The organism is Rhizobium sp. GCM10022189 (assembly GCF_042656325.1).
GTDB lineage: Bacteria > Pseudomonadota > Alphaproteobacteria > Rhizobiales > Rhizobiaceae > Rhizobium.
Genome location: NZ_JBHSOR010000003.1, coordinates 1 through 55958 on the forward strand (window position 1 = coordinate 1; position 55958 = coordinate 55958).

Consider the following 55958-nt stretch of genomic DNA (forward strand, 5'->3'; position numbering starts at 1 on the left):
CCAAACCAGCCATGACATGAAGGCAAAAGGCCGCAACTTCGTCTGCCTCACGGCCAAACCGGAAACAACCAAACCTTCAAAAACAAAACCCGCCGAAAAAATCGACGGGTTTGTCAGCGGTCTGAGCCCGCCAGAGATGGCGGGCTTTTTGTTTGCCCTGAGTTTCTGATTTAACGCGCTGCGACGATGAATCAGCTTGTCGCGTCAAGTCACTGATTTCAGATTCAAAGTCCGATCGCCGTCAGCATGATGAAGGTGGCGAAGAGGATGAAGTGGGTCATGCCCTCGATGGCGTTCGTCTCGCCGTCGTTGAGGTTGATGGCCGCGGCAATCAGCGTGACCATGACCATCACCGTCTGGACCGGCGACATGGCCATGACGAAGGGCTGGCCGGTATAAAGCGCGATACCCTCCATGACCGGCACGGTGAGGATGACCGTCGAAAGGGAGGCGCCCATGGCGATGTTGACGGTTGCCTGCATGCGGTTGCGCAGCGCTGCCCTCAGGGCCGTCAGAATTTCCGGAGCCGCGGAGATGGCGGCGACCACGATGGCGGTTACGGCCACGGGAGCGCCGGTGCCGCGCAGGCCCTCGCTCATGAAGCCCGACATGAACTCGGCAAGCGCGCCGATGATGACCACGCCGATGAGGATGATGGTGATGGAGGCCGCGACCGATCCTTCTTCGTGATGTTCGTCCGGATGTTCCTTCTGCCGTTCCGAGCGCGGATAGCTGTAGGAGAAGAAGTAGCTGTGCTGGCCGACCTGCATGCGCAGGAAGAGGCCGTAAAGGGCGATCATGGCGATGATGGTGAAGCCGGAATAATAGTGCCATTTGTCGTCGGGCACGAATTCGGGAACGATCATCGAAATGCCCATGGCGGTCAGGATCATCACGCCGTAGGTCTTGCCGGAATTGTCGTTATAGGGCTGCTCGCCATGTTTCAGGCCGCCGAGCAGGGCTGCGAGGCCGAGAATGCCGTTGATGTCGAGCATGAGCGCCGAATAGATCGTGTCGCGCACGAGCGTCGGTGACGTTTCCTCGCCGCTCATCATGATGCCGAGAATGATGACTTCCACGGCGACGGCCGAGAGCGTCAGGATCATCGTGCCATAGGGATCGCCGACCTTGACGGCGAGCAGTTCCGCATGGTGGGCGACGCGCATGGAGGCGAGCACGATAGTGACGATCAGGGCAGCGGCGGCGGCAAGCGCCATTACCTGCCCGGCCTCCATGACGGCATGTTCCATGAGATAGGCGACGACTGCCACGACGACCGCCACGACCAGGAACTTTTCTTCCTTAAGATGCAATGCCATTTCCACCACCAGCGCCGATTTCGATTCCCCCGGGGACTGTAAGCCGGTGATTTTTCTACGCAAGAAGACTCGTCACGGATGAAATTTGCAGTCTGTGACGATTAATGAAATACTGCTTTTCATACGGCAGCCGGAACCCAGATCGCGGCGTCCTCGAAATCTTCTCAAGCGGCCCGCGCTGAACCGGACATGATCCGGGAGCCCACGGATGCGCAACGAGAAGAAGAGGAGAGACATGCATGGTCAAGGTGGTCTACGAAGTCGTACCGCATGACGGCGGCTGGGCCTACAAGCTGGAAGACGTCTATTCCGAGGCATTTCCGAGCCACTCCGAGGCGCTCGAAGCGGCCCGTATCGTTGCGGCAGAGCAGCAGGTGGGCGGCGATTCCGCCGAGATCAGCTGGCAGGATGCTCAGGGCAAGTGGCACGAGGAATATGCCGAGGGCGGGGATCGTCCCGAGACCGAGGTCGTGGACGTCTTTGCCAAGAGCCGTTCGCCCGAGGTTTCCCCCGAGCCCTGATTTGCGGCCGGCACCTCATCGTCGTTCAGCGCGTCGTCAGACGCGCGTTTCCCTGCATGACCTGATATAGTTCAGCAGCCCCTTGACCAGTGCGTCGAAGGCGACGCGGCAGCGCGGCGATGTCTTGAGGCTCTCGTGCATGACCACCCACGTGCCGAGAGGGATTTCGAATTCATCTGCCAGAATATGGACGAGATCGGGGTTCGGGCGGGCAAGTCCCGTCTGGCAGACGCCGATGCCTATTCCGGCGCGGATAGCGGTGTAGTGGGCCAGATGGCTGCTGGTGCGGAAGGCATAGGCGAGCTGCTCGGCCACCGGGTAGAGCTTCAGCATCATGCGGATATAGGCCGTCTGCCGGTCGAAGCCGATGAGGCGATGGCCGGCAAGCTCGGCCATGGTTTGCGGCGTGCCGTGCCGTTCCAGATAGCGGCGATGGGCATGGAAGCCCAGCGGGATATCGCCGATGCGCCGCACCAGCAGCGCGTCCTGCCGCGGTTCGGCCATGCGCACGGCAATATCCGCCTCCCGGTTCATGAGGTCTTCCAGCGCATCGGACGCCGACAGTTCCACCTGCAGGCCGGGATAGGCTTCCTGCAGATCGGCGATGATCGACGGCAGGACCTCGATGCCGATCACCTCGCTGGCGCTGATGCGCACGGTGCCTTCCACCTTGCCGCGCTCGCTGGATGCTGTGCGCAGGAGCGCGGCCGCCGTCGTTGCCAGCGTTTCTGCGTAGGGCCGCAGGTCGAGCGCCATGTCGGTCGGCAACAGGCCGTTTGACGAGCGGATGAAAAGTTCCGCGCCGACAGCTTCCTCCAGCGCATCGATGTGGCGGCCGATCGTCGGCTGCGTCAGGCCGAGTTCGCGGGCGGCGGCCGAAAGCGATCCGTGGCGCAGCACAGTGAGGAAAGAGCGGTAGAAATCCCAGCTTGGCTCGGAGGTCATCTATTTATGTATAGCGGCAGAATGTATTTCGTCAATTTTGTTTATCTCCAGCTGAAGGCATAGTCGTCTCGTCGAACAAGGAGACGATCATGGGCAGTGGAGATCAGCGTAGGAAATCGGCGCTTATTCTGGGTGCTACGGGTGGCATCGGCGGCGCGGTTGCCCGCAAACTGCAGGCGCGCGGCTGGACGATCAGGGCGCTCCACCGCAACGCCCAGAAAGCATCGGCGAGCGGGCCGGGCTTCGACTGGGTACAGGGCGACGCAATGAATGCCGCCGATGTTCGCAGGGCCGCGGAAGGTGTTGATCTCATCGTTCATGCCGTCAATCCGCCTGGCTATCGCGACTGGGAGAGACTGGCGCTGCCGATGCTCGACAATACGATCGCCGCGGCCTGCGCGGTCGGCGCGCGCATCCTGCTGCCGGGCAATGTCTACAATTTCGGGCCGGATGCCTTTCCGGTCGTGACGGAGGACAGCCCCCAGCACCCGGTGACGAAGAAGGGCAGGATTCGCGTCGAGATGGAGAAGCGCCTGAAGGCGGCTTGCGAGATGGGCGCCAGTGTCATCATCGTGCGCGCCGGCGATTTCTTCGGGCCGGGCGCCACCGGCAACAGCTGGTTTTCCGCCGCCTATGCCACGCCGGGCAAACCGGTCGGCACGATCAGAAACCCCGCGCTGCCGGGCATCGGGCACCATTGGGCCTATCTGCCCGATGTCGCCGAGACGATGGTGCAGCTTGTCGAGCGGGCCGAGCGCCTGCCGGCATTCGCCTGCTATCATATGAACGGATTCTGGGACGGCGATGGCCGCCAGCTGGCGGAAGCGGTCCGGCGGGTTGCCGGCGGCAAGGCGAAGATCGGCCGTTTTCCCTGGTTTGTCGTGCCGCTGCTCGCTCCCTTCATGACGCTGATGCGGGAACTGAAAGAGATGCGTTACCTCTGGAAAGTGCCGCTGCGCATGAAGAACGACAGGCTGGTCGCCGAGCTTGGAACCGAGCCGCATACGCCGATCGACGAAGCCGTGCGCGCCGCGCTCATTGCGCAAGGCTCGCTGCCGGAGCTGCCGCATGGCGTGGCGGCGCTTCTTTCGCATGCTGGAAAGGCCGGTTAGCCAAGCTCCGCAAGCGCGATGCGGGCAACCGTCAGAGGTTTCTCGGCGGAGGCATGATCGCCATCCTCAAGGAACCAGGCGGCGGAGAGGGCGGAATAGGCGGCGATCCATTTGAGCAGTCTCGACGGCTCGATGTCTGCCTCGCCGGAGACGATCGGAAGCTGGCGGCGCAGGCGCCTCGGATCCACCGTCGTCGGCAGGTCTTCGTTGGCGAAGATATTGGCAAAGTCGTAGCCGCGCTCGCCGTAGATCCGCTTGGGGTCGATCGCCAGCCAGCCCCTTTCGCCGAAATCGAGGACGTTGCGGTGATGGATATCGCCGTGGAGAATGCCGAGCTGCTGTGGCGCCGCAAGCAGGGCGCTTGCGATCTTCCAGCAATCGGCGAAGGTGCCGGCATGGGTTTCCGCCGCCGGCTTCAGGCTGCGGAACCAGCGCTCGAGCGTCGGCGCCCCCTCAAGCGGGGTGGGGCGGGGCGCATGCAGCCTTGCGGCTGTGCGCACCATGATACGGCTTGCCTCGTCGTCCTTACCGTTCAGGGCCATGTGCAGCAGGGACTGCCTGTCTGCGGCGCGCTCCAGGAGGACGGCATCGTCCTCCTGCGCATAGACCCGGGCCGCGCCATCGCCATTCCACCATTGCATCAGCAATGCGCCTTCGCGCTCGCTGCTGTCGATTGCGACTTTCAGCATGGCGGGTTTGTCCTGCCAGATGACCGGCAGGAGGCGGCTTGAATGGGTGATGATGGGTTCGCCGTCTGGCGACAGCGACCAGCGTTCGAGATAGCGGGAGAACATGGCGGCATGCTAGCGGCAATGGTCTGAAATGGAAATCCCGCCGGGCGGCGGGATTTCTGTCTGCTCCAGCGATCAGGCGACCTTTTCGAGCAGCGGATAGTCGATGTAGCCCTTGGCGGTGCCACCGTAGAAGGTGGACTGGTCGGGCGTGTTGAGCGGCAGGTTCTTTTCCAGGCGCTCGACGAGATCCGGATTGGCGATGAAGGGTTTGCCGAAGGCAACAAGATCGGCCGCGCCGGTTTCGACGGCTTCGAGCGCCATATCGCGGTTGTAACCGTTGTTGACCATCCAGGCAGCCTTGCCGCCGGCCTTCTTGTAGGCGGCACGCAGCGCCTTGTAGTCGAAGGACGGGTTGTCGCCCTGGCGATAGTCGCGCTCGCCGCCGGTCTGGCCTTCAACGACATGGATATAGGCGAGATCGTACCTGGCCAGGCCTTCGACGACATGGGTGAAGATCGCCTGCGGATTGGAATCGTAGGATTCGCCCGACGGCGTGACCGGCGAAATGCGGATCGCGGTGCGGCGGGCGCCGATTTCCCTGGTCACGGCTTCAACGACTTCAAAGGTTAAGCGGGCGCGGTTTTCGATCGGGCCGCCATATTCGTCGGTGCGGTCGTTGACGCCGTCGCGCATGAACTGGTCGAGCAGATAGCCATTGGCGCCGTGGATTTCGACGCCGTCGAAGCCGGCATCGATCGCGGCGCGGGCGGCCTTGCGGTAATCCTCGACGATGCCGGGAATTTCGGAGGTTTCGAGCGCGCGCGGCTCGGAAGTGTCGGTAAAGCCGCCGGTGCCGTCCGCGTTGACGAGATAGGTCTTGGCCTTGGCGATGCGATTGGTCGACGAGACCGGCTTGCCGCCGTTCGGCTGCAGCGCGGTGTGCGAGATGCGGCCGACATGCCACATCTGCACGACGATCTTGCCGCCCTCGGCATGGACGGCATCCGTCACCCGCTTCCAGCCATCGAGCGCTTCCTTGCTGTAGAGGCCGGGCACGTTGGCATAACCCTGGCCCTGGTGCGTGATGGCGGTCGCTTCGGTGATGATGAGGCCGGCCGTGGCGCGCTGGCGGTAATATTCGACATTCATGTCGTTCGGGATTGCGCCCGGCGAACGGTTACGGGTGAGCGGCGCCATGACGATATGGTTCTTCAGGGCAATATCGCCCGCCTGCGTCGGTTGAAAGAGCTTGGCCATAGTAAGGTCCTTTCTGCTTGGTGGTCACTCGGCGGCGGCGGGCGCGGCCTGCGCCCGGCCGGAGAGATAGGTAAGAGCGGTGGCGGCAAGGCCGATCAGGGCCATGGCGGCCGCCGCGAGGGGAACGCGGTCGAGATCGAGGCCGGCATCGATGACCGTGCCGCCGACCCAGGCGCCGAGGGCATTGCCGGTGTTGAAGGCGCCGATATTGATGGTCGAGACGAGGTTCGGCGCATCCCTGCCGAAGCCGACCACGCCGACCTGCAGGGCCGGCACCGCAGCAAAGGTGGCTGCGGCCCACAGGAAGAGGGTGATCTCGGCCGGGATGAAGAAGCGGCTCGTATAGAAGAAGATCGCCGAGCTCAGCGCGATCGCCGCAAAGATGGCGGCAAGGGCAGTACCGAGGCGCCAGTCGGCAAGCTTGCCGCCGATCAGGTTGCCGACCGTCAGGCCGATGCCGATCAGGAACAGTGTCCAGGTCACCCCTTCCGGCGAGACGCCGGTCACGTCCCGCAGCAGCGGGGCGATATAGGTGAAGAGCGTGAACATCGAGGCCGAGAAGAAGACGGTGACCGACAGCGCCATCCACAGGCGGCCGTTCCGCAACGCCGCGATCTCGCGCAGGATGCCGCTCTGCTCTTCCTGCCTGTCGCGAGGCAGGGCGGCGATCAGGCCGGCAATGGTCACGACGCCGATTGCAGTCACCACCCAGAACGTGGACCGCCAGCCGAAGGCCTGGCCGATGGCGGTGCCGAGCGGCACGCCGAGCACGTTTGCGAGCGTCAGGCCGGTGAACATCAGGGCGACGGCGCGGGCCTTGCGGTCCTCGCTGACGAGATTGGCGGCGACGACCGAGCCGATGCCGAAAAAGGCGCCGTGGCAAAGGGCCGTGACGATGCGGGCGATCATCAGCACCCAGTAGTTGGGCGCAATCGCGCAGAGCAGGTCGCCGGCGATGAAGAAGGCCATCAGCATGATGAGCGCCGAGCGGCGCTTCAGCCTGGCGGTGGAAACGGCCATGACGGGCGCGCCGAGTGCGACGGCCAGCGCATAACCCGTTACCAGCCAGCCGGCCTGCGGGATCGTGACAGAGAGGTCGGCGGCGACTTCGGGCAGAAGGCCCATGATGACGAATTCGGTGGTGCCTATCGCAAAAGAGCTCAAGGCAAGCACGAGCAGGGCAAGGGGCATGGGTCAGAGATCCTGCGTCAGTTGCTGGAGGAAGGCGGCGATCGTTTCTTCGTTGCGCTTGTAGAAGATCCACTGGCCGACGCGCTTGCTGGTGACGAGGCCGGCGCGGTGGAGGATGCCAAGGTGCGAGGACACGGTGGATTGAGACAGGCCGCAGCGTTCGAACTGGCTGGCACAGACACCCATTTCAAACGGATGTTCCTGCGTCGGAAAGTGTTCTTCCGGGTTCTTCAGCCAGTTGAGGATGTCCATCCGGGCAGGATTGGCCAGCGCCTTGAGAATCTCGTCTTTGTCCATCGTCATTCATCGAATTATAAATCGGATTTTCTCGATATATGGATCGATGATATTCGATATGCAAGTCACGGAGGCGTGAGGTCGTAATTTTCCCGCTCTGCCTAAAGTTTAAGCAAAAAAAGAGGGCCGCTGGAAAACCAGGGCCCTATAAGTGTGAAGGTCAAAAACCTCCAGAGGGGAACAGCCAACGCGGTGGCACTGGGAGAGAAGCCACGAAATGCATCAGCTATGAGCGATATGGTGGTTCTTTGTGCAGCTTTCAATGCATTTTTGTGCATGCCAGCTATGCGCTGCACAAAATTTTCCGCACTGCGGTATCTCCCGGTAAAATTCACGCAAAAAAAGAGGGCCACCGGAAAACCGAGGCCCTTATAAGTGTGAAGGTCAAAAACCTCCAGAGGGGAACAGCTAATGCGGTGGAACTGGGAGGAAAAGCCACCGTGTGCATCAGCTATGTGCGATATGGTGCTTTAATGAGCAAACGGCAACCCTTTTTTGTGCATGTCAGTCATGCGTGGGTTGCATGATTTGATATTCGTTCCACAAAAAGGGAAATCAGAAGTTCCAGTTACGGGCCTTGCTGACGATGAAATCGCGGAAGGCTTTCAGCTTGGCGGCGTTCTTGATCTCGTCCGGATAGCAGAAATAGGTATCGAAGGAGGGAACGTCGGCATTGATCGCCAGCTGGATCAGGCCGGGGTCGCGGCCGACGATATAATCCGGCAGGCAGGCGATGCCGATACCGAGCAGGCAGGCGCGCTTGATCGAGGTCTGGCTGTTGATCTGCAGGTGCGGAATGCGCTTGTTGTCCGACGAGCGGCCGGCGATTTCCAGCCAGTTGACGTCGAGCAGGTAGTTCGGCGCCGGTTCGCCGAAGGTGATGATCCGGTGATTGTCGAGATCCTCGATCGTCTGCGGTTCGCCATGGCGGTTGATGTAGGAGGGGGCCGCATAGACGTGCATATGCACGGTGAAGAGCTTGCGCTGGATGAGGTCCGACTGTTGCGGCTGGCGAAGGCGGATGGCGCAATCGGCATGGCGCATGTTCACATCCACTTCCTCGTTGTCGAGGATGAGCTGGATCTGGACATCGGGATAGAGCTGCAGGAATTCCTGGATCTTGTCGGTCAGCCAGCCCTGGCCGAGACCGACCGTGGTGGTGACGCGCAGCTTGCCGGACGGTGTTTCCGTCGTCTCGGTCAGCTGCATCTTCACGGTTTCGAGCTTCAGCAGCACGTCATGGGCGGTGCGGTACAACAACTCGCCCTGTTCGGTGAGGATCAGGCCGCGCGCGTGGCGATGGAAGAGCTTGGTGCCCACATCCTGCTCGAGCGCGCTGACCTGACGGCTGATGGCCGACTGGGACAGATGCAGCTTGTCGGCCGCATGCGTAAACGATCCGGCTTCGGCAGCTGCGTGGAAAATACGCAGCTTGTCCCAGTCCAACGGCATTCCCCCACCCCTCATGCCACGATTACTCCGCTGCTACGGCAACGGGCATATGGCCCGTCAGATAACGCTCCGCCTCGAGGGCGGCCATGCATCCCATGCCTGCGGCAGTGACTGCCTGGCGGAACGTATCGTCGGTCACATCACCTGCGGCATAGACGCCCTCCAGGCTGGTCGCAGTCGAATCCGGCGCGGTCCAGAGATAGCCATTGTCCTTCAGCTTCAGCTTGCCCTTGAAAAGTTCGGTTGCCGGTGCGTGGCCGATCGCCACGAAGACGCCGTCGACGGCGACCTCGGTGATGGCACCGGTGCGGGTATCGCGCAGGCGGGCGCCGGAAACGGACGGCGGCATGGGGGGCTTTGCCGGCGTGCCCGTGATTTCGGCGACCTCGGTGTTCCAGAGAACCTTGACGTTCTCCTTGGCGAAGAGGCGTTCCTGCAGGATCTTTTCCGCACGGAAGCTGTCGCGGCGGTGCACGACAGTAACCGACCTGGCGATATTGGAGAGATAGAGCGCTTCCTCGACGGCGCTGTTGCCGCCGCCGACCACGATCACGTCCTTGTTGCGGTAGAAGAAGCCGTCGCAGGTGGCGCAGGCGGAGACGCCGAAGCCCTGGAAATGCTGCTCGCTCTCGATGCCGAGCCACTTGGCCTTGGCGCCGGTTGCGATGATCAGCGTATCGGCCGTCCAGACCTGGCCGCTATCGGTACGGGCGACGAAGGGGCGCTGGTTGAGATCGACCTCGGTGACGAGGTCGTTGACGATTTCGGCGCCGACATGCCGGGCCTGCTGCAGCATCTGGTCCATCAGCCAGGGACCCTGGATCGGATCGGCAAAGCCCGGATAGTTCTCGACGTCGGTGGTAATCATCAGCTGGCCGCCCTGTTCGAGACCGGCGATCAGAACCGGTTTCAGCATGGCGCGTGCGGCGTAGACCGCTGCCGTATAGCCGGCAGGTCCGGAACCGATAATGAGCACCTTGGTATGGCGGGCAGACATAGAATTTCCTTTCGACTGGCAGGATGCGACGGCCAAGAGGCGAATAAGGCCGTTTCGCAATCCCTGCGCCATTTATGAACGACCAATGCTTTTATTCAAGGGCAGCCTTGCATTACCAACAAGGCAAATGCAGGTGCTGTGCAAGATTCCGTCATCGGACTGAAACTTTCTTGCGTATTCCGTGGCTTTATATAGAAGCTGCCCGCGGGGAATTAAAGAAAGGCCTGGGCGTGGTTCGCGCTGAACTTGACGTTATCGACATAAAGATATTGCGGGAACTGCAGGCAGACGGCCGCATGACCAATGTGGAACTTGCCGACCGGGTGGGAATTTCAGCGCCGCCCTGCCTGCGCCGGGTGCGCAAGCTCGAGGAAGCCGGCGTCATCGAAGGATACCACGCGATGCTGAACAGCCCGAAGCTCGGGCTCGATCTCGTCGCATTCTGCATGGTCGGTCTCAAGCACCAGTCCGAAGCCAATCTGAAGGCCTTTGCCGCCGCCACCGCCGAATGGCCGCTGGTGCGCCAGGCCTGGATGGTTTCCGGCGACAGCGATTTCCTGCTGCATTGCGTGGCCCAGAACCTGACCCGCTTCCAGGATTTCGTCATCGAGGTGCTGACGGCCAACGAGCATGTCGATACCGTTCGCACCATGCTGACGATCCGCCAGGTGAAGAAGCTCGGGCTGGTCGAACTCTAAAAGCACTTCCTGAAAGGCTTCAGCCGCGCCAGGCCTTGCTCAGCCAATCGGTATTGCCGATGCGGCGATACCATTTCTGCCCGCCGCCTTCGAAGACCTCGCTCATTTTCGGATTGCCGGCGAAGACGACGATCCTGGCTTCCGGCGGCAGTTCGGGATCGCGCCAGAAGCTCTTGATGTGGCGCGGCACGCAGGCGTTCTTGAAGCTCACGCACCATTCCCGCGGCCAGTATTGCAGGTTTCCATGGGCTGCGAGCTGCGCGCTCTGGAACTGCTGGGAAATCTCGTATTTCGACATGGCTGCCACGGGGTCGGCAATGTAGGTGTCGAGAATATAGGCGTGGGCGCCGATCTCATAGCGGAAGACCGAGCTGTTGCCGACCGAGGCCAGGAACCGGTCGCGGGCCGGATTGAGCTTGCGCAGCGGCTTTGGCCGGAAGAGATCGTCGTCGCGGATGATGAGGAACTTGCCCGGATGCTGGAAGAGCGGCTCCAGGTCGTCGACGATGACGAGATCGAGATCGAGGAAGAGGCCGATGCCCTCGAGACCGGCGAGGTCGCGGCGGAAGAGCGACAGCTTCTGCCAGCGGCGGTCCTTCGAGCCGGCCGGCAGGCCGAGTTCGGGGAGGGGGAAGGTTTCGATACCCTCTTGGAGGCCTTCCGTGTTGTCGGTGAAGCAGACAAAACGGTGCGGGCGTTTCAGGTGCCGTTTGACGCCGTGATAGAGGTTGTTGACATATTCGGGGCCGTAGAGCGTTCCCCACTTCATGCAGAGCACGTTGACCAGGTCATTGCTGTTTGCGGTCGACATCCCTTGCGCCCCTGCCTTCCCGAAATGTTTGTTACAAAGGTTCGGCTTAAGCGCCGAGAAGCTCCTGGTAAATCCGGGCGATTGCCGTCGCTTCCTTTTCCAATGCGAAATTTTCGCGCACGTGCCGGAGCGCCGTTTCCCCCTGTGCGGCGGTCAGCGCAGGATTGGCAAGATAGGTGGCAATGGCTGCCGTCAGCGCCTTGCCGTCGCCGGGCGGCACGATGACGCCGTTTTCGCCTGACACGATCATCTCGGCATAGGCGCCGGCGTCTGACGCGACGACCGCCGTCTTCGAGGCCATGGCTTCCAGCGGGGTCAGGCCGAAGCCTTCGTTGCGGGACGGGGCGACATAGAGCGTCAGCCGGCGATACCAGACCTTGATGTCGGGCACTTCGCCGATGAAGACGATGCGGTCGGCCAGGCCGGCCGCGGCAATATCGGCCTTCAGCTTGTCGGCGAATGCCGTGTGCTCCGGTGTGATGCGGCCGGAAATGACGGCCGTCCAGTCCGGATATTGCGGCAGAAGCGCAATCATCGCCTGGACGAACAGATCGGTGCCCTTCTGGTGGCGCACCCGGCCGAAGCAGCCGACGAGATGGCGGCCGGGCAGGCCGGTGGCCGTGATCGTATCGTCCGGTCCTTCGGGCGGATGGAAGAGCGCGAGATCGACGCCGTGCTGAATGACCGTGTGCGGCACCTTGAGGAAGGAGCCGGAGCGGCTGCTGGTGGCGATGACGGCATCCATCCGGCGGATCAGCCAGCGGGTGTAGGACGTGTGGCGGCGCTGGGCGGCCGAGGTGAAGACGAGCTTCAGCGGCATGCGCAGCACGTGGCGCAGGAGGATGCCTGCAGCCATCTCGTTGTTGCGGCGCGCATGCCAGACGCGGTGGCGGCGCCCGGCCGGCGGGCGCCAGAGGCCGGCCAGCTGCGGCCATTTCAAGCGCGGAAGGTCCGGCGGCAGGCCGGGGCCGAGAGCGGCGATCCTGATCCCCAGCCGGATCTGGCAGGGGATAAGCTGGACGATCGTGGACGTGACGCCGGAGAGCCGGCGTTTCAGGTTGGGCGCGATGATCTCGACGTCGCTGATATCCGGCACGGGCTGCTCTTGAAAAGAAAAGCGCGGGCGATCAGCCCCAGGAAACGGAGAGGATTTCGTAGGCCTTGGAACCGCCCGGCGCGTTGACTTCGATGGAGTCGCCGACTTCCTTGCCGATCAGCGCGCGGGCGATCGGGGAGGAGATGGAAATGCGACCCTGCTTCACGTCGGCTTCCTGATCGCCGACGATCTGGTAGGTCTTTTCCTCTTCGGTGTCCTCGTCGACGAGCTTCACCTTGGCGCCGAACTTGATCTTGTCGCCCGACATCTTGGTAAGGTCGATGACTTCGGCGCGCGCCGTCAGGTCTTCGAGCTCGGTGATGCGGCCCTCGTTGTGGCTCTGCGCTTCCTTGGCTGCATGGTACTCGGCATTTTCGGAAAGGTCGCCATGGGCGCGCGCTTCCGCAATGGCCTCGATGATTCGCGGGCGCTCCTCCTGCTGACGCCAGCGCAGCTCTTCCTGCAGCTTGACGAAACCACCCTGTGTCATCGGTACCTTATCAACCATTTTCTTGTCCTTCTCTCCCCGCATCTGCAGTTCGCGCAGACACAAAAGAAAACAGGTCCCGAAGGGGAACTTCGGAACCGTGTTACAATCCTATTTCGCCGCTTATAGCAGATCGGCACGCGCAATTTCCATAAAATTCGTATCGGCGCTTTTTGCGGTGTGCTGAAGTGCCTGCTTTTGAAGGGAAGTCGGGTACAATCCCGTTTCTTCGTCTTGATTTCGCCACCGTGAACATTTAGTGAACATACGGATGAAGAAATCGCTTAAAGAACGGTTGGCGATCCTTTCCGACGCTGCCAAATACGATGCTTCCTGCGCCTCCAGCGGTACGGTCAAACGGGATTCGTCCGGCTCCGGCGGGCTTGGCTCGACCGAAGGCTCGGGCATCTGTCACGCCTATGCGCCTGACGGCCGATGCATCTCGCTGCTCAAGATCCTGCTCACCAATTTCTGCATCTATGACTGCGCCTATTGCATCAACCGCTCGTCGAGCAATGTCGAGCGCGCGCGGTTCACGCCCGAGGAGGTCGTCTGGCTGACGCTGGAATTTTACCGGCGCAACTACATCGAAGGCCTGTTTCTCTCCTCGGGCATCATCCGCTCATCCGATCACACGATGGAGGAAATGGTGCGCATCGTGCGGGAATTGCGGATCACGCATAGTTTCCGCGGCTACATTCACCTGAAATCCATTCCGGAAGCATCCGCGCATCTGATCGAGGAGGCGGGGCTCTATGCCGACCGCCTCTCGCTCAATATCGAACTGCCGACCGATAGCGGCATCAGCCGCTTTGCACCGGAAAAGAAGCCGGCCGGCATTCGCCGCTCGATGGGCGATCTCAGGCTGAAGATCGAAGCGGCGCAAGAGCCGACGCTGCAAACCAGGAGGCGGAAGCGCTTCGTGCCGGCCGGCCAGAGCACGCAGATGATCGTGGGCGCCGACGGGGCCAGTGATGCGACGATCCTGTCCACCAGCGGCCAGCTTTACAGCAGCTACGGTCTGAAGCGGGTTTATTATTCCGCCTTCAGCCCGATCCCCGACAGTTCGAAGAACCTGCCGCTCATCAAGCCGCCGCTGATGCGCGAGCACAGGCTCTATCAGGCCGACTGGCTCTATCGTTTCTATGGGTTCGGCATCGACGAAATCACGTCGACGCAAGAGGGCGGCATGCTGGATCTCAATCTCGATCCCAAGCTTGCCTGGGCGCTCGGCCATCGCGAGGACTTCCCCGTCGATGTCAACCGGGCCGATCGCGAGAGGCTGTTGCGCGTGCCGGGGCTCGGCACCAGGACGGTGAAGGCGATCCTGACCGAGAGGCGGCAGCGCCGCTTGCGGCTCGAGGACCTGCCGCGTCTCGGCGTCTCCATCCGCAAGGTACAGGCCTTCGTCACGGCCGAGGGCTGGACACCGCATCGCCTTGTCGACCGGCCGGACCTGCGCGCCATGTTCGAGCCGCAACCCGAACAATTGACGCTGTTATGATGCGCCGGATCGTTCTGGAGGGCAGGGGGAATTTCGAGGAATGGCGCAAGGCCGCCCGCGCCTTTGCCGCGGCCGGAATCCTGCCTGACGACATCGACTGGCAGGAAAAGAGCAGCGAGCCGGGCTTTGATTTTCAGCGTGATGCCTTGCCGCCCGACCCAACCCCCAATGCCAGACCCATGAGCGTTCCGCCGGCTTTCATGGCGCTTGCCGAGGCGGTGATCTGCCATAGCGATCCCGGCCGGTTTTCGCTGCTCTACAGCCTGCTGTGGCGCCTGCTGGAAAACCGCGATCTGCTGGATCTGGCGTCCGACGAAGAGGTTTCGCGCGCTCGGCTGATGCAGAAGAGCGTGCATCGCGACGCTCACAAAATGACGGCCTTCGTGCGCTTCAAGGAAGTGCCGGCACCTGCCGGCGCGCGGCGAAAGTTCATCGCCTGGTTCGAGCCGGATCACTATATCGTCGCGCGCAAGGCGCCGTTCTTCCAGCGCCGCTTCACTGATATGGACTGGCTGATCGCCACGCCGAAGGGATCGGCCGCCTGGGATGGCGAGCGGCTGACGACAAGCGATGCGCCCTGCGAAAAGCCTGACATCAGCGACGCGACCGACGATCTCTGGCGCACTTATTATGCCAGCATCTTCAATCCTGCCCGGCTGAAGGTGAAGGCCATGCAGGCCGAGATGCCGAAAAAATACTGGAAGAACCTGCCGGAGGCCGATCTCATTCCCGGCCTGATCGCCGATGCGGAAGTCAATGTGCTTGCCATGGCCGAACGCGAAGCGACGATGCCGCTTGCCTATCATAACAGGATTCGGGAGGCGGCCGCCCGCATGCCGGCCCCGAAACGGGCGCCTGCCGGCACGCTGGAGGCGTTGCGGGAAGAAGCCGCCGCCTGCAGCCGATGCCCGCTGCATGAGAGGGCGACGCAGACGGTCTTTGGCGAGGGGCCAGTCGATGCCGGGATCATGTTCGTCGGCGAGCAGCCGGGCGATCAGGAGGACCTTGCCGGCCGCCCCTTCATCGGGCCGGCCGGGACCGTTTTCGACGAGGCGATCGCGCAGGCCGGTATCGATCGGTCGAGGCTCTATGTCACCAATGCCGTCAAACATTTCAAATACGAGCCGCGCGGCAAGCGGCGCATCCACCAGAAGCCCAATTTGGGCGAGGTGCAGCATTGCCGCTGGTGGCTGAAGCTGGAGCTCGACCTCATACGGCCGCGGCTGGTCGTGGCGATGGGGGCGACGGCCTTCTACGCGCTGACCGGTGAGAAGCAGAAGCTGGCGGATGTGCGGGGGCGAGCGATTGCCATGCAAGAGGGACGATCGCTTTTCGTCACCGTGCACCCTTCCTACCTGCTGCGGATTCCGGATGAGGAAAGGAAGGCGCGGGAGCTTGCGCGTTTTCGGCAGGAGATGAGTCTGATCAAGGGCCTGGCGGCCTGAGCGGAGAAATCGATTCAACGCGTCAGGGCACGAATACGGGGTCTCTGGGCAGGTTGGGCGGAGCATAGCCGGTCGCCATGCGGGTCTGCACGGAGGCATGCAGGGTCGATCCGTCGGGGATGAAGCGCCGGTCCTGTCGCGGCAGATAGATGGCGCGTCTGTCGCCGCGTCTGCGCCAGGAATTTTCCGGCACCCGTCGCGGAATATATTCGAGCAGTTTCCAGCCGGCTGTCATGGAATCGTGCAGGGCCGCGGTCGGATCAAGTTCGACATATTGGTTGTCATTCTTGCCGAGCACGATGTTGTTGATCGTGCGCGAGACGTAGAGCAGGCCTGCCGGCTCCGTTTCGCGGATCATCCAGTCGAGCGGTATCTTCACCTGCGCGCTTTCGGCTTCCGGGTAGCCGCCACCGATATCGCCATGGACGCCGGCAAACCAGACTTCCTTGAAATCCTGCCTGGCACTCGCGGGCTTGAAGGGATTGCCGCGATAGTCCTGATCCGGCGTCCACAGTTCCGGCTGGAACATGGTTCTGCGCTCGTCGATCGACACGGCATGGCGCACGTATTCGACGCTTGGGTTCTTGCGGGTGAAAGGATGGGTCGTGAACTGAGGACGCCCTCTGCCGGCCTCGATCACCGAGGCCACCGTATCGAACAGGCCGAGCAGCTTGATCGGCGGGCGGTCGTTGCGCAGCATGCGCTCGTAGAGACGCATGCTCTTGAAGGCCGATGACGGATCGGCGCCGTCAGGGCCGTCGGTGCGCTGCTCCTGTTCGGGAATGCCCTTGTAGGTTCTGTAGGCATAGTCGAGCAGGTTCAGGTGATAGCGGCTGCTCAAGCCGAAGGCGTGAATGAAACCCGCCAGAACGCGGGCCGTATAGGCGCCGCGGCTGAAGCCGAAAATATAGATGCGGTCGCGCTCGGGATGACCGCCATGATCGTCGGGCGGACCGGCATCGTAGTTCTCGACCAGGAAGCGATAGGCGCCCTTGACGTTTTCATCGAGACCCCAGCCGGTGGCAAGGCCCCAGACTTCGATGGTCTTGCGGTAGAAGCGCGACCATGCATCTGCCGCACCAAGCGTGCCGACTCCGGGATCGTAATAGACGATCTGTTCGTCCGAGCGCTTCAGCGTTCCGAACAGGCGCAGAATATTGGTGCGGTCTGCGGATATCTCGTTCGACGTGCCGTCGAACAGAATGACGATGTTCTTCGACATGCTGCTCCCCCGATACAGCCGGGGAGCAGGCTAACATCAAGTTCCCATGCCTGCAATTTTGGGTCGCAGTTTTGCCGGGATGGGAGGTGGAGGTGAAGAGGCCTTGCCCCTTCACCCGATCGTCAGAAGTAGCTCTGCAGCGGGCGGACTTCGAGGTTGCCGGCCTTCAGCGCCTTGATCGCCTGGGCGGCGGCTTCGGCGCCGGCCATGGTGGTGTAATAGGGCACTTTCTGCATCAGCGTGGCGCGGCGCAGCGACTTCGAATCCGAGATCGCCTTGTTGCCGTCGGTCGTGTTGATGACGAGCTGGACCTGGCGGTTGCGGATGGCGTCCTCGATATGCGGTCGTCCTTCGAGAACCTTGTTGATCTTGGTGGCCTCGATGCCGTTTTCGCCGAGGAAGCGGGCGGTGCCGCCGGTTGCCAGAACCTTGAAGCCCTGTTCGGCCAGAATGCGGATCGCCGGCAGGACGCGCGGCTTGTCGGCATCGCGCACGGAGACGAAGACCGTGCCTTCACGCGGCAGTTCGACGCCGGCGCCGAGCTGGGACTTGGCGAAGGCCAGCGCGAAATCGCTGTCGAGACCGATGACTTCGCCGGTGGAGCGCATTTCCGGGCCGAGCAGCGTATCGACACCGGGGAAGCGGGCGAAGGGGAAGACGGCTTCCTTGACGGCGATGTGCTTCAGCACCCGCGGATCGGGCTTTTCGCCATAGGCGGCGAAGGTCGCGTCGAGCTTCTCACCGGCCATGACGCGGGCGGCGATCTTGGCGATCGGCGCGCCGATGGTCTTGGCGACGAAAGGCACGGTACGCGAGGCGCGCGGGTTGACTTCAAGAACGTAGACCGTGTCGTCCTTGATGGCGAACTGCACGTTCATCAGGCCGCCGACATTCAGCGCCTTCGCCATGGCCTTGGCCTGACGTTCCAGCTCGTCGAGCATTTCGCGCGACAGCGTGCGCGGCGGCAGCGAGCAGGCGCTGTCGCCCGAATGGATGCCGGCCTCTTCGATATGCTCCATGATGCCGGCGACATAGACGTCGGTGCCGTCGGAGAGGCAGTCGACATCGACTTCGATGGCGTTGGTCAGGTAGCTGTCGAAGAGCAGCGGGTTCTTGCCGAGCAGGGTGTTGATCTGGCCAGTCTTGTCGTTCGGGTAGCGTGCCTTGATATCTTCCGGCACCAGTTCCGGAACGGTGTCGAGCAGGTAGGTCTGTAGCTGGCTCTCGGCGTGGATGATCTGCATGGCGCGGCCGCCGAGCACGTAGGACGGGCGAACGACCAGCGGGAAGCCGATTTCGGCGGCGACGAGGCGCGCCTGCTCGACCGAGTAGGCGATGCCGTTGTTCGGCTGGTTGAGGTCGAGCTTCATCAGAAGCTTCTGGAAACGGTCGCGGTCCTCGGCAAGGTCGATCGCATCGGGGGCGGTGCCGAGGATCGGGATACCGTTCTTTTCCAGCGCTTCGGCAAGCTTCAGCGGGGTCTGGCCGCCGAACTGGACGATGACGCCGACGACTTCGCCCTTTTCCTGCTCGGCGCGCAGGATCTCGATCACGTCTTCGGCCGTCAGCGGCTCGAAATAGAGGCGGTCTGACGTATCGTAGTCGGTCGAAACCGTTTCCGGGTTGCAGTTGATCATGATCGCTTCGTAGCCGGCATCCTTCAGCGCGAAGGCGGCATGGCAGCAGCAATAGTCGAACTCGATGCCCTGGCCGATACGGTTCGGGCCGCCGCCGAGGATGACGACCTTCTTGCGGTCGGAGACCTGCGCTTCGGAGCGGGCGGCGCCGACGAAAGGCGTCTCGTAGGTCGAGTACATGTAGGCGGTGGGCGAGGCGAATTCGGCCGCGCAGGTATCGATGCGCTTGAAGACCGGGCGGACGTTGAGCGAATTGCGCAGCTCGGCCACTTCCTTCGGGCGCTTGCCGGTCAGCGTGGCCAAGCGGGCATCGGAGAAGCCCATGGCCTTCAGCATGCGCAGGTTGGCGGCATCCTCGGGCAGACCGTGCTCGCGGATGCGGGCTTCCATGTCGACGATGTTCTTCAGCTGGGCGATGAACCAGGGATCGATCTTGCAGCCCTCATGGACTTCGGCCTCGCTCATGCCCTGACGCAGCGCCTGGGCGACCATGCGCAGGCGGTCCGGGGTCGGCGTGCCGATCGCGGCGCGGATGGCGTTCTGGCTGGATTCGCCTTCCTCGAAATCCGGGATCTCGATTTCGTCGAGGCCGGTCAGGCCGGTTTCGAGGCCGCGCAGCGCCTTCTGCAGCGATTCCGCAAAGGTACGGCCGATCGCCATGACTTCGCCGACCGACTTCATGGCGGTCGTCAGGACCGGCGAAGCGCCGGGGAACTTCTCGAAGGCGAAACGCGGGATCTTGGTGACGACATAGTCGATCGACGGTTCGAAGGAGGCGGGTGTCGCGCCGCCGGTAATGTCGTTTTCGAGTTCGTCGAGCGTGTAGCCGATGGCGAGCTTGGCGGCGACCTTGGCGATCGGGAAGCCGGTGGCCTTGGAGGCGAGTGCGGAGGAGCGCGAGACGCGCGGGTTCATTTCGATGACGACGAGGCGGCCGTCCTTCGGATTGACGGCAAACTGCACGTTCGAGCCGCCCGTCTCCACACCGATCTCGCGCAGCACCGCGATCGAGGCGTTGCGCATGATCTGGTATTCCTTGTCCGTCAGCGTCAGCGCCGGGGCAACGGTGATCGAATCGCCGGTATGGACGCCCATCGGATCGATGTTTTCGATGGAGCAGATGATGATGCAGTTGTCCGCCTTGTCGCGGACGACCTCCATCTCGTATTCCTTCCAGCCGAGAACGGACTCTTCGATCAGCACTTCCGTGGTCGGGGAGGCGTCGAGGCCGCCGCCGACGATTTCGAAGAATTCCGAGCGGTTATAGGCAATGCCGCCGCCGGTGCCGCCGAGCGTGAAGGACGGGCGGATGATGGCGGGCAGGCCGACATGGTCGAGCGCCTGGGCGGCAATCGCCATGGCATGGCTCATGTAGCGCTGCTTGCGGTCGCTCTCGCCGAGGTTCCACTGGTTTTCCAGCTCGTCGAGCGCCTTGTCGAGATCGGCGCCGGAGAGGCTTTCGCGCAGCTTGGCACGCTCGGCCTCGTGCGTCTTGCGGTCGGCATCCTTGATATCGGTGGCGTTTGCCAGCATCGAGCGCGGGGTTTCGAGGCCGATCTTGGCCATGGCTTCGCGGAAGAGGGCGCGGTCTTCGGCCTTGTCGATGGCGGCGGGCTTGGCGCCGATCATCTCGACATTGTAGCGGTCGAGCACGCCCATGCGCTTCAGCGAAAGCGCGGTGTTCAGCGCGGTCTGGCCGCCCATGGTCGGCAGCAGCGCATCCGGGCGCTCCTTGGCGATGATCTTGGCGACGACTTCGGGCGTGATCGGCTCGACATAGGTCGCGTCGGCCAGGCCCGGATCGGTCATGATCGTTGCCGGGTTGGAGTTGACGAGGATGACGCGGTAGCCTTCCTCCTTCAGCGCCTTGCAGGCCTGGGTGCCGGAATAGTCGAATTCGCAAGCCTGGCCAATGACGATCGGTCCCGCGCCGATGATGAGGATCGATTTGATGTCTTGGCGCTTCGGCATGGGCGATATCCATTGTGTGGCTGCGCAAAAAGCCGGCCAGGGTGGGAGATCACCGGGTCGGGTCGCGCATTGAGGGTCTTTTCAGGCTAGAAGCGGCTTATAGGCAAATGTTTTTGCAAACGGAACCCCATAAATCACGGAATCGACAGGAATTCGGACCGGCTTTTGGAAGCCTATTGCCCGGCGGGCAAGACGAGCGTGCGAATCTCGCCGCCAAACGCCGGATTGGCGATGGCTTCGGGTGCCTGTTCCAGCGTTACACGACGCGAAATCAGTGGCTCGACCTTGACCGCGCCCGTGGCAATGAGATCGGCGGCGCGCTGGTGGGTGAACGGGTTGAGGAAGGAGCTGACGAGATTCACCTCCCGAAACAGCAGATCGAATGGCTCGATCTCTATCCTTGCGCCCTGCGGCATGACGCCGAGGATGACTGCCGTGCCGCCGCGTCTTGCAAGCCTCGGCGCCTGCATCATCGTTTCGGCAACGCCGGCACATTCGAAGACGACATCGGCGCCGCCGGGTAGCAAGCCGCCGTCGCCGGCAATGCCGCTGACCGCATCCGCCGCTGACGGATCGAAGCTTGCGGTGGCGCCCAGCGTTTCGGCCAGCGCGCGTTTGCCGGCATTGCGGGTGACGAGGAGAATGCGCGTCGCGCCGGCAAGCCGGGCAAGCTGCACGGTCAACAGGCCGATCACGCCGCCACCAAGCACGATCACGGAAGCGCCTGTCTTGATGTTGGCGAGATCGACGCCGTGCAGGCAGCAGGCGAGCGGCTCGCAAAAGGCGCCGTGCAGGGGATCGAGACCAAGTGGCAGGGCGAAGGCCTGTTTCTGCGGGAGGATGACATAATCGGCAAAACCGCCGTCTCTATGGATGCCGATCGCCTGCAGGTTCCGGCAGAGATTGACGCGGCCATTGTGGCATTCCTCGCAGCGGCCGCAGGCGATATTGGGATCACCCGTGACCCGCATGCCGGGGTGGAAGCCACTGACCTCGGGGCCGACTGCTTCGATGATGCCGGCGAATTCGTGGCCAAGGGTCACCGGTGGATGGGAGGGAAACTCGCCGCGGAAAAGATGGCGATCGGTGCCGCAGATGCCACAGGCTTCGATGCGCAGCAGCAGGTCACCCGGTCCGGGAACGGGCTTGTCGACCTCGCGCATAAACAGCTTTCCGGTCGCTTCCAGGCGCACGGCTTTCATCGGCGTTCTCCTCCCTGTCTCCTTGCCGTCAGGAAGCGGGAAAGCGGGAGTCCCGTCAAGCATTTACCGGGGCTTCTTCAGCCGAAACGGCGGCGGGCTTGCTCGGCAAAACTGCGGCTGACGGGGATTTGCGTACCGTCGCGCGTGAGGATCAGGACCTTGCCGTTGTCGCGTTTCAAGGTCTCGACATGGGCGTCGGCCACCCAATGCGACCTGTGGACCTGCAGCCCCGGTGTCGCGCCAATTTCGCGCAGCGCATCGGAAAAGCGCAGCAGCACCAGCTCGCGGCCGCGGCTGGTGACGACCTCCGTGTAGTGATCCTGTACCGAGAGGCGCAGCAGGGCGCCGCGGTTCTGCGGCTTCAGCCGGTCGAGGATCGAGGCGGCAGGCGGGGCCTGTGCCGCGGCCTCCTCGATCTGCCGGTGCATGGCAAGATAGGTCAGAAAACAGAAGAGGGCGCAGAGCGGCAGCGCGAAAAGGGCTCTTGCCAGGCCGCCGCCGAGGGCCGCCGGATCGCCGCTGAAGGCATAGTCCACAAGGCCGATCGCAAAGCCGATCGGCAAGGCGGCGACCAGCGAGCCGATCATCATGCGCCAGAACGTATTCCCCAGCCGCTTGCGCAGCAGCGCATCGGCGAGCACGGAAAACAGGATGGCGATCGACCATGCGACGGCGTGCAGGATCAGCCAGTAGGCGAAGCGCTCGCCGGCCGGCATGCTGTCCATCGTGCCGTAGGGACCTGTCACCGCGAAGATGAGGACAATGGCGAGGAAGGTTCCCCAGAAGCGCGAAGAGCGCCAGAAGACCTGCAATTCGCGAAGCGTGGATTGCAAGGAGGGGTGATCCACGAAGTTTTCCCGCAGTTTACGCCATGTTCGTTGAGAGAAATGCACTCATGCCGGAAACGGGGGGCGAATTCAACCGGAGCCGATCATGACGCTTGAACCTCTGCTCAATGCGCCGCCCGCCATACAGATCCATGTCGCCGCCGTCGTGCCGGCGGCCATCCTCGGGGCCTATCTGCTCGCTCGGCCGAAGGGCACGCGGCTGCACCGGCTGCTCGGCAAGATCTGGATGGCGCTGATGGTGGTGACGGCGCTGTCGAGCTTCTTCATCCACGAGATCAATCTCGTTTACGGCTTCAGCCCGATCCACCTTCTCTCCGTCTTCGTACTCGCCGGAAGCTGGCGGGCAATCCTCGCTGCGCGCCGGCACGATATCCGCACGCATCGGCGGATCGTATCGGGCATGTATTTCGGCGGCATCGTCCTTGCCGGCCTTGCGACGCTGCTGCCGGGCAGGCTCATGCATGCGGTTGCGTTCTCCGGCAACAGCTGGCTGACCCTGGTGCTGTTCGGGCTGATTGCCGCCGCGATCGTCGCGGCCGTCGGCCTTCGCCCGCGCCGCGGCCGGGTCGCGTGAGGAAGCGGCTGGAATTCGGCCTTGCGGCGGATATATAACTGACTCCTGAGAGCATGCATGGGCGCATCGCCGGGGAGATCGATCATGGAATGGAAAGGACGGCGTCAGTCCGACAATATCGAGGATCGCCGCAGCGATCCGTCCGGTGGCATTGGACGCAATCCCTTCGGCCGCGGCGGTGGCTTCAGTTTTCCGTCGGGCGGCGGCGTCGGCCGTCGCGGCGGCGGGCTCAGCATCGGCACGATCGTCTTTCTCGTCGTCATCTACCTGATCTTCAAGGCGATGGGCATCGACCTGATGCAGGTCATGGAAGGCGGCGGATCGATGGACGGCTCCGGCTACTCGCAGAGCGAGTCCGCCCCGCAGACGCCCGCCAACGACGAGATGACCGCCTTCGTGCGCACGGTTCTCGCCGAAACCGAAGATACCTGGCATGGTATCTTCCAGTCTCAGGGCCGGGATTACGAAGAGCCTCGCCTCGTGCTCTTCTCCGGCCAGACGCAGTCCGCCTGCGGTTTCGCATCGGCTGCGACCGGACCCTTCTATTGCCCGGGCGATCACAAGGTCTACCTCGATACGGCCTTCTTCCAGCAGCTTTCCGATCAGTTTGGCGCGTCGGGCGATTTTGCCGAGGCCTATGTGATCGCGCACGAAGTCGGCCATCACGTGCAGAATCTGCTCGGCATCCTGCCGAAATTCAATCAGGCGCGCCAAAGCATGAGCGAGGCCGATGCCAACAGGATGTCGGTCCGCGTCGAACTGCAGGCGGATTGTTTTGCCGGCATCTGGGGCAAGTTTACCCAGCAGAAGGGCATTCTGGACGCCGGCGATCTGGAGGAGGCGCTGAATGCCGCCCAGCAGATCGGCGACGATACGCTGCAGAAGCGTTCGCAGGGCTATGTCGTGCCCGAGAGTTTCAACCACGGCACGTCGGCGCAGCGTATGCGCTGGTTCAAGCGCGGCTTCGACAGCGGGCAGCTTTCGGCCTGCGATACTTTCTCCAACCCGATCTGATAGCGAAAGGCGGCACCCCGAAGGGCAGGGTGCCGGCCTCTCGGGGCTGACTACTTTTCACTGTCCATGTGCCTGAGCTGGGCTTCCGGATAACGGGCGCCCTTAGCCGCACCTTTCGGCACGGCGCGTTCGATGGCGGCGAGATCGTCGGCGGTGAGTTTCACCGCGCGCGAGCCGAGCGCCTCCGTCAGCCGGTCGCGGCGGCGGGCGCCGACCAGCGGCACGATATCCTCGCCCTGTGCCGCCACCCAGGCGATCGCGACCTGCGCGACCGAGGCGCCCTTGAAGGTGGCGATCTTTCTGAGTTCTTCGACCAGGGCAAGGTTTTCATCGACGTTGCCTTCCTGGAAGCGCGGGCTGAAGGCGCGGAAATCGCCTGCGCCCTGCTGGCCCTTCTGCCAATGGCCGCTGATGAGGCCGCGCGACAGCACGCCATAGGCGGTGACGGAAATGCCGAGTTCGCGGGTCGTCGGCAGGATTTCGTCCTCGATGCCGCGGGAAATCAGCGAATATTCGATCTGCAGGTCGGCGATAGGGGCGACGGCGGCGGCCCGGCGGATCGTATCCGCCCCGACTTCGGAGAGGCCGACATGGCGGACGTAACCGGCCTTGATGAGATCCGTTATCGCGCCGACCGTTTCCTCGATCGGCACATTGGGATCGAGGCGGGCAGGGCGATAGATGTCGATATAGTCGACGCCGAGGCGTTGCAGCGTATAGGCGAGGAAGTTCTTCACGGCGATCGGGCGGGCGTCGTAGCCGTTCCAGCCATTGGAGGGATCGCGCAGCGCGCCGAACTTGACGCTGATGACGGCGTCTTCGCGCCTGCGGCCCTTCAGCGCTTCGCCGATCAGCATTTCGTTATGGCCCATGCCGTAGAAATCGCCGGTGTCGAGCAGGTTGATGCCGGCATCGAGCGCGGCATGGATGGTCGCAATGCTTTCGGCGCGGTCGGACGGGCCGTACATGCCCGACATGCCCATGCAGCCGAGGCCGATGGCCGAGACTTGGGGACCGGTTTTTCCCAAACGATAGGTCTGCATCTTCTTCTCCTTCAACGGCGCCCCGACGGCGTCTTCGGATGCGGTTTTATCGCCGATGAGTTTGTGCGATAATCCGGATAGTCTCGAACAGGCCGTACGGGAAAATGCACAATGGATGAGCTTCCCCTCAGTGATCTGGATGCCTTTGCCGCAATTGCAAGGGAGCGCAGCTTCCGCTCGGCGGCCCGAAAACGCGGGGTTTCCGCCTCGTCGCTGAGCGATTGCCTGCGGCGCCTGGAAGAGCGGCTCGGCGTCAGGCTGCTCAACCGCACGACCCGCTCCGTCACGCCGACGGCGGCGGGCGAAAGACTGCTGGAAAGGCTTGCTCCGGCGCTGTCGGAAGTTGCGGCCGCGCTCGGCCAGCTGGACAGCTTTCGCGACCATCCGGCCGGCACGCTGCGGCTCAACGTGCCGAGCATCGTCGTCAAGCTTTTCATGGCCGATCTTGCCGCCCGTTTCCTGACGCTGTACCCGCAGATCACGCTGGAGATCATTGCCGACGACAATTTCATCGACGTGCTCGCTGCCGGCTTCGATGCCGGCGTGCGTTACGATGAAAGGCTGGAGCGCGACATGATCGCCGTGCCGATCGGTCCGCGCCGGCAGCGCTACGTGACGGCGGCCGCACCCGCCTATCTCGACAGGCGCGGCGTGCCGCAGCATCCGAGGGACCTGCTGGAGCATAGCTGCATCCGCCATCGCTTCCTGAGCGGGGCCTCGCTGGCCTGGGAATTCGAACGCGGCAAGGAGACGGTGCTCGTCACTCCTTCCGGCCCCATCGTCGCCAATGCGGTGGAGATGGAGATAGGGGCAGCTTGTGCCGGGCTCGGCGTCATCCGCACCTTCGGGGAGCTGCTTGCGCCCGGTATCGCCGATGGCCGGCTGATGCCGATCCTTGCGGAATGGGACAGCGAATTTTCCGGCCCGTTCCTCTATTATCCGAGCCGCCGCCATATGCCCGCACCGCTGCGCGCCTTTGTCGATTTCGTACGGATGGAGCAGCGGAAGGGCGCCTGACCCATCTGTTTTAACGGGTTCGCCATCAAAAACATTGAAATGTTCACGGATTGTTTCACCCGTCCCAATCGGCTATGTCACATGTTCGGCGACAAGATCGTCTTTCCGGAAAATAACAGCTGTAGAGATGTCTCATGCTTGATGCGAAATTCGTTCGCCGCGGCCTTTTCCTGGTCTTTGTCATTCTCTTCCTGGATATTATCGGCATTGCGATCATCCTGCCGGTGCTGCCGGTCTATCTGGAGCAGCTGACGGGCGGCACGGTCAGCGATGCGGCCATCGACGGCGGCTGGCTGATGCTGATCTATTCGCTGATGCAGTTCCTGTTTGCGCCGCTGCTCGGCAATTTGAGCGACCGTTTCGGGCGCCGTCCGATCCTCTTGCTGTCGGTGCTGACCTTCGCGCTCGACAATTTCATCTGCGCCATTGCCACCAGCTACTGGATGCTATTCGTCGGCCGCGTGCTTGCCGGCATCAGCGGCGGCAGCTTCGCCACCTGCTCGGCCTATATTGCCGATATCAGCAACGAAGAGAACCGCGCCAAGAATTTCGGCCTGATCGGCATCGCCTTCGGCGTCGGCTTTACGGTCGGCCCCGTCATCGGCGGCTTCCTCGGCGAATTCGGGCCGCGCGTACCCTTCTTCGGCGCGGCGGCGCTGTCCTTCGTCAATTTCGTTGCCGCCTGCTTCCTGCTGCCGGAAACGCTTGATGAGAAGAACCGCCGCCGGTTCGAATGGAAGCGCGCCAACCCGCTCGGCACGCTGCGGCAGATGCGGCACTATCCCGGCATCGGCTGGGTCTGCCTCGTCATGTTCCTGGTCTTCCTGGCGCACGCCGTTTACCCGTCGGTCTGGGCTTTCGTCTCGAGTTTCCGTTATGGCTGGAGCGAGGGACAGATCGGCCTGTCGCTCGGCATCTACGGAATAGGCGTGGCGCTCATCATGGGGCTTGTGCTGCCGCGTATCGTGCCGGTGCTCGGGGAATGGAAGACGGCGCTGGTTGGGCTCTGTTTCACGATGGTTGCCCTCGTGGGCTATGCCTTCGCCTGGGAAGGCTGGGTCGTCTATACGGTGATCATATTGACCGTCATGGAGAATGTCGCCGATCCGCCGCTGCGCAGTATTGCCGCCGGCAAGGTGCCGCCCTCGGCGCAGGGCGAACTGCAGGGCGCGCTCACCAGCATCAGCAGCATCACCACGATCGTCGGGCCGCTGATCTTCACGCAGATGTTCGGCTATTTCACAAAGCCCGATGCGCCTGTCGTCTTTGCCGGCGCGCCCTATCTTCTGGCGGCTCTCTTCATTCTCGTCGCGGCAATCGTGTTTCTGACGCGGGTGACGACCGCGAAGGCGCCGGCGGAAGTATTCAACGCGGCGGAGTGATCCATCAAAAACAGTGAAGGCGTGATGAATTTTTCAGCATCTGCCCGTTTTGGGGTAGTTCTTCGCGCGAGTTTGCTCTAAGCCGACACGATATTTTGCCGTATTGCGGCCCTTAACGATCCAATCTCAGGAACAGTGTCATGGACACGCCCATCGAGGTGCGCGCGGTCGCGCCTGTAAACGACAACCGCTGGTCTGCGCATTTTCGCGCCACGCTGATGCTCGGCGTGCCGCTGATCGGCGCCCAGCTGGCCCAGTTCGGCATCGGCATGACCGACGTGATGATCGTCGGCCAGCTTGGCGCGGAAAACCTTGCGGCCATGGTACTTTCGGCGCAGTTCCTGTTCACGATCCTGATTTTCGGTTCGGGCTTTGCGATCGCCGTCATTCCGATGGTGGCGCAGGCCTACGGGCGCGGCGATGTCGTGACCGTGCGCCGGTCACTGCGCATGGGGATCTGGGTCGTCATCTGCTACTGGCTGCTGATGCAGCCGGCCTTTTTCAATTCCGAGTCGATCCTGCGCTATTTCGGGCAGAAGCCCGACGTGGCGAAGCTTGCGCATGGCTATATCGTCATCGGCCAGTTCGGCGTGCTGCCGGGGCTGCTTTACAATGTCATGCGCGCGCTCGTCAGCGCCATCGGCAAGGCCGGCGTCATCCTCAACGTCACCATCGCCATGCTGGTGCTGAATGCGATCGGCGCCTATATCCTCGTGCTCGGCCATTTCGGCTTCCCGGTCATGGGGCTGGAGGGGGCGGCAATCGTGTCCGTCGCGGTGCAGGTGGCGGGCTTCCTGTTCATCCTGTCCTATGTGCAGGGCAGGGAGGAGACGCGGCGCTACGAGATCTTCGTGCGCTTCTGGAAGCCGGACTGGCACGCCTTTTTCGAGGTCGTTCGCCTCGGCCTGCCGATCAGCATCACCATTCTCGCCGAAGTCAGCCTCTTTACGGCAGCGTCGCTGCTGATGGGCCATATCGGTACGATCGAGCTTGCCGCGCACGGCATCGCCCTGCAGTGGGCGTCGATGGCCTTCATGATCCCGCTCGGCCTCGGACAGGCGGCAACGGTGCGGGTCGGCGTCGCGCACGGGCAGGGCGATCATGCGGGTCTGGTGCGGGCGGCCGTCACGGTGTTGATCATCGCCAGCATTGCCGCGATCGTCGGCAGCGTCATCTTTGCGACCGTGCCGCAGGTTCTGGCACGGCTGTTCCTCGATGTCAGTCTGCCCGAGGCGCCTCAGGTGCTGGCCTATGCCGGTCCGCTGATCGTCATTGCCGGCCTTTTCCAGTTCGTCGACGGCCTGCAGGCGATTGCCAGCGGCCTGCTGCGCGGGCTGAAGGATGCGCGTGTGCCGATGATCATGGCCCTGATCGCCTATTGGCCGATCGGCTTCTTCCTCGCCTGGGCCTTTGCCTTCCCGCTCGGCTTCGGCGGGCTCGGCATCTGGCTCGGTTTCCTGGTCGGGCTGGCGGCCGCGGCCGCCATGCTCTGCATGCGCTTCTATATCCTGGTTCGCCGGGAAGGCGCGACGGCCGGCGCCTGAGCCGGCCGGTGCGAGGTTGGCGCGACCTGCTTCAGGCAGCCACAGGCTTGTAGCTGGCGATATCGGCGCGAATGCCGAGACGCGCAAACATTTCCTGCGGATTGAAATTGGCCGCCTCGTGGGCCGCCGCTACCGCCGCCTTCACACGCTCGACGACATCGGCGCTTTCCCACTCGGCGACCGTGACGAAATTGAACTCGCCGGGACCGGCAACCTGTTCCAGCACCGTATGGCCGATGAAGCCGTCCTGTGCCTCCAGCACCTTATGGGTCCTCATCACATTGATCAGAAATTCCTCGCGCGCTGCGGCCGGCACGACGAATTTGTCTACCCTGTAGAAAGCTCCGCTCATTCAGTCTTCTCCTGCATCTGATGTGTTGCAGGCAGTTCTGTAATTCCTCAAGTTAAGTTGAGGTCAATATGCGGAGAAAGAAAAAGGCCCGCGAGCGAGCCTTGATCCGGTATCAGCGTTCGGCGAGTGCCGGTTCGCCCTTCTTCTCGCGCACCATGTTGACGAAGCGGCGGAAGAGGTAGTGGCTGTCCTGCGGACCGGGCGAGGCTTCCGGGTGGTGCTGGACGGAGAAGACCGACTTGCCGAGGACGCGCAGGCCGCAATTGCTGCCGTCGAACAGCGAAACGTGAGTCTCTTCAACGCCTTCCGGCAGCGACTTCGTGTCGACCGCGAAGCCGTGGTTCATGGAGACGATCTCGACCTTGCCGGTCGTATGGTCCTTGACCGGATGGTTTGCGCCGTGGTGGCCCTGGTGCATCTTCTCGGTCCTGGCGCCGAGCGCGAGGCCCAGCATCTGGTGGCCGAGGCAGATGCCGAAGACCGGGATATCGGTCTTGATCAGTTCCTTGATGACGGGCACGGCATATTCGCCCGTGGCGGCCGGGTCGCCGGGGCCGTTCGACAGGAAGATGCCGTCCGGCTGCAGGGCAAGCACGTCCTCGGCGCTCGTCGTTGCCGGCATGACGGTGACCTTGCAGTCGAGGCCGGCAAAGAGGCGCAGGATATTGCGCTTCACGCCGTAATCGAGGCAGACGACGTGGTACTTCTGGCCGGCGGCCCCGAGTTCGCCGTAGCCTTCGTTCCAGACCCAGGGGGTCTGCGACCATTGCGAGGACTGGCCGGAGGAAGCGATCTTGGCGAGGTCGAGGCCTTCGAGGCCGCTCCAGGCCCTGGCTTCGGCCTTCAGCGCGTCCACATCGAAATTGCCCGCGGGGTCGTGGGCGATGACGGCGTTCGGGGAGCCGTTTTCGCGGATCCAGGCGGTCAGCGCGCGGGTATCGATGCCGCAGAGCCCGATGATGCCGCGCGCCTTCAGCCAGGCGTCGAGATGCTTGGCGGCGCGGTAGTTCGAGGGCTCGGTGATGTCGGCCTTGAAGATGACGCCGACCGCGCCGTGGCGGGCTGCCGGCGTCAGGTCTTCGATATCTTCTTCGTTGGTGCCGATATTGCCGATATGGGGGAAGGTGAAGGTGACGATCTGGCCGAGATAGGAGGGATCGGTGAGGATCTCCTCGTAGCCGGTCAGCGCCGTGTTGAAGACCGCTTCGGCCTGGACCTTGCCGGTGGCGCCGATGCCCTTGCCCTCGATGACGGTGCCGTCGGCAAGAACGAGCAGGGCGGTCGGCTTTTCGGTTGTCCAGGGTGCTGTCGCGGTCATCTTCATCCCGTTTCCGGCGGGCCTGGCGTTTGCGAAAACGCGAGCCGGCCATTTGATCTCGCAGGTACAGGCGCGCAGCTTTAGCCGCGTTTGACGCCTGATCACGAATTTTGGTGCAGGTGGCGGTAGATAGCCACGCTCTTTGTCCAGGTCAATCTTTGTACCGCAGATTGCGGTACTTTTCCTGCTGATATTGGCCGGATTCTCGCAATTTATTTGATCCCATGCATCGGCCTGGTTTATGAAAGCGCCATTTTAAAAGGAGTAGTAACATGCTGCGCGACCAACTCGCCACCGAGCTCAAAGAGGCCATGAAGGCAAAGAGGATGGACCGACTCGGCACCATCCGCCTCATCCAGGCCGCTATCAAGGATCGCGACATCGCCAATCGCGGCGCCGGCAAGGACGAGGCTGGCGACGATGAAGTGCTGCAGATCCTCGCCAAGATGGTGAAGCAGCGCGAGGAGTCGGCGAAGATCTACGAAGAGAATGCCCGCCCGGAGCTTGCCGAAAAGGAGCGAGCCGAAATCGCCGTCATTCAGGACTTCCTGCCGAAGCAGCTTTCCGACGATGAGGTGCGCGCCAATATCGCCGCCATCATCAAGGAGGTCGGCGCCGAAGGCCCGAAGGACATGGGCAAGATCATGGCTGCCCTCAAGGAGCGTTATGCCGGCCAGATGGATTTTGCCAAGGCTTCCGGCTCCGTCAAAGAGCTCTTGAAATAAGGCGTTTTGCCTGCGGTTGCTCGTCGACCGCAGGCCCGAACACTGCTTCGGCGGCGGCATCGATGATGCCGAATTTCGCCGCCTGATAGTTCCAATATTCGAGGACGAAACCGCGGGAGAGCCAGAAATCGCCCTTTCTTGGCGGCTCGGTCCAGCCCACGCTGCCCATGGCGGCGGCCTGTGTCAGCAGGCGCTTCAGGTGGGTGTTGGAGATCATGAACTGATCGCGAATCTCGCGCAGCGACAGCGGGCCGACGAAGACGCGGTCGGCAGAAGTCGGAAAGCCCGGCAGGCGCGAAATCAGGTAATCCATCACCAGGCCGCCGGAATTGGCCCAGTTGAAGAGATTGAAGGTGGTGCCCGGATCGCGCACGGCTTCGGTTTCGATGATCTGCCTGGCGATCAGCGGCTGCAGGCGGGCGATCGACGCAGGGTCGGCCGCCAGATTTTCCGCACGGCGGCCGCCATCGAGACTGTCCAGGACCATCAGATGGGCGGCCAGCCATTTGGTGAAATGATCTTCGGCCGTTTCCGTCGGCTCGAGAAAGCGGGTGCGCTTGTCATCGCCCGGAATGGGACGCAGAAACCGGTAGGCCAGCATTTCCTGCACGAAGGCGGCCGCGGTGTTGCGGCTGGCGATCTTGTTCTGGATGACGAAATCGATGAAGCGGCCGGAATAGAGGCCGCGTTTTTCTTCGCCGGGATAGCCGTAATAGAGAGCAAAGCCGGTATGAGCCATCAGCCAGCGCTGCTGAGCTGCGAATATGGATGCAATACGGGGGCTCTCGCGATAAATCGCGAGCATCTGATTGGCGCAATGAAGAATTGCAGCAAGAAAATTATCGTCGGCTGCAAGTTTTTCTGCGGTATAGGCCATAGCACTGTCCAGGAGTTTCGCGCATTCATTTGCCACGCCTGTTGGAAGTGTCAATGCTTTTGTATTTTAGGGGTTAATTGCTAAGGTAAAGCTCAATAAAGGCGCAGCGCTAAGCCCAAAAATTAAGAAGGCAGGAGCTGGGGGCGCTCCTGCCTTCTTGCTCTTTGCTTCCGTCAGCGACGCAGGGTTGAAACCCAAGCCGGCGGGTATTTGCAAAGGCACCCTTGCGAGGCGGCGCCGGGGGTAGGGATGGTGCCTCGCTTGGGGATCGCTCTGTTGAGATCGAACTTATGGCCGGCCCCCGGCTTATTCAAATTACAAAAATATAATAATCCCGGATTCGGCCTTTCCGGTTGCGAATTTGGCGCTCGGCGCGGCCGTTCGGAAATTCTGTTCACATGCAATCTAATAAATTGTTTTTACTTTATCTTTTCGGCGTTTCCCTTTTCGGGAAAAGGATGTTTCAGACCACCTGGAAATTGGAAAATGTCAAAAATGTCGCACCCCCTGCCAGGGTCCGATAACGTGTTGTTGAGTGGCGTTGGCTGGCGTTTTTGACAGTGTCTCCGCCCCTGTGAAAAGCGGGATTTGCCGCAGAGTTTCGTGGCGCGGCGCGACAAAGCTGCTTATATGGAGGCTCTGCAAGAGGTAGAGATGCGCTTTTCCCCCACCTTCCTGGACGATATCCGCGACCGCGTTCCCATTTCGAACGTGATTGCGCGGCGCGTGAGCTGGGACAAGCGCAAGACCAACGTGTCGCGCGGCGACTACTGGGCCTGCTGCCCGTTCCATGGCGAAAAGTCGCCGAGCTTCCACTGCGAGGATCGCAAGGGCCGCTACCATTGCTTCGGCTGCGGCGTGACCGGCGATCATTTCCGCTTCCTGACCGAACTCGAAGGCCTGAGCTTTCCCGAGGCGGTGCAGACGATCGCCGATATGGCCGGCGTGCCGATGCCGATTGCCGATCCGCAGATGGAGAAGCGCGAGAAGGAGCGCACCTCGCTTCTCGACGTCATGGAAATGGCGACGCAATTCTTTCAGGACCAGCTGCAGGCGGCCAATGGCGCAAAGGCGCGGGCCTATCTGCGCGACCGCGGGCTGACGGGGCGCACCATCGAGACGTTCCGGCTCGGATTTGCGCCTGACAGCCGCAATGCGCTGAAGGAATTTCTGGCCGGCAAGGGTGTCAGCAAAGAGCAGATCGAGGCCTGCGGCCTTGTGGTGCACGAGAATGTGCCGGTGTCCTACGACCGGTTCCGCGACCGTATCATGTTCCCGATCCTGTCGTCGCGCGAGAAGGTCATCGCCTTCGGCGGCCGGGCCATGTCGCCGGATGCGCCGGCGAAATATCTCAATTCCAACGAGACCGAGCTCTTCCACAAGGGCAACGTGCTCTACAATTTCGCCCGCGCGCGCCGATCGCTGCAGGGGGCGAACGGCGAGGGCACGATCATTGCCGTCGAAGGCTATATGGATGTCATCGCGCTGCATCAGGCGGGGGTCGAAAACGCCGTGGCGCCGCTCGGCACGGCGCTGACGGAAAACCAGCTGGACCTGCTCTGGAAGATGACGCCGCAGCCGGTGCTCTGCTTCGACGGCGATGGCGCCGGCATTCGCGCCGCCAACCGCGCCGCCGACCTGGCCCTGCCGCATCTGAAGCCGGGACGAAGCGTGCGTTTCGCGCTGCTGCCGGATGGCAAGGATCCCGACGATCTCGTCAAGCACGAGGGCAGGGCGCCGTTCGACAAGGTGATGGCGCAGGCGAAACCCCTTTCGGAAATGCTCTGGGATCGCGAGGCGCGCAGCGGGAAATTCGATACGCCGGAAGCGCGTGCTGAACTCGAAGCGCGGCTGCGCCAGCTCGTCGCCGTCATTGCCGACGAGAACGTGCGGCGCCATTACCAGCAGGACATGCGCGACCGGCTGAACAGCTTCTTCCAGCCGCAGTTCCAGAACCGCGGCGGCAGCGAAAGGCGCAGTTTCGGCGGCAATGGCGGCGGCAGTTTCCGCGGCCAGAAGGGCGCCGGTCCCGGCGGGGGGCGAACCTCCGTTGCCGCATCGGACCGTCTGACCCGCTCGGGGCTCGTGCGCGGCCATCAGGACAATGCGGCGCTGCGCGAATGCGTGCTGGCGCTCACCGTCATCAATCACCCTGCTTTGATGCTCGACGATTACGACGAGATCGCCGCGATCGATTTCGACAATCGCGACCTGCAGAAGCTCTGGTCGGCGATGCTGGGGGCGGCGGCCGTCGTTGCCGGGCCGCATCTGACGCGCGACTATCTGATGGAATGTCTCGATGTCGCCGGTTTCGGGCCGCTCCTGAAGAACCTTGATCAGCAGGTGCGCAATGCGCGGCTGTGGACGGCCACCGAGGAGGCGGCGATGGAGGATGCGCGCGAGGGCTATCGCCAGGCGCTCGCCTTCCACAAGCGTGCCAAGGACCTGCGCTGGCAGAAAATCGAGCTGGAGCGCGATATCGCACAGGCGACGGAGGCCGGCGACGATGCCGAGATCGACCGGCTGATGCGCGCCTCGCAGGAAGTGCATTACGAAGCGCTCAGGCTTGAAAACCAGGAAGCCATCATCGATGGTTTCGGTGTGCTCTCCGGCCGCGTCAAGGGCGCTGCGAGCCACTGATGTCGCAGGCCGATCGGAACGCAGCATCTTTCTCCGCCTCCGATGCGCTGTTTGCCGGCGCGGCCGAGCCGCTCGACGTGCTGAAGCGCGTCTACGGCTATTCCGCCTTTCGCGGCCGGCAGCAGGAAGTGGTGGAACATGTGGTTGCCGGCGGCGATGCCGTGGTGCTCTTCCCGACCGGCGCCGGCAAGTCGCTCTGCTTCCAGATCCCGGCCCTTTGCCGCCCCGGTCTCGGTATCGTCGTCTCGCCGCTGATTGCGCTGATGCGCGATCAGGTGGAGGCGATGAAGCAGCTCGGCATTCGTGCGGCGGCGCTGAATTCCTCCATTTCGCGCGAGGAATATGTCGCGATCCGCCGCGGCATTTCCTCCGGTGAACTCGACCTGCTTTACGTGACGCCCGAGCGCATTCTGATGGACGGTTTCCGCGAGATCATCGGCAATACGAAGATCGCGCTGTTTGCGATCGACGAAGCCCATTGCGTTTCGCAATGGGGCCACGATTTCCGGCCGGAATATCGCGAACTCGGCAAGCTTGCCGAGCAATATCCCGGCGTGCCGCGCATCGCACTGACGGCAACGGCCGATCCGCATACACGCGAGGACATTATCGAGCGGCTGATGCTCGACAATGCCGCGGTCTTCACGACGAGCTTCGACCGGCCGAACATTTCCTATGAGATCGTCGAGCGCGACCAGCCGCGCCAGCAGCTCCTGCGTTTCCTTTCCGGCCATAAAGGCAATAGCGGCATCGTCTATTGCCTGTCGCGCGCCAAGGTGGAGGAGACGGCCGACTGGTTGAACACGCAGGGCATCCGGGCGCTGCCCTACCATGCCGGCATGGACCGGGCGCTGCGCGACGCCAATCAGGACGCTTTCCTGAAGGAGGAAGAGCTCTGCCTTGTGGCGACCGTCGCCTTCGGCATGGGCATCGACAAGCCGAACGTGCGCTACGTCGCCCATCTCGATCTGCCGGGTTCGGTCGAGGCCTATTACCAGGAAACGGGCCGCGCGGGACGCGACGGCCTGCCTTCGGAAGTGTGGATGGCCTATGGCATGGCGGACGTGATCCAGCGCCGGCGGATGATCGACGAGGGCAATGCGGCCGACGAGATCAAGCGCATCGAGCGCAGCAAGCTCAACGCGCTGCTGGCGATCTGCGAGACGGCGTCCTGCCGGCGGCAGGCGATCCTGGCGCATTTCGGCGAGGCGCATGGCGGCAAATGCGGCGGCTGCGATACCTGCCTGAAGCCGGTCGAGACCTGGGACGGGACGGAAGCGGCGATCAAGGCGCTGGCCGCGATCTATCGCACCGGCGAACGTTTCGGCGCCGGTCATGTGATCGACGTGCTTGTCGGCAATGTGAATGAAAAGACCGAGCGCTTCGGCCATATCGACATGCCTGTTTTCGGCGCCGGCAAGGATATTCCCGTCCGTACCTGGCAGTCGGTCTATCGCCAGCTGATGGGGATGGGACTGATCCGTGTCGATCACGAGGCTTTCGGAGCCCTGAAGCTGGAGCCGGAGGCGCGTGCGGTTTTCAAGCGCGAACGCGAAGTCTTCTTTCGCAAGGACCGTCCGCCGTCCGAACGCAGGGCGAAAAAGACCGAGCGTGCGGAGCGCAGAACCGGTCTTTCCGGTGCTGACGGCGCGCTGTTCGAGGCGCTCCGGGCCGAGCGCATGTCGATTGCCAAATCGCTCGGCGTGCCGCCCTATGTCGTCTTCCCCGATACGACGCTGATCGCGTTTGCCACCGAGCGGCCGCGCAGCCGCAAGGAATTGCTCGGCATTTCCGGCGTCGGCCAATCGAAGCTCGAACGCTACGGGGACGCCTTCCTCGATATTATCCTCTCCCATGACGAATAGCGCGGTTGCATATATCTTCCGCTGCAATCGTTCGGGATCTCTGCTAAAATTCGCGCCAGAGTTTGGGGGAAGTTCGATGGCGCATTTCGACAGAGCGGTGGCGTCACTACCCGGACGCGAGCGGATTGCCAGGCATCCGCATAGCGGGCAGATTTTCATTCATGCGACGGCAGAGGAAACCGCAGGGGCCTACGGCATCTGGGAGACCTTCTCCGCGCCCGGTACCGGCCCGTCGCGGCATATGCATACGCGCGAGACGGAGGTCTTTCGTGTCATCGAGGGGAGCTACCGGTTCTGGTGCGGCAGCGAGATGATCGAGGCTCCGGTTGGCGCCGTCGTGGTGCTGCCGCCGAACGTGCCGCATCACTGGCGCAATGTCAGCGACCGCATGGGGCGGATGATGGGTTTCGTGACGCCTGGCGGTTTCGAGCATTTCTTCATGGAGCTCGAGCGGGTCGGAGCGACAACGCCTGAGGTGATCCTGCCCATCCAGGAGCGTTTCGGCCTTGTGGAGATCGGCGACGGTCCCGACCCTTGAGATCGGCCCTGTCGCATCCGCTGGCTATTTTGCGCGCGCAAGCCGTTCGTGCAGCGGCGGGCCTTGGCGTGCGTAGGCGCGTTGGCGACGGCTCCGGTCTTTGTCGCTGCCTTGGTTAAACGCTGCAGCCTGCCCGCAGGCGCATCGACTTCCTGCTCACGAATATAAAGGCCGCAACGATACTCCTTTTGAACATGCGGATGTCCTTTCGAATATTCATATCAATTCCATGGCGGCGAAGTCCGGAGTCCGAAAAATTTTTCGTACCGGATCGGCGACATCTGCACTTGCTTTGTGCTAATTGCAGCGCCCAACGGAGGACGTTTTTGGGAAAAGGGGTCTATAATGACAAAAGCATTTCTCTCCCACCTGCAATCGGAACTCGCCTCGCTCAAGGATGCCGGCCTTTACAAGTCCGAGCGCGTCATCACGTCCAAGCAGGCCGGCGAGATCGCCGTCGCCTCGGGCGAGCGTGTGCTGAATTTCTGCGCCAACAACTATCTCGGCCTTGCCGACAATGAGGAACTGGCGGAAGCCGGCAAGAAGGCGCTCGACCGTTATGGCTACGGCATGGCCTCGGTGCGGTTCATCTGCGGCACGCAGGAGGAGCATAAGCAGCTCGAAGCGCGCATCTCCTCCTTCCTCGGCATGGAGGACACGATCCTCTATTCCTCCTGTTTCGACGCGAATGGCGGCCTGTTCGAGACGCTGCTTGGCGAAGAGGATGCGATCATTTCCGATGCGCTGAACCACGCCTCGATCATCGACGGCGTGCGCCTCTCCAAGGCCAAGCGCTTCCGCTATGCCAACAACGACATGGCGGCGCTGGAAGAAGAGCTGAAGAAGGCCGAGGGCAGCCGCTTCAAGATGATCGCGACCGACGGCGTCTTCTCCATGGACGGCATCATCGCCAATCTGCAGGGTGTCTGCGATCTCGCCGATAAATACGATGCGATGGTCATGGTGGACGACAGCCACGCGGTCGGCTTCGTCGGCAAGCATGGCCGCGGGTCGCCGGAACATTGCGGTGTCGAAGGCCGGGTCGATATCATCACCGGCACGCTCGGCAAGGCGCTCGGCGGCGCATCCGGCGGCTACACGTCGGCCAAGGCCGAAATCGTCGAATGGCTGCGGCAGCGTTCGCGCCCCTATCTCTTTTCCAATACATTGGCGCCGGTCATTGCGGCGGCCTCGCTGAAGGTGTTTGACCTTATTGAAAACGGCGATGCGCTGCGCGAACGGCTTTCGGCCAATGCGGCACTCTTCCGCTCCGAAATGACCAAGCTCGGCTTCACGCTTGCCGGCGAGGGGCATCCGATCATTCCGGTCATGCTGGGCGATGCCAAGCTTGCGCAGGATATGGCAGCACTGATGCTGAAGAAGGGCGTCTATGTGATCGGCTTCTCCTTCCCCGTCGTGCCGAAGGGGCAGGCGCGTATCCGCACGCAGATGTCGGCGGCGCATTCGAAGGCGGATGTGGAGCGCGCGATATCCGCCTTTGCCGAAGCCGGCCGCGAACTTGGTGTGATCTAAAAAGCAAGTGACGGTGCGCCGTGTGGCCCCCTCATCCGCCCTTTCGGGCACCTTCTCCCCGCGGGGGAGAAGGGGAGGGTTGGCCTCGGTGAAAGCCAAAGGGAAAAACGATGTCGAACATGATGAAAGCGCTGGTCAAGGCGAAACCCGAAGTCGGCCTCTGGATGGAACATGTGCCGGTGCCGGACGTCGGCCCGAACGACGTGCTGATCCGGGTGAAGAAGTCGGCGATCTGCGGCACGGACGTGCATATCTGGAACTGGGACCAGTGGGCGCAGAAGACCATTCCGGTGCCGATGGTCGTCGGCCATGAATTCTGCGGCGAGATTGCCGAGATCGGTTCTGCCGTGACCAAATACAAGGTCGGCGAACGTGTTTCCGGCGAAGGCCATATCGTCTGCGGCAAGTGCCGCAACTGCCGCGCGGGCAGGGGCCATCTCTGCCGCAATACGCTCGGCGTCGGCGTCAATCGGCCGGGTTCCTTCGGCGAGTTCGTCTGCATTCCGGAAGCCAATGTCGTGCCGATCCCGGACGATATTCCCGACGAGATCGCGGCGATCTTCGATCCGTTCGGCAATGCCGTTCACACCGCGCTTTCCTTCGATCTCGTCGGCGAGGACGTGCTGGTCACGGGCGCGGGGCCGATCGGCATCATGGGCGCGCTCGTCGCCAAGCGTTCCGGCGCGCGCAAGGTCGTCATCACCGACATCAATCCGAACCGGCTCAATCTCGCCCGCAAGCTCGGCATCGATCATGTCGTGGACGCCTCCAAGGAAAACCTTGCCGATGTGATGAAATCGATCGGCATGACCGAAGGCTTCGACGTCGGGCTTGAAATGTCGGGGGCGGCGCCTGCTTTCCGCGACATGATCGACAAGATGAACAATGGCGGCAAGATCGCCATTCTCGGCATTGCGCTTGCCGGTTTCGAGATCGACTGGAACAAGGTCATCTTCAAGATGCTGAACCTCAAGGGCATCTATGGCCGCGAGATGTTCGAGACCTGGTACAAGATGATTGCCTTCGTGCAGGGCGGCCTCGACCTCTCGCCGGTGATTACTCATCGCATCAAGATCGACGAGTTCCGCGATGGTTTCGAGGCAATGCGGTCGGGCAATTCCGGCAAGGTCGTGATGGATTGGATGTGAGGAGACAGGAATGAAATACGAGGGAAGCTGCCATTGCGGCAATATCGCCTTCACGGTGGAAGGCGCGTTCACCGAAGCGCTCGATTGCAACTGTTCGCTTTGCCGCCGGCGCGGCGGTCTGCTCGGCTTCGTGCCGCGCGAGAAGTTGCAGCTGACCGTGCCGGAAGAAAACCTGTCGACCTATACGTTCAACACGCATGCCATCAAACATCACTTCTGCGCCAAGTGTGGTATTGCACCCTTCGGCGAGGCGAAGGCGCCCAATGGCATGGAGATGGCTTCCGTCAATCTGCGCTGCATTCCGGCGCTCGATCTATCGGCGCTCAAGGTAAACGCCTATGACGGGCAATCTCGTTAGGGCATGATCTCAATGGGCGTGTGATTTGGAACACGCGCCCAAAGACCGCGCATCTCCTCGTCGGTGACGGCAATACAGCCGTCCGTCCAGTCCCACAGCCGGTGTTTGTTCCGCAGGAAGCCCCACCCATTGGGAAGGCCGTGGATCATGATGTCATGATCCTTGTCACCGGCATTCTCCATAATGGTGTGTGTTTTATTTTTGCAACCCATGTTGGCGATTTGCCAAGAATCTATGGCATGTGACGGTAACGATATCAGGTTATTCCGATGATCATCCGAAAGGCCTTGTCTTTTGCCGGTGACATACTAGATAAGCAACGCAATCGCTGGCGCGGTTCAAAGCCTGTGGATAAGGCTTTTTCCGGGTTTTCGGTGGCTTTTTTTCTGGAAAAGCTTGACGAGAACAAATTTTGTGGGAATCACCGTTCGACTTGAGCGGTGAACTGGGTCAAGGCGGATCGCACAACCATGGCCGGAAATCCAATGGCAATTGAATTTTGCTGTCCGATGCCGACGATCGTGGTTAATCAGGCTTTAAATGTCATCCCGTTAGGTGGGTATAGGTGATTCGAGGCCGGCGCGCGCGCCCGGGCCACGAGGCGGCCATTCACCGCAGCGAGTATGAATAGCGTCAGGAAGGCGACGATATAAATGGCAACGAAGGTCAAAGAGAACGAAGACCAGGAAGTCGAACGCGACGGCGCAAGCGACGGCCCTCTTCTCGATCTCTCCGATGACGCGGTCAAGAAGATGATCAAGGCCGCCAAGAAGCGCGGCTATGTGACGATGGACGAGCTCAACGCCGTCCTGCCTTCCGAAGAAGTGACGTCCGAACAGATCGAAGACACGATGGCGATGCTCTCCGACATGGGCATCAACGTGATCGAGGACGAAGAGGCCGAGGAAGCCGGCGCTTCCGGCGGCGACGACGACGACAGCTCGGGCGACGAGGACGGCGAGGGCGGCGAACTTGCGCCTTCCGGCGGCACCGCGCTTGCGACCGCCAAGAAGAAAGAACCGACCGACCGTACCGACGATCCGGTGCGCATGTATCTGCGCGAAATGGGCTCCGTCGAGCTTCTGTCGCGCGAAGGCGAAATCGCCATCGCAAAGCGCATCGAGGCCGGCCGCGAAACGATGATCGCAGGCCTCTGCGAGAGCCCGCTGACGTTCCAGGCGCTGATCATCTGGCGCGACGAACTCAACGAAGGCACGACGCTGCTGCGCGAGATCATCGATCTCGAAACCACCTATTCCGGCCCGGAAGCCAAGGCTGCCCCGCAGTTCCAGAGCCCCGAGAAGATCGAGGCAGACCGCAAGGCTGCCGAGGAAAAGGAAAAGACCCGTCGCGCCCGCTCCGGCGACGACGACATTACCGATGTCGGCGGCGAAGGCATGCCTCCGGAAGAGGAAGAAGAGGACGAGGACGAATCCAACCTCTCTCTCGCCGCGATGGAAGCCGAGCTTCGCCCGCAGGTCATGGAAACGCTCGACATCATCGCCGAAACCTACAAGAAGCTGCGCAAGCTGCAGGACCAGCAGGTCGAGCAGCGCCTTGCCGCGACCGGCACGCTGTCTTCCGCCCAGGAGCGCCGCTACAAGGAGCTCAAGGACGAACTGATCAAGGCCGTCAAGTCGCTGTCGCTCAACCAGAACCGCATCGATGCGCTGGTCGAGCAGCTCTACGACATCAACAAGCGCCTCGTGCAGAACGAGGGCCGCCTGCTGCGTCTGGCCGAATCCTACGGCGTGAAGCGCGATAGTTTCCTGGAACAGTACCAGGGCGCGGAACTCGATCCGAACTGGATGAAGTCGATCGGCAATCTGGCCGCCCGCGGCTGGAAGGAATTCGCCAAGAGCGAAAACACGACGATCCGCGACATCCGCCAGGAGATCCAGAATCTCGCGACGGAAACCGGCATTTCGATCTCGGAATTCCGCCGCATCGTGCACATGGTGCAGAAGGGCGAGCGCGAAGCGCGCATCGCCAAGAAGGAAATGGTCGAAGCGAACCTTCGCCTCGTCATCTCCATCGCCAAGAAGTACACGAACCGCGGCCTGCAGTTCCTCGACCTCATCCAGGAAGGCAATATCGGCCTGATGAAGGCGGTCGACAAGTTCGAATATCGCCGCGGCTACAAGTTCTCGACCTATGCGACCTGGTGGATTCGCCAGGCGATCACCCGCTCGATCGCCGACCAGGCCCGCACGATCCGTATTCCGGTGCACATGATCGAAACGATCAACAAGATCGTTCGTACCTCGCGCCAGATGCTGCATGAAATCGGCCGCGAGCCGACGCCGGAAGAACTGGCCGAAAAGCTCGCCATGCCGCTCGAAAAGGTCCGCAAGGTCCTGAAGATCGCCAAGGAGCCGATCTCGCTCGAAACCCCTGTGGGTGACGAAGAGGATTCGCATCTCGGCGATTTCATCGAAGACAAGAACGCGCTGCTGCCGATCGACGCCGCCATCCAGGCGAACCTGCGCGAGACGACGACCCGCGTTCTGGCATCGCTGACGCCGCGCGAAGAGCGCGTGCTGCGCATGCGCTTCGGCATCGGCATGAACACCGACCATACGCTCGAAGAAGTCGGCCAGCAGTTCTCGGTCACGCGCGAACGTATCCGCCAGATCGAGGCGAAGGCGCTGCGCAAGCTCAAGCATCCGAGCCGCTCCAGGAAGCTGCGCTCGTTCCTCGACAGCTAAGGCTTCGACGGACAGGAAAACCGGAACCCGGCCAGCCCCGCGCTGGCCGGGTTTTTCTTTGGTCGGAACGGTTGCAGATGAGCCTTTCGGGTTATTGCTAAGCCGGATTGATGGCGCCGATCTTGTTGTCGCGCTGTGGTGACACGCCTATAATCCGGGCGCGGGGGAAGGGAGCGGTCGCGGCATGCGAACGGTTTCACATGCCTGCCCGGAACATGGCCTCCGCCGGGAGGTGTAACATGACCACTTACATTCTCATGGTAAACTGGACGGATCAGGGAATCCGCAGCGTGAAGGATTCCGCCAAGCGGCTCGATGCGGGAAAGGCGTTGCTCGGCAGCATGGGCGGCTCCTTCGAGCGCTTTTATCTCACCATGGGCGAATATGACATGGTGGCTGTCTGCGAGGCGCCCGACGACCGGGTCATGGCGCGGTTTACGCTGTCGCTCGGCATGGGCGGCAACGTGCGCACGAAAACCTTGAAGGCATTTCCGGAAGTGAATTATCGCGACATCATCGCGTCGCTCGCATAGATCAGGATGGCCGATAACCGGTGACGAGCCAGAGAGAGCGTTGCGGCTGCCTCGCAGCGCTGTCAGCGTCGCTGTGCCTTGAACCCAGAGCATGGACTTGCCTTCGATGGAACATTCCGGCCTGTTGCAAAGAGGAAAGATCGACCCGGCCTGGCCGGCGTCGCTCGCACTGCATCTTGCCGTCATCGCGATCCTGCTCGCCTTTCTGCCCGACGTGGTGCCGATCAGACCTCCGCCGGAGGACAGTATCGATGTCGAGGTGGTGACACCGCCCGTCGCCGTCGCTCCAGCTGCGCCGCCTGCGGCCCAGCCACCGCCGAACCCCGCAGAGGGGAAAAATTCGGTCGCGGCACAGGCTGCTCCCACCGCTCCCGCAACGGCACCCGAGACGGTTTCGCGAGAGGTTCCGCCCGCCTTGCCGGCGCTGCCGAAACCTCCGGCCTCAGCTGCCCAGCAGTTGGTACAGGCAACGGAACTCTTCTCCGGAAAGACGCTTGCCAGTCCGCGCAGCCGCAGGGCGCGTCAGCTTATCGCCACGCTGTCGGCCAGCGAGCGCAATCTGCAACTCTGCAATCTCGAGGCGCTGGAGCAGGTCAGCCGCTCCCGGCCGGGCTCCGCGCCCGATCTCGTTGCGCCCTATGCCATGAAGCCGGAGACGGTGAGGGGCAACAGCATCGAGGTGGACGGCGGGGCTTTCCGCAGCAAAAAGAACTGGTTCAATATCCGCTTCCATTGCGAGGTGGATCCCGCGGGGAAGACTGTCACCGCCTTTGCCTTTGCGATTGGCGATGCCATTCCGAAGGACCTGTGGCAGGAACACAATCTGGTGGCCGAGGATGGCGAAGCCGACCAGTGAGCTTGCTGCTACCGGTCGCGAAGGCCATCATCACAAGGTTTTTTCCATTTGTGGCTTGATGCTGCCAGTTTTAAAGGCCACATCGCTGCTGTGACAGAAGAAGAAGTCGAGCCGGCAGATACCGATCACGAGACGCAACACCAGGAGCCTCGCGCTCGCTGGGGCGTTGTCGCGTCCGTGTTGGTGCATGTGCCCATCGTCGCGCTTCTCATATTCGGCCTGCCGGAGATCCAGCCGAAACCCGCCGAAGACGAGAGCGTGAAGGTGGAACTCGTGCCGCCGCCGGAGGAGAAGAAGCCGGAGGAGAAGCCGAAAGAGGAAGAGAAACCCAAGGAACAGGCAAAGGCTGAGCCGCCTCCGCCACCACCTGCAAGGCGTCCGCCGTCTCAGCCAAAGATGTCGCCTACCGTGTTTGAATTTGCGGAAAAGGATACTGTACCGAACCAGCGCGAGTCTGGGCCACCGCAGCAGGCACGGGCGCCGAAGCAGTCTGTCAGCGATGTAAGGCAGGCGGAGAAACCTTCCACTGAGCCGTCAAAGCCGGATCAAACTAGAGTAGCCGAGCAGAGCTCTTCAACGAATCCAGTGCCGGAGGACATCAGTCTGCCGCAGGTCGAAACCGCGGAAGCCAATCCCGAAAAGGATGGCCCCGCGTCTACTGGAAGCACCGAGGCCAAGACAGATTTCGAGACGGCGAAACCGTTGGAAGAAGCCAAGGTATCGTCGCAAACCGATGTGAAAGCCGAGGAAGCAGATCAACTCGCCAAAGCGCGGACATTGTTTTCGGAAGAGATTACGTCCGATCCAGCCATCAAAACGGCGATGAGGAACCTGTCGCGCGGTGACCGTATCGATCAGCTTTGTCAGACTGAGCTAAGACAACAACTGATTCACTCGTCGGCGCAGTACAACCCACGTTGGCTGCCTTCTTTCCGACTTTCGGCGGGGAATGTGCTTGACGCGAAAGGCGGGGCCTTCAAAAATGGAAATGAATGGTACAATGTACGGTTTCGCTGCGAGGTCGATAGTGATGCCACGAAGGTCGTATCCTTTGCCTATGATGTCGGCGATGTGGTTCCGAGAAGCCAATGGAAAAGCCGGCGCTTCCCGGCAGATTAGCCCTGGTGGAGTGTCTCGCTTCACAACAAGCCACGCGCAAGGAACCGTCTCTATCGTTCTCGCATGACCGTTATGGTACGGTAGCGAAGGGACACATGACATGTCGAACGAGATCGAGCATTTTTTCGAGCGCCAGGAAGAAGCCGTCAGCCTGATGTTTCTGGAAAACAAGGCAGACGAGCTGACCGACATTCTGGTCGCCGCTCTGGAAGAGGCTTTCGAAATTCTTCTGGAAAGCGCGCCGGCCGAAACCTTCCACTAAGGCGCCCGCGCGCGAGCCCCAATAGGGAGCTCTTTTCCTCAACAGGATCATCATGGTCATACCGCTTCAGGAGGATGGCAGACTTCCGGTTTCGGTGCGCAGCCACCTTGGCGGCTATGAATGGCGGCGCGATGCTCTCGGCCGTTCTTCGGCCTGCGTCTTTCGCCTGGAAGCCCAGGGCCGTCCCGGGCTTTATCTGAAGGTCGAGGAGGCGGGGCCGTTCTGCGAGCTCGCCGACGAGGCCGACAGGCTTGTCTGGCTTGCCGGCAAGGGCCTCGATTGCCCCGAGGTGATCGCGCTCGAGAGCGACGGCGAACGCAGTTTTCTCCTGATGACGGCGCTGCCGGGGGCCGATCTCGTCACCGCCGCGACGCTGTTGCCGGAAGAGCGTGTCGGGATCCTCGCCGCGGCGCTCAGCACTCTCCACAGCCTCGATCCCAGCCTCTGTCCCTTTGACCATCGTCTGGACAAACGCCTCGTGGCCGCCGAAGCGCGCATGCGGGCCGGCCTCGTCGACGAGACGGACTTCGACGAAAAGCGGCTGGGCAAAAGCGCCTTCTTCCTCTTCGGCGAATTGCAGCGGCTGCGGCCGGAGAGCGAAAATCTCGTTGTTGCCCATGGCGATGCCTGCCTGCCGAATTTCATGGCCGCGGGCGGCCGGTTTGGCGGTTATGTCGATTGCTGCCGCCTGGGTGTCGCCGACCGCTATCAAGACATCGCGCTCGCCTGCCACAGCGTCGCCTATAATTTCGGCGAGGAATTGGTGCGCCCGTTTCTCAATGCTTACGGCCTGTCGATCATCGATCCCGAGAGGATCGAATATTATCAGCTTCTCGACGAGTTCTTCTGATCCCTTGCCCGGCTTGCCGACGGCTGGCAATGTCGGCGGCAAAGGAGATTGTCATGGCAGCCGGTCAGTTCAGGATGCTGCCCTCGTCCGTGGCGGGCGTCGAAGCGGTGGTGGCGACATCGGGCCATCGTTTCGCGCGCCATACGCATGAGCAGTTCGGCATCGGCCTGATCTTCTCCGGCGCGCAGAAATCGCTGAGCGGGCGCGGCATGGTGGAAGCGGAAGCCGGCGATCTCATCACCGTCAATCCGAACGAGGTGCATGACGGCGCGCCGATCGGCGAGGCGCGGTCCTGGAGCATTCTCTATTTCGATCCCGCCGTCATGGACGGCCTTTCGCGCGAGGTGGCACAAGACAGCGCCGGCCGTTCGGAAATTCCGCGCCCCGTCATTCATGACGGACGGCTCGCCGACCGGTTCCGCGCGCTGTTCTTCGCCGTGACCGGCGAGGGGGAGCGGCTGCGCTGCGAGGAGCTGCTGCTGTCGGTCATTGCCGATACGATGCGGGAGGCGGCAATGCAGGACGAGCCGGCGCCGGCGCCGCGCTCCGTCGTTCACGCCCGCAGCCTGATCGATGACGATCCGGCTGCGGAAATCTCGCTTGCCGACCTGGCGCGCGAAAGCGGGCTCAGCCGGTTTCAGGTGCTGCGCGCCTTTGCCAGGGCGACGGGTTTTACGCCGCATGCCTATCTCGTTCAGGCCCGCGTCCATCTTGCCCGCCGGCTGATTGCCGGCGGTGCGGGTCTGGCGCAGGCGGCTGCCGAAAGCGGCTTTGCCGACCAGAGCCATATGACGCGAGCCTTCGTCTGCCGCTATGGGCTGACGCCCGGCGCCTATGCGCGCGGCCATTCCTGACCCCCTGCAATTTCGTTCAAGACCCGCGGCCTTTCGGCCTGTTTGTTTCCGCCGTCTCGAAAGGAGCGGCAGATGAGCAGGCAATTTCAAGGTTACATCTATCTCACATTGGCCATGACGACGGTCGGCAGCACCGTTGTCGCCAGCAAGGTCATCGCGTCCGGGCTGCCGCCCTTTACGGCAACGGCGCTGCGTTTTGCGGCGGCCTTCCCCTTTTTCTTGTTTCTGATGCACTGGACGAGGTCGCGGCTGCCGCGGCTTTCCGGGCGGGACTGGCTGATCCTCGTCACGCAGGCGGGGGCGGGGAGCGTCGGTTACACGACGCTCCTGATTTCCGGCCTGTCGCTGACGTCGGCGGCCAATGCCGGCGTCATCATCGGTACCCTGCCGGTCGTCTCGGCGGCGATCTCCATCCTCGTCCTCGGCGAGAGGCCGCAACGCTTCCTGCTTCTGGCGATCGGCCTTGCGGCGGCGGGCGTCTTTTCCATCGTCTTCTCGCCGGGTGCCGGCAGCGGGTCCCTTGCCGGTGACATGCTGATTTTCGGCGCGGTTATCTGCGAGGGGCTGTTCATCCTGCTGAACAAGCGGCTCGGCACGGCGATCCCGCCATTGACGCAATCGGCGCTGATGACGGCGATCGGTTTCGTGGTTGCCGGTGTGCCGGCCCTGTTCGAGCATCATGATATCGGCGGCGCTTCGCAACCCGCTTTGCTTGCGGTCGTCTATTACGCGCTGGTGCCGACCGTCGGCGGGTTCATACTCTGGTATGCGGGCGCGGAGCGCGTCAGCGGCGCGGAGGCTTCTCTCTTTACGGCTGTCGCGCCGGCAAGCGCCGTCATCTTCGCCTTCCTGGCTCTCGGCGAGGCGATCGGTTCCAACCAGATTTTCGGGATCGCCTGCGTCCTGTCTGCCGTCATCGGTCTTGGGCTCGCAAGCCTTCGCAGGACGGCCAGGAACTGACGCATGCGCCGCGATACGCTTCAGCCACGGCGGAAGACGTTGCGATATTCCCGCGGCGTCATGCCGGTCTGCGCCCTGAATTGCCTGTTGAAATTGGCAAGCGATCCATAGCCGACGGCATCGGCAATATGGCCGATGGGCTGGCCTGTGGCGGAAAGGCGGGCGCAGGCATCGCCGATGCGCATGCGGATCAGATAGTCGGAGACGGTGGTGCCGGTGTGGCGGCGAAAGAGCCGGTGCAGGCCGGAGACGCTGAGTGCGGCGATATCGGCCAGCTCTTCCAGAGGGATGGCGCGGGCATATTGAAGATGCAGGTGGGTGAGCACCCGGTCGATGCGTTCGCGGCTTTCCTGCAGTTCAGGGCTCTGGCCGGGCGCGCTGGCAAGCGCGGATGCCTGACGGTCGCCGGCAATGCGTCCCAGAATGTTCAAAAGGGACAGCAGCCGCTCGGCGGGCGGTTTTGAAAAGATCGCCTCGATTTCGCTGCGCACGGCATCCGCGGTTTCCTTTGAAAACTGCAGCCCCCGGTCGGCGCGTGACAGCATGGCTTCGATCGGTGCGAGTTCGATTGCCCCTGCGGTAACCTTGCGCATCCAGTCCGGATGAAACCAGAGAACCAGGGCGATATGCGGCGTCGCCTCCTCGTATTTTGCGCGAGATACCCAGGTATGCGGCAGGTTGGGGCCGACGAGCACGAGGTCTCCGTCCCCATATTCCCCGGTATGGTCCCCGATGAAACGCTGGCCGATGGAATTCAGCGTCATGGTCAGCTCGAATTCCGGATGGTGATGCCATTGAAAGGGAATCGCGTCGTCCAGCCGCCGGTTCAGCATGCTCCAGGAGGAATCGGCGTGTCGCGGCAGGATTTCGAGATAAGGCCTCATCGGGCGCCTTTCTGGTCATTGACGCCAGAATAGTATCATAATCCGCCAAGCCGGCACAACATCGGCCGGGCTGCGGCGTTACACTCTCCCCCATCACCTGAAACGACAGGGATGGAACAAATGATGGGAGGATCTCATGCAACTGGCAGTCAAACGCGACGCTCATCCGACGGCCTCGTCGGTTACGACGCAGCTCAAGGACATCAAGAAGAAGCTGCCGCTGCGGGTGCTTTCGCAGGCGGACTGGCAGCACTGGACGACGAGAGGTTATGTGATCGTTCGCCAGGCCGTTCCTGCAGCCAATGTCGAGCGGCTTGTGGAGGTGCTCTGGCGTTTTGACGAGAAGGATCCGAACGATCCTTCGACCTGGTATGCGCCGCAGCGGCGCGAGCACAAGATGAAAGAGCTCAACAATACCGGCATGCTGGAGATCTACAATCACCAGGCGCTCTGGGATAACCGGATGGAGAAGCGCGTCTATGACGTCTTCGTCGATATCTGGGACCGCGAGGACCTGTGGGTGACGATCGACCGCGCCAATCTCAACCCGCCGAAGAAGGTCAAGGGCAATCCGAACGGCTTCATCCACTGGGACGTCGATACGTCCATCCGGCCGCTGCCGATCGGCGTGCAGGGTGTCTTGAGCCTCAAGAAGCAGGACGGCGATGTCGGCGGCTTCCAGTGCGTGCCCTATCTCTTCGAGCATTTCGAGGAATGGGTGAAGACGCAGCCCGAGGATCGCGATCCGATGCATCCCGATATGACCGGCCTTTCGGTCGTCAACATCGACATGGAGCCGGGCGACCTGATGATCTTCAACTCGCTGCTCGCTCACGGCGTTCGGCCGAACCATTCGGATAACCGCGTGCGCATGGCGCAATATATCTCCATGCATCCGGCCGAATACGACAATGCCGAGGAGCGCGAGGAGCGCATCCGCCTGTGGCGGGAGCTCGACCATCCGAAGCGCGATGCCTTCCCGGGCGATCCGCGCGAATGGGAAAAGCACAATGCCAAGACCGCCGAGCTGACGCCGCTCGGCCGCAAGCTGCTCGGCCTCGACCGCTGGTAAAAGCCAGGCGATCACAAGTCGCGGAGGCGGACGCCTCCGCGGCTCTTTCGTCTTGACGCGGCAGCGGCAATGGCGATCCTCCGGTTCGATCGTTCAACGAGTGGCGTTGAACGGAGGGATCGGATTTCAGATGCGTATTCTCGTTGTGGGCGCCGGCGGCATCGGCGGTTATTTCGGCGGCAGGCTGGCGGCTGCGGGCAGGGACGTGACCTTCCTGGTGCGGCCGAAGCGGGCGGAGAGCCTGCTGCTCAACGGCCTCGTCATCCGCAGCCCGCTCGGCGACGCGCATGTGACGCAGCCAAAGCTGGTGACGGCAGACAGGCTCGGCGGAAGCTTCGATCTCGTCCTGCTCGGCTGCAAGGCGTATGATATCGACGATGCGATGGCCTCCTTCGCGCCGGCGGTCGGGCCGCAGACCGCGATCCTGCCGACGCTGAACGGCATGGCGCATCTCGATATGCTCGAACGCCGGTTCGGCGCTGCGGCCGTTCTTGGCGGGACCTGCTTCATATCCGCGACCATTGCGCCCGACGGCGCCATCCTCCACATGAACGATACGCACAGGCTGAGCTTCGGTGAGAGAAGCGGCGGCCTGTCGCCGCGCATCGAAGCGATCGCCGCGATAATGGCCGATGCCGGCTTCCAGGCGGAGGCGAGCGCCGACATCCTGCAGGCGATGTGGGACAAGTGGGTCTTCATCGCTTCCAGCGCCGGCATGACCTGCCTCATGCGTTCGGCGATCGGCGACTATGTCGCGGCCGGTGCCTCGGACGCTGCGTTGCAGCTGGTCGACGAATGCGCCTCGGTGGCCGCCGGCCAGGGTTTTGCGCTCGGCGCGGCCGCGCTCGAGCGCATTCGCGGCATGATGACGATGGCCGGGTCTGCCATCACCACGTCCATGCTGCGCGATATCGAAGCGGGCGGGCGCATCGAGGCGGGCCAGATCATCGGCGACATGATCGTCCGGTCCGGCACGCGGCCGCCGATCCTCTCGCTCGTCCACGCGCATCTGAGGGCCTATGAGATTCGCAGGGCGAGGGAGGGCGGCCGCTGACCCCTTGGGATGGCCGCTTGCGCACCCTATCTCTGCGGTAGAGATATCAATCCGGAGATGACCCCCATGTCAGGCAAGCCGATCAAGATTCCCGGGCCGGATCATCCGATCACCGTCGAACACAATCCCTCCCGTATCGTCGTCAAGCTCGGCGGCCGCGTGATTGCCGATACGCGTGATGCGTTGACGCTGCGCGAGGCTTCCTATCCGCCGGTGCAGTATATTCCACGCAAGGATGTGGATATGTCGCTCCTTCAGCGCAGCGACCATACGAGCCATTGTCCCTACAAGGGCGAGGCATCCTATTACAGCATTCCTGGCGGCGGTGAACGCTCGAGGAATGCGATCTGGACCTACGAGACGCCCAATCCGGCTGTCGCCAATATCCGGGACCATATGGCTTTTTATCCGGACCGCGTGGATTCCATCGAGGAGTTCTCGTCGCCGGAAGCAGGGCAATTCTAAGGGACGGGTTGCCTGCCGCCTTCCTGTTTGCGGGCGGCCGGGCGAAGCGCCTGCGAATGTTTAAGCGTATTGGGTTAATATGAAACCTCCTCAGGTTGCAGTATTCTTGCACGCGGCAGGGATTATGCAGCCGGGGGGCTCATGAAACTGGATCAGGTTGAGCTTCGCTCGGAAGCATTGGATATACGCATCGCCGAGAGCCGCGGCGACGGTTCTTTCAATCTTGAGTTTGATGTCGCACCCGGCGACGGCTATGTTCTAATTCTCCTTGAAATACTGGCGGGAAGGGGAGATTTCCTCGTTCGGGGTTTCGACGAGGAGGATAGCGCCGCAGCTTCGCTCAAGGGCCGGCAGCGGGTCTATGTGGTGCGACCCGTAAAAGCGCGGCGCGTGATCGCGGTCGGCATGTTTGCGGCCGTCGACAGCAAGGTCCGGGCGACGATCGCCTGTTTCAGGAAGAAGGTCGCCGATACTTCGGAGGAATTATCCTGCCCGCAATGCCGGGCGCTTTCCAAATTGCTCGTCGGCTCGGCTCTTGCCTGGATGGGTATCCCGTCTCCCGACATGCTGGATGCGGCCGAGATTTCCGCCGCTCCTTCCGTCGAACAGATGCGGAAACTGCTGATCGGTACGGCGACGACCGGCACCTCGCAGCAGGAATTGCTCGATCGTGTCGATCCCGGCCTGCGTACGGCAATCCTCGATGTGATGGGGGAGACCATGTGGCTGCTCGACATGCGCGACCAATTGCATGCCGCCGCCTGCGAGATGGTCGGCTGCCGTCAGACCGTCCATTGATGCGGCAATTGCGCGCCACAGCTTATTCCGGTTGACATCGGTCATTTTCAAGCAGAACACCGTTCCGCTCTTATAAGATTCCTATAAGCGTCTGCGGCCCGTCCGCAGGCCGGTGAATGCACAATGGACATTACAGTGAAAGAGCGGGACAGCGTTCTGCGCCATCCCGGCTATCTGAACTTCGCCGCCTCCCGCGTCTTCTCCTCGCTTTCGTTCCAGGCCGTGGCGATTGCCATGGGATGGATGATCTACGAACAGACGCACAGCGCCTTCGCGCTTGCCCTTGTCGGCTTCTGCCAGTTTCTGCCGATGGCGGTGCTGACCTTCGTGGTCGGCCATGTCGCCGACCGGTTCGACCGCCGGCGGATCGGGCTTGCCTGCCAGCTCATCGAAGCGATCACGTCGCTCGTGCTGGCGATCGCAACCTGGCAGCAATGGCTTACGCCTGTCGGAATGCTTGCCGCCGTCACCATCATGGGCGCGGTCGTCGCCTTCGAGAGGCCGACCATGGCGGCCCTTCTGCCCAATATCGTGCCGGCCTCGATGCTTCAGCGGGCGGTTGCCACCTCGACCTCGATGATGCAGACGGCGCTGATCATCGGCCCGTCGCTCGGCGGTCTTCTCTATGGCGTCAGCCCTGTCGCTCCCTTCGCGGTCGCGGCCGTGCTCTTTGCCGTGGCGAGCTTCAACGTCATCTCCATCCGCATGGAGTGGACGCCGTCGAAACGCGAGCCCGTGACCCTGTCCTCCGTCTTCGCCGGGGTTTCCTTCATCCGCAGCCGCCCGGTCATGCTCGGCACCATCTCTCTCGACCTTTTCGCGGTGCTGCTCGGCGGCGCAACGGCGCTGTTGCCGATGTTTGCCAGCGATATCCTGCATGCCGGCCCATGGGGGCTTGGCATGCTGCGCGCGGCACCCGCCATCGGCGCGCTTGCCATGTCAATCGTGCTTGCGCGCCGACCGCTGACATCGGATGTCGGTCGCAAGATGCTGCTGGCCGTTGCGATCTTCGGCGTGGCTACGGTCGTTTTCGCGCTTTCCACCAACATTGCGCTTTCCGTCGTCGCGCTGCTCGTCGTCGGAGCCTCGGACACGGTAAGTGTCGTCGTTCGCAGCTCGCTGGTGCAGCTCCTGACGCCGGATGACATGCGCGGGCGCGTCAATGCCGTCAATTCGCTCTTCATCGGCACGTCGAACCAGCTCGGCGAATTCGAATCCGGCATGCTTGCCGGCGTCATCGGACCGGTGGCGGCGGGTATCGCGGGCGGGTTGGGGACGATCGCAGTCGTGCTGCTGTGGACGCGGCTTTTCCCCGATCTCCTCAAGGTGAAGACCCTCCAGGGCTGACCGCCTGCTCTCCTTGCCGCATCGGGTGCCGGCGCTAATTGACGGCGCAATGTCGGATGTGGCCGGCGTCGAACGTCCTTCGGAGGTTAACGCAAGAGGAGGAGTGCAATGTCCTACGTCGATGGTTTCATCGTCGCCGTTCCCCGCGAGAACGTCGATGCCTACAAGGAATTTTCCGCCTATGCCGGAGCGATCTGGAAGGAATACGGCGCGCTCGAATATGTCGAGTGCCTCGGCAATGACGTGCCCTACGGCGAATTGACCTCCTTTCCGCGCGCCGTCATGGCCAAGGAAGACGAGGTGGTCGTCTTTTCCTGGATTCTCTACGAATCCAGGCAGGCGCGCGACGAGATCAATGCGAAGGTGATGGCCGATCTGCGCCTTTCCAGCGACAAGTGGAAGATGCCGTTTGACGGCAAGCGCATGATCTATGGCGGGTTCGAGGAACTGCTGCGGCTTTGATATCCGATCCCTGCCATTGACTTGGACGGCAAGGCGCGCCACCTCGCGGCAGACAAACCGCGACGGAGACCGCCTTGCCCCAGACGACAGTGACACTTTCAACCCGCGGCCAGGGCCTTTACGAATTTACCGACCAGGTCAGCGCCTTCGTGCGCCGGTCCGGCATGGAGGAGGGGCTGCTGACGGTTTTCGTGCGCCATACGTCCTGCTCGCTGCTCATCCAGGAAAATGCCGATCCGGATGTGAAGACCGACCTCAACAGTTTCTTCCGCCGCCTCGTGCCGCCGTCTTCCGACCCGTCCATGCGCTGGGTCGTCCATACGATGGAGGGGCCGGACGACATGCCCGCCCACATCAAGGCGGCGCTGACCCCGGTTTCGATCGGCATTCCCGTCAGCCAGGGCCGGCTGATGCTCGGCACGTGGCAGGGCATCTATCTCTTCGAGCACCGTGACCGGCCGCATCGGCGCGACGTGGTCCTGCATTTGAGCCCATAGACTGTTCCAGGCAATTGCGGGCGCAGAACCGTGGCAGGCTTTGCCGGCATTGCCCTGCGCCGTTAACCGTTGTGAATGTCAACTGAATGGGCGGTTCGAACGGCGTTCAGCTTTCCTCGTCTAGTCTTGCGACAATCCCGGAAGGGAGATCGAGGACACACCACGAGGAGATCGTCCCATGTCGCACTTTCTTGCCAAGGCTTCGCTTGCCGCACTGATTGCTCTGACTTCCATCCCGCTTGCAGGCTCTGCCGCCGTCGCCGCGCCCCAGACCGATTTCGTCGTCAAGGCGCAATATCATTATCGCCCGCCGGTTCGCGGCTGCTCGCCGATGGAGGCCATCCGCAAGGCCCGCTATTCCGGCCTGCGCGATGTGCGCATTTCCAACATTACGCCGCGCCGGGTTGTCGTTGCCGGCCGCGATCGCCGTGGCTGGGACCGCATGACCTTCGCCAATGTGCGCGGCTGCCCGCTCATGTATCGCTGATTTTTTCGGCCAGGGCCGGGAAAACGCGCGCCCGGGCCGTTTTGCCTTGACCGCGACACTTTCGCCCGTCTTCTCT

At 62.3% G+C, this 55958-nt stretch carries 54 protein-coding genes; 33 read left to right on the forward strand and 21 right to left on the reverse strand.

The features are described 5' to 3' along the window. Positions 1-224: 224 nt before the first annotated feature. Complete coding sequence (locus ACFPWW_RS03580) at positions 225-1319, reverse strand: calcium:proton antiporter (RefSeq protein ID WP_112756652.1); 1095 nt, start codon at positions 1317-1319, stop codon at positions 225-227. A gap of 239 nt (positions 1320-1558) precedes the next feature. Between ACFPWW_RS03580 and ACFPWW_RS03585 the strand changes: the two genes are divergently transcribed. Continuing rightward, the gene (locus tag ACFPWW_RS03585) at positions 1559-1840 is read left to right on the forward strand and encodes a DUF2188 domain-containing protein (protein WP_377310441.1); all 282 of its coding nucleotides are present in this window, start codon (positions 1559-1561) and stop codon (positions 1838-1840) included. Positions 1841-1876: 36 nt separating this feature from the next. Here ACFPWW_RS03585 and ACFPWW_RS03590 read toward each other — a convergent pair whose 3' ends face one another. After that, entirely contained in the window at positions 1877-2785 is a 909-nt protein-coding gene (locus ACFPWW_RS03590) for a LysR family transcriptional regulator (protein WP_112564532.1), read from the reverse strand. Between the two features lie 89 nt (positions 2786-2874). On the opposite strand from ACFPWW_RS03590, the gene ACFPWW_RS03595 reads away from it, so the two are divergent. Beyond that, positions 2875-3897 carry an NAD(P)H-binding protein gene (locus tag ACFPWW_RS03595; protein WP_377310443.1) on the forward strand — a complete coding sequence of 341 codons (1023 nt, stop codon included), beginning with the start codon at positions 2875-2877 and terminating at the stop codon, positions 3895-3897. On the opposite strand, the gene ACFPWW_RS03600 is transcribed toward ACFPWW_RS03595, so the two are convergent. The 6 genes from ACFPWW_RS03600 to trxB form a co-directional block, all read right to left on the reverse strand. Then, positions 3894-4691, reverse strand: a complete 798-nt coding sequence (locus ACFPWW_RS03600) for an aminoglycoside phosphotransferase family protein (RefSeq protein ID WP_112564534.1) — start codon at positions 4689-4691, stop codon at positions 3894-3896. The two genes, ACFPWW_RS03595 and ACFPWW_RS03600, sit on opposite strands and share 4 nt — an antisense overlap. A gap of 72 nt (positions 4692-4763) precedes the next feature. Beyond that, on the reverse strand, positions 4764-5888 hold the full coding sequence (locus tag ACFPWW_RS03605; protein ID WP_377310445.1) for an alkene reductase: 1125 nt from the start codon (positions 5886-5888) through the stop codon (positions 4764-4766). 24 nt (positions 5889-5912) lie between these two features. Then, on the reverse strand, positions 5913-7079 hold the full coding sequence (locus ACFPWW_RS03610) for an MFS transporter (protein WP_377310446.1): 1167 nt from the start codon (positions 7077-7079) through the stop codon (positions 5913-5915). 3 nt (positions 7080-7082) lie between these two features. Then, entirely contained in the window at positions 7083-7376 is a 294-nt protein-coding gene (locus ACFPWW_RS03615) for an ArsR/SmtB family transcription factor (RefSeq protein ID WP_112564790.1), read from the reverse strand. Between the two features lie 555 nt (positions 7377-7931). Further along, positions 7932-8828 carry a LysR family transcriptional regulator VtlR gene (locus ACFPWW_RS03620; protein WP_112543602.1) on the reverse strand — a complete coding sequence of 299 codons (897 nt, stop codon included), beginning with the start codon at positions 8826-8828 and terminating at the stop codon, positions 7932-7934. Between the two features lie 22 nt (positions 8829-8850). Further along, positions 8851-9825: a thioredoxin-disulfide reductase gene (gene trxB / locus ACFPWW_RS03625; RefSeq protein ID WP_377310449.1), complete on the reverse strand. Its 975-nt coding sequence runs from the start codon at positions 9823-9825 to the stop codon at positions 8851-8853. A gap of 230 nt (positions 9826-10055) precedes the next feature. Here trxB and ACFPWW_RS03630 point away from each other — a divergent pair, with 230 nt between their 5' ends. Beyond that, on the forward strand, positions 10056-10523 hold the full coding sequence (locus tag ACFPWW_RS03630; protein ID WP_112564538.1) for an Lrp/AsnC family transcriptional regulator: 468 nt from the start codon (positions 10056-10058) through the stop codon (positions 10521-10523). Between the two features lie 19 nt (positions 10524-10542). Here ACFPWW_RS03630 and ACFPWW_RS03635 read toward each other — a convergent pair whose 3' ends face one another. Genes ACFPWW_RS03635 through greA form a run of 3 tightly spaced genes read right to left on the reverse strand, consistent with a single transcriptional unit; the run spans position 10543 to position 12938 of the window. Further along, the gene (locus tag ACFPWW_RS03635) at positions 10543-11334 is read right to left on the reverse strand and encodes a hypothetical protein (protein ID WP_377310451.1); all 792 of its coding nucleotides are present in this window, start codon (positions 11332-11334) and stop codon (positions 10543-10545) included. 46 nt (positions 11335-11380) lie between these two features. Then, positions 11381-12430: a glycosyltransferase family 4 protein gene (locus tag ACFPWW_RS03640; RefSeq protein ID WP_377310453.1), complete on the reverse strand. Its 1050-nt coding sequence runs from the start codon at positions 12428-12430 to the stop codon at positions 11381-11383. A gap of 31 nt (positions 12431-12461) precedes the next feature. Further along, complete coding sequence (gene greA / locus ACFPWW_RS03645; RefSeq protein ID WP_112564541.1) at positions 12462-12938, reverse strand: transcription elongation factor GreA; 477 nt, start codon at positions 12936-12938, stop codon at positions 12462-12464. Positions 12939-13188: 250 nt separating this feature from the next. Between greA and ACFPWW_RS03650 the strand changes: the two genes are divergently transcribed. Then, positions 13189-14421 carry a putative DNA modification/repair radical SAM protein gene (locus tag ACFPWW_RS03650; RefSeq protein WP_377310455.1) on the forward strand — a complete coding sequence of 411 codons (1233 nt, stop codon included), beginning with the start codon at positions 13189-13191 and terminating at the stop codon, positions 14419-14421. Then, positions 14421-15866: a UdgX family uracil-DNA binding protein gene (locus ACFPWW_RS03655; RefSeq protein ID WP_377310634.1), complete on the forward strand. Its 1446-nt coding sequence runs from the start codon at positions 14421-14423 to the stop codon at positions 15864-15866. The genes ACFPWW_RS03650 and ACFPWW_RS03655 overlap by 1 nt, the downstream gene beginning before the upstream one ends. Before the next feature lie 22 nt (positions 15867-15888). Here the strand turns inward: ACFPWW_RS03655 and ACFPWW_RS03660 are convergent, their stop codons facing one another. The 4 genes from ACFPWW_RS03660 to ACFPWW_RS03675 all read right to left on the reverse strand — a co-directional run bounded on the left by ACFPWW_RS03660 (position 15889) and on the right by ACFPWW_RS03675 (position 22746). Beyond that, a complete protein-coding gene (locus ACFPWW_RS03660) occupies positions 15889-17088 on the reverse strand; it encodes a T6SS phospholipase effector Tle1-like catalytic domain-containing protein (RefSeq protein WP_377310457.1) in 1200 nt (399 codons plus the stop codon). A 122-nt stretch (positions 17089-17210) separates the two neighbouring features. Continuing rightward, the gene (gene carB / locus ACFPWW_RS03665; RefSeq protein ID WP_112703907.1) at positions 17211-20696 is read right to left on the reverse strand and encodes a carbamoyl-phosphate synthase large subunit; all 3486 of its coding nucleotides are present in this window, start codon (positions 20694-20696) and stop codon (positions 17211-17213) included. Between the two features lie 173 nt (positions 20697-20869). Next, the gene (locus ACFPWW_RS03670; protein WP_377310460.1) at positions 20870-21898 is read right to left on the reverse strand and encodes a zinc-dependent alcohol dehydrogenase family protein; all 1029 of its coding nucleotides are present in this window, start codon (positions 21896-21898) and stop codon (positions 20870-20872) included. 77 nt (positions 21899-21975) lie between these two features. After that, entirely contained in the window at positions 21976-22746 is a 771-nt protein-coding gene (locus ACFPWW_RS03675) for a LytTR family DNA-binding domain-containing protein (RefSeq protein ID WP_112759188.1), read from the reverse strand. A gap of 85 nt (positions 22747-22831) precedes the next feature. Here ACFPWW_RS03675 and ACFPWW_RS03680 point away from each other — a divergent pair, with 85 nt between their 5' ends. Both ACFPWW_RS03680 and ACFPWW_RS03685 read left to right on the forward strand, forming a co-directional pair. Further along, the gene (locus tag ACFPWW_RS03680) at positions 22832-23320 is read left to right on the forward strand and encodes a DUF2306 domain-containing protein (RefSeq protein WP_112759187.1); all 489 of its coding nucleotides are present in this window, start codon (positions 22832-22834) and stop codon (positions 23318-23320) included. An 84-nt stretch (positions 23321-23404) separates the two neighbouring features. Beyond that, positions 23405-24334, forward strand: a complete 930-nt coding sequence (locus ACFPWW_RS03685) for a neutral zinc metallopeptidase (RefSeq protein WP_112564548.1) — start codon at positions 23405-23407, stop codon at positions 24332-24334. A gap of 50 nt (positions 24335-24384) precedes the next feature. Here ACFPWW_RS03685 and ACFPWW_RS03690 read toward each other — a convergent pair whose 3' ends face one another. After that, positions 24385-25377 (reverse strand): aldo/keto reductase, encoded by a 993-nt coding sequence (locus ACFPWW_RS03690; protein ID WP_112703902.1) that lies wholly within the window; start codon positions 25375-25377, stop codon positions 24385-24387. Positions 25378-25488: 111 nt separating this feature from the next. On the opposite strand from ACFPWW_RS03690, the gene ACFPWW_RS03695 reads away from it, so the two are divergent. The 3 genes from ACFPWW_RS03695 (at position 25489) to ACFPWW_RS03705 (ending at position 29320) form a co-directional block, all read left to right on the forward strand. Then, positions 25489-26394 carry a LysR family transcriptional regulator gene (locus ACFPWW_RS03695; RefSeq protein ID WP_112759186.1) on the forward strand — a complete coding sequence of 302 codons (906 nt, stop codon included), beginning with the start codon at positions 25489-25491 and terminating at the stop codon, positions 26392-26394. Positions 26395-26528: 134 nt separating this feature from the next. Continuing rightward, positions 26529-27776 carry a TCR/Tet family MFS transporter gene (locus ACFPWW_RS03700; RefSeq protein WP_112564551.1) on the forward strand — a complete coding sequence of 416 codons (1248 nt, stop codon included), beginning with the start codon at positions 26529-26531 and terminating at the stop codon, positions 27774-27776. 140 nt (positions 27777-27916) lie between these two features. Continuing rightward, positions 27917-29320, forward strand: coding sequence for an MATE family efflux transporter (locus tag ACFPWW_RS03705; RefSeq protein ID WP_112756680.1), 1404 nt, complete (start codon positions 27917-27919; stop codon positions 29318-29320). Between the two features lie 31 nt (positions 29321-29351). Here the strand turns inward: ACFPWW_RS03705 and ACFPWW_RS03710 are convergent, their stop codons facing one another. Next, complete coding sequence (locus ACFPWW_RS03710; RefSeq protein ID WP_112759185.1) at positions 29352-29672, reverse strand: antibiotic biosynthesis monooxygenase; 321 nt, start codon at positions 29670-29672, stop codon at positions 29352-29354. Positions 29673-29784: 112 nt separating this feature from the next. Continuing rightward, a complete protein-coding gene (carA, locus tag ACFPWW_RS03715; protein WP_112564794.1) occupies positions 29785-30990 on the reverse strand; it encodes a glutamine-hydrolyzing carbamoyl-phosphate synthase small subunit in 1206 nt (401 codons plus the stop codon). Positions 30991-31262: 272 nt separating this feature from the next. Between carA and ACFPWW_RS03720 the strand changes: the two genes are divergently transcribed. Continuing rightward, on the forward strand, positions 31263-31715 hold the full coding sequence (locus ACFPWW_RS03720) for a GatB/YqeY domain-containing protein (RefSeq protein WP_112759184.1): 453 nt from the start codon (positions 31263-31265) through the stop codon (positions 31713-31715). Here ACFPWW_RS03720 and ACFPWW_RS03725 read toward each other — a convergent pair. Then, positions 31696-32592, reverse strand: a complete 897-nt coding sequence (locus ACFPWW_RS03725; RefSeq protein WP_112759183.1) for a hypothetical protein — start codon at positions 32590-32592, stop codon at positions 31696-31698. The two genes, ACFPWW_RS03720 and ACFPWW_RS03725, sit on opposite strands and share 20 nt — an antisense overlap. Before the next feature lie 654 nt (positions 32593-33246). Here ACFPWW_RS03725 and dnaG point away from each other — a divergent pair. The 6 genes from dnaG to ACFPWW_RS03755 all read left to right on the forward strand — a co-directional run bounded on the left by dnaG (position 33247) and on the right by ACFPWW_RS03755 (position 40674). Beyond that, the gene (gene dnaG / locus ACFPWW_RS03730; RefSeq protein WP_377310466.1) at positions 33247-35232 is read left to right on the forward strand and encodes a DNA primase; all 1986 of its coding nucleotides are present in this window, start codon (positions 33247-33249) and stop codon (positions 35230-35232) included. Beyond that, positions 35232-37097, forward strand: a complete 1866-nt coding sequence (gene recQ, locus ACFPWW_RS03735) for a DNA helicase RecQ (protein WP_377310467.1) — start codon at positions 35232-35234, stop codon at positions 37095-37097. The genes dnaG and recQ overlap by 1 nt, the downstream gene beginning before the upstream one ends. Before the next feature lie 76 nt (positions 37098-37173). Further along, positions 37174-37635: a cupin domain-containing protein gene (locus ACFPWW_RS03740; protein ID WP_377310469.1), complete on the forward strand. Its 462-nt coding sequence runs from the start codon at positions 37174-37176 to the stop codon at positions 37633-37635. A 345-nt stretch (positions 37636-37980) separates the two neighbouring features. Continuing rightward, entirely contained in the window at positions 37981-39168 is a 1188-nt protein-coding gene (locus ACFPWW_RS03745) for a glycine C-acetyltransferase (RefSeq protein WP_377310471.1), read from the forward strand. 110 nt (positions 39169-39278) lie between these two features. Beyond that, a complete protein-coding gene (gene tdh / locus ACFPWW_RS03750; RefSeq protein ID WP_377310472.1) occupies positions 39279-40316 on the forward strand; it encodes an L-threonine 3-dehydrogenase in 1038 nt (345 codons plus the stop codon). Positions 40317-40326: 10 nt separating this feature from the next. Continuing rightward, entirely contained in the window at positions 40327-40674 is a 348-nt protein-coding gene (locus ACFPWW_RS03755; RefSeq protein WP_112564567.1) for a GFA family protein, read from the forward strand. Here ACFPWW_RS03755 and ACFPWW_RS03760 read toward each other — a convergent pair. Then, a complete protein-coding gene (locus ACFPWW_RS03760; protein WP_377310636.1) occupies positions 40671-40934 on the reverse strand; it encodes a L,D-transpeptidase family protein in 264 nt (87 codons plus the stop codon). The two genes, ACFPWW_RS03755 and ACFPWW_RS03760, sit on opposite strands and share 4 nt — an antisense overlap. A gap of 393 nt (positions 40935-41327) precedes the next feature. On the opposite strand from ACFPWW_RS03760, the gene rpoD reads away from it, so the two are divergent. The 8 genes from rpoD (at position 41328) to ACFPWW_RS03800 (ending at position 48816) form a co-directional block, all read left to right on the forward strand. After that, positions 41328-43382, forward strand: coding sequence for an RNA polymerase sigma factor RpoD (gene rpoD / locus ACFPWW_RS03765; protein WP_112564571.1), 2055 nt, complete (start codon positions 41328-41330; stop codon positions 43380-43382). A gap of 239 nt (positions 43383-43621) precedes the next feature. Beyond that, positions 43622-43915 (forward strand): GYD domain-containing protein, encoded by a 294-nt coding sequence (locus ACFPWW_RS03770; RefSeq protein WP_112564573.1) that lies wholly within the window; start codon positions 43622-43624, stop codon positions 43913-43915. Between the two features lie 106 nt (positions 43916-44021). Then, positions 44022-44771 (forward strand): DUF930 domain-containing protein, encoded by a 750-nt coding sequence (locus ACFPWW_RS03775; RefSeq protein ID WP_377310475.1) that lies wholly within the window; start codon positions 44022-44024, stop codon positions 44769-44771. Positions 44772-44819: 48 nt separating this feature from the next. After that, entirely contained in the window at positions 44820-45890 is a 1071-nt protein-coding gene (locus ACFPWW_RS03780; protein ID WP_377310476.1) for a DUF930 domain-containing protein, read from the forward strand. A 100-nt stretch (positions 45891-45990) separates the two neighbouring features. Further along, positions 45991-46152: a hypothetical protein gene (locus tag ACFPWW_RS03785; protein WP_183740999.1), complete on the forward strand. Its 162-nt coding sequence runs from the start codon at positions 45991-45993 to the stop codon at positions 46150-46152. 52 nt (positions 46153-46204) lie between these two features. Further along, entirely contained in the window at positions 46205-47002 is a 798-nt protein-coding gene (locus tag ACFPWW_RS03790; RefSeq protein WP_377310478.1) for an APH(3') family aminoglycoside O-phosphotransferase, read from the forward strand. A 53-nt stretch (positions 47003-47055) separates the two neighbouring features. Then, on the forward strand, positions 47056-47856 hold the full coding sequence (locus ACFPWW_RS03795) for an AraC family transcriptional regulator (protein WP_377310480.1): 801 nt from the start codon (positions 47056-47058) through the stop codon (positions 47854-47856). A gap of 72 nt (positions 47857-47928) precedes the next feature. Then, positions 47929-48816: a DMT family transporter gene (locus tag ACFPWW_RS03800; protein ID WP_112564582.1), complete on the forward strand. Its 888-nt coding sequence runs from the start codon at positions 47929-47931 to the stop codon at positions 48814-48816. A 20-nt stretch (positions 48817-48836) separates the two neighbouring features. Here the strand turns inward: ACFPWW_RS03800 and ACFPWW_RS03805 are convergent, their stop codons facing one another. Then, positions 48837-49700, reverse strand: coding sequence for a helix-turn-helix domain-containing protein (locus ACFPWW_RS03805; protein WP_377310482.1), 864 nt, complete (start codon positions 49698-49700; stop codon positions 48837-48839). A 136-nt stretch (positions 49701-49836) separates the two neighbouring features. On the opposite strand from ACFPWW_RS03805, the gene ACFPWW_RS03810 reads away from it, so the two are divergent. The 8 genes from ACFPWW_RS03810 to ACFPWW_RS03845 all read left to right on the forward strand — a co-directional run bounded on the left by ACFPWW_RS03810 (position 49837) and on the right by ACFPWW_RS03845 (position 55882). Beyond that, entirely contained in the window at positions 49837-50772 is a 936-nt protein-coding gene (locus tag ACFPWW_RS03810) for a phytanoyl-CoA dioxygenase family protein (protein ID WP_112564586.1), read from the forward strand. A gap of 130 nt (positions 50773-50902) precedes the next feature. Then, a complete protein-coding gene (gene panE, locus ACFPWW_RS03815) occupies positions 50903-51826 on the forward strand; it encodes a 2-dehydropantoate 2-reductase (protein ID WP_377310483.1) in 924 nt (307 codons plus the stop codon). A 66-nt stretch (positions 51827-51892) separates the two neighbouring features. Continuing rightward, the gene (locus ACFPWW_RS03820; RefSeq protein WP_112703886.1) at positions 51893-52291 is read left to right on the forward strand and encodes a DUF427 domain-containing protein; all 399 of its coding nucleotides are present in this window, start codon (positions 51893-51895) and stop codon (positions 52289-52291) included. A gap of 141 nt (positions 52292-52432) precedes the next feature. Beyond that, positions 52433-53089: a hypothetical protein gene (locus tag ACFPWW_RS03825; protein WP_377310486.1), complete on the forward strand. Its 657-nt coding sequence runs from the start codon at positions 52433-52435 to the stop codon at positions 53087-53089. A 123-nt stretch (positions 53090-53212) separates the two neighbouring features. Next, positions 53213-54436: an MFS transporter gene (locus ACFPWW_RS03830; protein ID WP_112756706.1), complete on the forward strand. Its 1224-nt coding sequence runs from the start codon at positions 53213-53215 to the stop codon at positions 54434-54436. A gap of 108 nt (positions 54437-54544) precedes the next feature. Beyond that, positions 54545-54898, forward strand: coding sequence for a DUF1428 domain-containing protein (locus tag ACFPWW_RS03835; RefSeq protein WP_112703883.1), 354 nt, complete (start codon positions 54545-54547; stop codon positions 54896-54898). A gap of 74 nt (positions 54899-54972) precedes the next feature. Continuing rightward, a complete protein-coding gene (locus tag ACFPWW_RS03840; RefSeq protein ID WP_112703882.1) occupies positions 54973-55395 on the forward strand; it encodes a secondary thiamine-phosphate synthase enzyme YjbQ in 423 nt (140 codons plus the stop codon). Positions 55396-55573: 178 nt separating this feature from the next. Further along, on the forward strand, positions 55574-55882 hold the full coding sequence (locus ACFPWW_RS03845) for a hypothetical protein (RefSeq protein WP_112703881.1): 309 nt from the start codon (positions 55574-55576) through the stop codon (positions 55880-55882). Positions 55883-55958 lie beyond the last annotated feature (76 nt).

Coding starts and splice junctions, on each gene's coding strand:
- ACFPWW_RS03835 (WP_112703883.1), top strand. CDS start 54,545: ATGTCCTACGTCGATGGTTTCATCGTCGCCGTTCCCCGCGAGAACGTC.
- ACFPWW_RS03775 (WP_377310475.1), top strand. CDS start 44,022: ATGGAACATTCCGGCCTGTTGCAAAGAGGAAAGATCGACCCGGCCTGG.
- panE (WP_377310483.1), top strand. CDS start 50,903: ATGCGTATTCTCGTTGTGGGCGCCGGCGGCATCGGCGGTTATTTCGGC.
- ACFPWW_RS03795 (WP_377310480.1), top strand. CDS start 47,056: ATGGCAGCCGGTCAGTTCAGGATGCTGCCCTCGTCCGTGGCGGGCGTC.
- ACFPWW_RS03620 (WP_112543602.1), bottom strand. CDS start 8,828: ATGCCGTTGGACTGGGACAAGCTGCGTATTTTCCACGCAGCTGCCGAA.
- ACFPWW_RS03705 (WP_112756680.1), top strand. CDS start 27,917: ATGGACACGCCCATCGAGGTGCGCGCGGTCGCGCCTGTAAACGACAAC.
- dnaG (WP_377310466.1), top strand. CDS start 33,247: ATGCGCTTTTCCCCCACCTTCCTGGACGATATCCGCGACCGCGTTCCC.
- ACFPWW_RS03805 (WP_377310482.1), bottom strand. CDS start 49,700: ATGAGGCCTTATCTCGAAATCCTGCCGCGACACGCCGATTCCTCCTGG.
- carA (WP_112564794.1), bottom strand. CDS start 30,990: ATGACCGCGACAGCACCCTGGACAACCGAAAAGCCGACCGCCCTGCTC.
- ACFPWW_RS03725 (WP_112759183.1), bottom strand. CDS start 32,592: ATGGCCTATACCGCAGAAAAACTTGCAGCCGACGATAATTTTCTTGCT.
- ACFPWW_RS03650 (WP_377310455.1), top strand. CDS start 13,189: ATGAAGAAATCGCTTAAAGAACGGTTGGCGATCCTTTCCGACGCTGCC.
- ACFPWW_RS03810 (WP_112564586.1), top strand. CDS start 49,837: ATGCAACTGGCAGTCAAACGCGACGCTCATCCGACGGCCTCGTCGGTT.
- ACFPWW_RS03635 (WP_377310451.1), bottom strand. CDS start 11,334: ATGTCGACCGCAAACAGCAATGACCTGGTCAACGTGCTCTGCATGAAG.
- ACFPWW_RS03670 (WP_377310460.1), bottom strand. CDS start 21,898: ATGAAAGCCGTGCGCCTGGAAGCGACCGGAAAGCTGTTTATGCGCGAG.
- recQ (WP_377310467.1), top strand. CDS start 35,232: ATGTCGCAGGCCGATCGGAACGCAGCATCTTTCTCCGCCTCCGATGCG.
- ACFPWW_RS03785 (WP_183740999.1), top strand. CDS start 45,991: ATGTCGAACGAGATCGAGCATTTTTTCGAGCGCCAGGAAGAAGCCGTC.
- greA (WP_112564541.1), bottom strand. CDS start 12,938: ATGGTTGATAAGGTACCGATGACACAGGGTGGTTTCGTCAAGCTGCAG.
- ACFPWW_RS03595 (WP_377310443.1), top strand. CDS start 2,875: ATGGGCAGTGGAGATCAGCGTAGGAAATCGGCGCTTATTCTGGGTGCT.
- ACFPWW_RS03590 (WP_112564532.1), bottom strand. CDS start 2,785: ATGACCTCCGAGCCAAGCTGGGATTTCTACCGCTCTTTCCTCACTGTG.
- ACFPWW_RS03710 (WP_112759185.1), bottom strand. CDS start 29,672: ATGAGCGGAGCTTTCTACAGGGTAGACAAATTCGTCGTGCCGGCCGCA.
- ACFPWW_RS03800 (WP_112564582.1), top strand. CDS start 47,929: ATGAGCAGGCAATTTCAAGGTTACATCTATCTCACATTGGCCATGACG.
- ACFPWW_RS03605 (WP_377310445.1), bottom strand. CDS start 5,888: ATGGCCAAGCTCTTTCAACCGACGCAGGCGGGCGATATTGCCCTGAAG.
- ACFPWW_RS03845 (WP_112703881.1), top strand. CDS start 55,574: ATGTCGCACTTTCTTGCCAAGGCTTCGCTTGCCGCACTGATTGCTCTG.
- ACFPWW_RS03745 (WP_377310471.1), top strand. CDS start 37,981: ATGACAAAAGCATTTCTCTCCCACCTGCAATCGGAACTCGCCTCGCTC.
- ACFPWW_RS03685 (WP_112564548.1), top strand. CDS start 23,405: ATGGAATGGAAAGGACGGCGTCAGTCCGACAATATCGAGGATCGCCGC.
- ACFPWW_RS03690 (WP_112703902.1), bottom strand. CDS start 25,377: ATGCAGACCTATCGTTTGGGAAAAACCGGTCCCCAAGTCTCGGCCATC.
- ACFPWW_RS03820 (WP_112703886.1), top strand. CDS start 51,893: ATGTCAGGCAAGCCGATCAAGATTCCCGGGCCGGATCATCCGATCACC.
- ACFPWW_RS03680 (WP_112759187.1), top strand. CDS start 22,832: ATGACGCTTGAACCTCTGCTCAATGCGCCGCCCGCCATACAGATCCAT.
- ACFPWW_RS03755 (WP_112564567.1), top strand. CDS start 40,327: ATGAAATACGAGGGAAGCTGCCATTGCGGCAATATCGCCTTCACGGTG.
- tdh (WP_377310472.1), top strand. CDS start 39,279: ATGTCGAACATGATGAAAGCGCTGGTCAAGGCGAAACCCGAAGTCGGC.
- ACFPWW_RS03615 (WP_112564790.1), bottom strand. CDS start 7,376: ATGGACAAAGACGAGATTCTCAAGGCGCTGGCCAATCCTGCCCGGATG.
- ACFPWW_RS03695 (WP_112759186.1), top strand. CDS start 25,489: ATGGATGAGCTTCCCCTCAGTGATCTGGATGCCTTTGCCGCAATTGCA.
- ACFPWW_RS03655 (WP_377310634.1), top strand. CDS start 14,421: ATGCGCCGGATCGTTCTGGAGGGCAGGGGGAATTTCGAGGAATGGCGC.
- ACFPWW_RS03660 (WP_377310457.1), bottom strand. CDS start 17,088: ATGTCGAAGAACATCGTCATTCTGTTCGACGGCACGTCGAACGAGATA.
- ACFPWW_RS03790 (WP_377310478.1), top strand. CDS start 46,205: ATGGTCATACCGCTTCAGGAGGATGGCAGACTTCCGGTTTCGGTGCGC.
- ACFPWW_RS03720 (WP_112759184.1), top strand. CDS start 31,263: ATGCTGCGCGACCAACTCGCCACCGAGCTCAAAGAGGCCATGAAGGCA.
- ACFPWW_RS03585 (WP_377310441.1), top strand. CDS start 1,559: ATGGTCAAGGTGGTCTACGAAGTCGTACCGCATGACGGCGGCTGGGCC.
- ACFPWW_RS03825 (WP_377310486.1), top strand. CDS start 52,433: ATGAAACTGGATCAGGTTGAGCTTCGCTCGGAAGCATTGGATATACGC.
- trxB (WP_377310449.1), bottom strand. CDS start 9,825: ATGTCTGCCCGCCATACCAAGGTGCTCATTATCGGTTCCGGACCTGCC.
- ACFPWW_RS03770 (WP_112564573.1), top strand. CDS start 43,622: ATGACCACTTACATTCTCATGGTAAACTGGACGGATCAGGGAATCCGC.
- ACFPWW_RS03740 (WP_377310469.1), top strand. CDS start 37,174: ATGGCGCATTTCGACAGAGCGGTGGCGTCACTACCCGGACGCGAGCGG.
- carB (WP_112703907.1), bottom strand. CDS start 20,696: ATGCCGAAGCGCCAAGACATCAAATCGATCCTCATCATCGGCGCGGGA.
- ACFPWW_RS03580 (WP_112756652.1), bottom strand. CDS start 1,319: ATGGCATTGCATCTTAAGGAAGAAAAGTTCCTGGTCGTGGCGGTCGTC.
- ACFPWW_RS03600 (WP_112564534.1), bottom strand. CDS start 4,691: ATGTTCTCCCGCTATCTCGAACGCTGGTCGCTGTCGCCAGACGGCGAA.
- ACFPWW_RS03610 (WP_377310446.1), bottom strand. CDS start 7,079: ATGCCCCTTGCCCTGCTCGTGCTTGCCTTGAGCTCTTTTGCGATAGGC.
- ACFPWW_RS03700 (WP_112564551.1), top strand. CDS start 26,529: ATGCTTGATGCGAAATTCGTTCGCCGCGGCCTTTTCCTGGTCTTTGTC.
- ACFPWW_RS03830 (WP_112756706.1), top strand. CDS start 53,213: ATGGACATTACAGTGAAAGAGCGGGACAGCGTTCTGCGCCATCCCGGC.
- rpoD (WP_112564571.1), top strand. CDS start 41,328: ATGGCAACGAAGGTCAAAGAGAACGAAGACCAGGAAGTCGAACGCGAC.